The 57,671-nt window shown below is 64.1% G+C and carries 47 protein-coding genes (1 of these 47 running past the window's edge); 14 read left to right on the forward strand and 33 right to left on the reverse strand.

The annotated features are described in order from the left end of the window. Nucleotides 1–1,289: O-acetylhomoserine aminocarboxypropyltransferase (locus I6F35_RS30985; protein WP_225121437.1), on the forward strand; the 1,289-nt coding region annotated here is incomplete at its 5' end. A 3-nt stretch (nt 1,290–1,292) separates the two neighbouring features. Beyond that, nucleotides 1,293–2,075 (forward strand): alpha/beta hydrolase, encoded by a 783-nt coding sequence (locus I6F35_RS30990; RefSeq protein ID WP_225121438.1) that lies wholly within the window; start codon nt 1,293–1,295, stop codon nt 2,073–2,075. A gap of 333 nt (nt 2,076–2,408) precedes the next feature. On the opposite strand, the gene I6F35_RS30995 is transcribed toward I6F35_RS30990, so the two are convergent. From I6F35_RS30995 to I6F35_RS31065, 15 genes are all read right to left on the reverse strand, one after another. After that, nucleotides 2,409–3,428, reverse strand: a complete 1,020-nt coding sequence (locus I6F35_RS30995; protein WP_225121439.1) for a trypsin-like peptidase domain-containing protein — start codon at nt 3,426–3,428, stop codon at nt 2,409–2,411. 263 nt (nt 3,429–3,691) lie between these two features. Next, a complete protein-coding gene (locus I6F35_RS31000; protein WP_225121440.1) occupies nt 3,692–4,132 on the reverse strand; it encodes a hypothetical protein in 441 nt (146 codons plus the stop codon). Between the two features lie 7 nt (nt 4,133–4,139). Beyond that, complete coding sequence (locus I6F35_RS31005) at nt 4,140–5,738, reverse strand: GMC family oxidoreductase (RefSeq protein WP_225121441.1); 1,599 nt, start codon at nt 5,736–5,738, stop codon at nt 4,140–4,142. A gap of 166 nt (nt 5,739–5,904) precedes the next feature. Further along, nucleotides 5,905–6,300 carry a hypothetical protein gene (locus I6F35_RS31010; RefSeq protein WP_225121442.1) on the reverse strand — a complete coding sequence of 132 codons (396 nt, stop codon included), beginning with the start codon at nt 6,298–6,300 and terminating at the stop codon, nt 5,905–5,907. Nucleotides 6,301–6,537: 237 nt separating this feature from the next. After that, nucleotides 6,538–9,846 carry a carboxyl transferase domain-containing protein gene (locus I6F35_RS31015; RefSeq protein ID WP_225121443.1) on the reverse strand — a complete coding sequence of 1,103 codons (3,309 nt, stop codon included), beginning with the start codon at nt 9,844–9,846 and terminating at the stop codon, nt 6,538–6,540. Between the two features lie 23 nt (nt 9,847–9,869). Continuing rightward, complete coding sequence (locus I6F35_RS31020) at nt 9,870–10,754, reverse strand: ABC transporter permease (protein ID WP_225121444.1); 885 nt, start codon at nt 10,752–10,754, stop codon at nt 9,870–9,872. Continuing rightward, nucleotides 10,751–11,707 carry an ABC transporter permease gene (locus I6F35_RS31025; protein ID WP_225121445.1) on the reverse strand — a complete coding sequence of 319 codons (957 nt, stop codon included), beginning with the start codon at nt 11,705–11,707 and terminating at the stop codon, nt 10,751–10,753. The genes I6F35_RS31020 and I6F35_RS31025 overlap by 4 nt, the downstream gene beginning before the upstream one ends. 5 nt (nt 11,708–11,712) lie before the next feature. Then, nucleotides 11,713–13,251 carry an ABC transporter substrate-binding protein gene (locus I6F35_RS31030; RefSeq protein ID WP_225121502.1) on the reverse strand — a complete coding sequence of 513 codons (1,539 nt, stop codon included), beginning with the start codon at nt 13,249–13,251 and terminating at the stop codon, nt 11,713–11,715. A 34-nt stretch (nt 13,252–13,285) separates the two neighbouring features. Next, on the reverse strand, nt 13,286–14,287 hold the full coding sequence (locus I6F35_RS31035; protein WP_225121446.1) for an ABC transporter ATP-binding protein: 1,002 nt from the start codon (nt 14,285–14,287) through the stop codon (nt 13,286–13,288). Beyond that, complete coding sequence (locus I6F35_RS31040; protein WP_225121447.1) at nt 14,287–15,363, reverse strand: ABC transporter ATP-binding protein; 1,077 nt, start codon at nt 15,361–15,363, stop codon at nt 14,287–14,289. Before I6F35_RS31040 ends, I6F35_RS31035 begins: the two co-directional genes overlap by 1 nt. After that, on the reverse strand, nt 15,363–17,789 hold the full coding sequence (locus I6F35_RS31045) for a CoA transferase (RefSeq protein ID WP_225121448.1): 2,427 nt from the start codon (nt 17,787–17,789) through the stop codon (nt 15,363–15,365). The genes I6F35_RS31040 and I6F35_RS31045 overlap by 1 nt, the downstream gene beginning before the upstream one ends. A gap of 141 nt (nt 17,790–17,930) precedes the next feature. Next, nucleotides 17,931–19,367: an amidohydrolase family protein gene (locus tag I6F35_RS31050; RefSeq protein ID WP_225121449.1), complete on the reverse strand. Its 1,437-nt coding sequence runs from the start codon at nt 19,365–19,367 to the stop codon at nt 17,931–17,933. 14 nt (nt 19,368–19,381) lie between these two features. Continuing rightward, entirely contained in the window at nt 19,382–20,407 is a 1,026-nt protein-coding gene (locus I6F35_RS31055; RefSeq protein ID WP_225121450.1) for an ABC transporter substrate-binding protein, read from the reverse strand. Nucleotides 20,408–20,443: 36 nt separating this feature from the next. Continuing rightward, a complete protein-coding gene (locus I6F35_RS31060; protein ID WP_225121451.1) occupies nt 20,444–21,220 on the reverse strand; it encodes an ABC transporter permease in 777 nt (258 codons plus the stop codon). A gap of 1 nt (nt 21,221) precedes the next feature. Continuing rightward, entirely contained in the window at nt 21,222–22,085 is an 864-nt protein-coding gene (locus I6F35_RS31065) for an ABC transporter ATP-binding protein (protein ID WP_225121503.1), read from the reverse strand. 195 nt (nt 22,086–22,280) lie between these two features. Here I6F35_RS31065 and I6F35_RS31070 point away from each other — a divergent pair, with 195 nt between their 5' ends. The 3 genes from I6F35_RS31070 to I6F35_RS31080 all read left to right on the forward strand — a co-directional run bounded on the left by I6F35_RS31070 (nt 22,281) and on the right by I6F35_RS31080 (nt 25,598). Beyond that, complete coding sequence (locus tag I6F35_RS31070) at nt 22,281–23,039, forward strand: GntR family transcriptional regulator (RefSeq protein WP_225121452.1); 759 nt, start codon at nt 22,281–22,283, stop codon at nt 23,037–23,039. Nucleotides 23,040–23,044: 5 nt separating this feature from the next. Further along, complete coding sequence (locus I6F35_RS31075; RefSeq protein ID WP_225121453.1) at nt 23,045–24,280, forward strand: amidohydrolase family protein; 1,236 nt, start codon at nt 23,045–23,047, stop codon at nt 24,278–24,280. A gap of 100 nt (nt 24,281–24,380) precedes the next feature. Next, nucleotides 24,381–25,598, forward strand: coding sequence for a mandelate racemase/muconate lactonizing enzyme family protein (locus I6F35_RS31080; protein ID WP_225121454.1), 1,218 nt, complete (start codon nt 24,381–24,383; stop codon nt 25,596–25,598). A 69-nt stretch (nt 25,599–25,667) separates the two neighbouring features. Here the strand turns inward: I6F35_RS31080 and I6F35_RS31085 are convergent, their stop codons facing one another. From I6F35_RS31085 to I6F35_RS31135, 11 genes are all read right to left on the reverse strand, one after another. Next, the gene (locus tag I6F35_RS31085; RefSeq protein ID WP_225121455.1) at nt 25,668–26,903 is read right to left on the reverse strand and encodes an ABC transporter substrate-binding protein; all 1,236 of its coding nucleotides are present in this window, start codon (nt 26,901–26,903) and stop codon (nt 25,668–25,670) included. 121 nt (nt 26,904–27,024) lie between these two features. Continuing rightward, on the reverse strand, nt 27,025–29,067 hold the full coding sequence (locus I6F35_RS31090) for a hydantoinase/oxoprolinase family protein (RefSeq protein ID WP_225121456.1): 2,043 nt from the start codon (nt 29,065–29,067) through the stop codon (nt 27,025–27,027). Between the two features lie 2 nt (nt 29,068–29,069). Then, nucleotides 29,070–30,734, reverse strand: a complete 1,665-nt coding sequence (locus I6F35_RS31095; protein ID WP_225121457.1) for a hydantoinase B/oxoprolinase family protein — start codon at nt 30,732–30,734, stop codon at nt 29,070–29,072. Between the two features lie 5 nt (nt 30,735–30,739). Continuing rightward, on the reverse strand, nt 30,740–31,996 hold the full coding sequence (locus I6F35_RS31100) for an MFS transporter (protein ID WP_225121458.1): 1,257 nt from the start codon (nt 31,994–31,996) through the stop codon (nt 30,740–30,742). 84 nt (nt 31,997–32,080) lie between these two features. Further along, on the reverse strand, nt 32,081–32,926 hold the full coding sequence (locus tag I6F35_RS31105) for a CmcJ/NvfI family oxidoreductase (RefSeq protein ID WP_225121459.1): 846 nt from the start codon (nt 32,924–32,926) through the stop codon (nt 32,081–32,083). A 368-nt stretch (nt 32,927–33,294) separates the two neighbouring features. Next, a complete protein-coding gene (locus tag I6F35_RS31110; protein WP_225121460.1) occupies nt 33,295–34,236 on the reverse strand; it encodes an ABC transporter substrate-binding protein in 942 nt (313 codons plus the stop codon). Continuing rightward, nucleotides 34,233–35,333: an LLM class flavin-dependent oxidoreductase gene (locus I6F35_RS31115; protein ID WP_225121461.1), complete on the reverse strand. Its 1,101-nt coding sequence runs from the start codon at nt 35,331–35,333 to the stop codon at nt 34,233–34,235. The genes I6F35_RS31110 and I6F35_RS31115 overlap by 4 nt, the downstream gene beginning before the upstream one ends. A gap of 28 nt (nt 35,334–35,361) precedes the next feature. After that, the gene (locus I6F35_RS31120) at nt 35,362–36,534 is read right to left on the reverse strand and encodes an acyl-CoA dehydrogenase family protein (RefSeq protein WP_225121462.1); all 1,173 of its coding nucleotides are present in this window, start codon (nt 36,532–36,534) and stop codon (nt 35,362–35,364) included. Then, nucleotides 36,528–37,325, reverse strand: coding sequence for an ABC transporter ATP-binding protein (locus tag I6F35_RS31125; protein ID WP_225121463.1), 798 nt, complete (start codon nt 37,323–37,325; stop codon nt 36,528–36,530). Before I6F35_RS31125 ends, I6F35_RS31120 begins: the two co-directional genes overlap by 7 nt. Beyond that, nucleotides 37,319–38,350: an ABC transporter permease subunit gene (locus I6F35_RS31130; protein ID WP_225121464.1), complete on the reverse strand. Its 1,032-nt coding sequence runs from the start codon at nt 38,348–38,350 to the stop codon at nt 37,319–37,321. Before I6F35_RS31130 ends, I6F35_RS31125 begins: the two co-directional genes overlap by 7 nt. After that, nucleotides 38,328–39,428 carry an ABC transporter substrate-binding protein gene (locus tag I6F35_RS31135; RefSeq protein ID WP_225121465.1) on the reverse strand — a complete coding sequence of 367 codons (1,101 nt, stop codon included), beginning with the start codon at nt 39,426–39,428 and terminating at the stop codon, nt 38,328–38,330. The genes I6F35_RS31130 and I6F35_RS31135 overlap by 23 nt, the downstream gene beginning before the upstream one ends. Nucleotides 39,429–39,900: 472 nt before the next feature. Here I6F35_RS31135 and I6F35_RS31140 point away from each other — a divergent pair, with 472 nt between their 5' ends. Then, nucleotides 39,901–40,878: an ABC transporter substrate-binding protein gene (locus I6F35_RS31140; protein ID WP_225121466.1), complete on the forward strand. Its 978-nt coding sequence runs from the start codon at nt 39,901–39,903 to the stop codon at nt 40,876–40,878. 283 nt (nt 40,879–41,161) lie between these two features. Here the strand turns inward: I6F35_RS31140 and I6F35_RS31145 are convergent, their stop codons facing one another. After that, the gene (locus I6F35_RS31145) at nt 41,162–41,461 is read right to left on the reverse strand and encodes an HU family DNA-binding protein (protein ID WP_225121467.1); all 300 of its coding nucleotides are present in this window, start codon (nt 41,459–41,461) and stop codon (nt 41,162–41,164) included. A 423-nt stretch (nt 41,462–41,884) separates the two neighbouring features. Between I6F35_RS31145 and I6F35_RS31150 the strand changes: the two genes are divergently transcribed. The 4 genes from I6F35_RS31150 to I6F35_RS31165 are packed head-to-tail and all read left to right on the forward strand — an operon-like array spanning nt 41,885 to nt 46,957. After that, on the forward strand, nt 41,885–43,501 hold the full coding sequence (locus I6F35_RS31150; protein WP_225121468.1) for an ABC transporter substrate-binding protein: 1,617 nt from the start codon (nt 41,885–41,887) through the stop codon (nt 43,499–43,501). Between the two features lie 24 nt (nt 43,502–43,525). Beyond that, nucleotides 43,526–44,503, forward strand: a complete 978-nt coding sequence (locus tag I6F35_RS31155) for an ABC transporter permease (protein ID WP_225121469.1) — start codon at nt 43,526–43,528, stop codon at nt 44,501–44,503. A gap of 1 nt (nt 44,504) precedes the next feature. Then, complete coding sequence (locus I6F35_RS31160) at nt 44,505–45,335, forward strand: ABC transporter permease (RefSeq protein ID WP_225121470.1); 831 nt, start codon at nt 44,505–44,507, stop codon at nt 45,333–45,335. Further along, on the forward strand, nt 45,332–46,957 hold the full coding sequence (locus I6F35_RS31165; protein ID WP_225121471.1) for an ABC transporter ATP-binding protein: 1,626 nt from the start codon (nt 45,332–45,334) through the stop codon (nt 46,955–46,957). The genes I6F35_RS31160 and I6F35_RS31165 overlap by 4 nt, the downstream gene beginning before the upstream one ends. Here the strand turns inward: I6F35_RS31165 and I6F35_RS31170 are convergent, their stop codons facing one another. Then, nucleotides 46,958–48,262: an FAD-dependent oxidoreductase gene (locus I6F35_RS31170; protein WP_225121472.1), complete on the reverse strand. Its 1,305-nt coding sequence runs from the start codon at nt 48,260–48,262 to the stop codon at nt 46,958–46,960. A gap of 118 nt (nt 48,263–48,380) precedes the next feature. Between I6F35_RS31170 and I6F35_RS31175 the strand changes: the two genes are divergently transcribed. From I6F35_RS31175 to I6F35_RS31190, 4 genes are all read left to right on the forward strand, one after another. Continuing rightward, entirely contained in the window at nt 48,381–49,235 is an 855-nt protein-coding gene (locus I6F35_RS31175; protein WP_225121473.1) for a VOC family protein, read from the forward strand. Between the two features lie 101 nt (nt 49,236–49,336). Continuing rightward, complete coding sequence (locus tag I6F35_RS31180; protein WP_225121474.1) at nt 49,337–50,659, forward strand: sugar ABC transporter substrate-binding protein; 1,323 nt, start codon at nt 49,337–49,339, stop codon at nt 50,657–50,659. After that, entirely contained in the window at nt 50,656–51,594 is a 939-nt protein-coding gene (locus I6F35_RS31185; protein WP_225121475.1) for a sugar ABC transporter permease, read from the forward strand. The genes I6F35_RS31180 and I6F35_RS31185 overlap by 4 nt, the downstream gene beginning before the upstream one ends. Next, nucleotides 51,591–52,415, forward strand: a complete 825-nt coding sequence (locus I6F35_RS31190; RefSeq protein ID WP_225121476.1) for a carbohydrate ABC transporter permease — start codon at nt 51,591–51,593, stop codon at nt 52,413–52,415. The genes I6F35_RS31185 and I6F35_RS31190 overlap by 4 nt, the downstream gene beginning before the upstream one ends. Nucleotides 52,416–52,519: 104 nt before the next feature. Here I6F35_RS31190 and I6F35_RS31195 read toward each other — a convergent pair whose 3' ends face one another. From I6F35_RS31195 to I6F35_RS31215, 5 genes are all read right to left on the reverse strand, one after another. Beyond that, nucleotides 52,520–54,178 carry a regulator gene (locus tag I6F35_RS31195; RefSeq protein ID WP_225121477.1) on the reverse strand — a complete coding sequence of 553 codons (1,659 nt, stop codon included), beginning with the start codon at nt 54,176–54,178 and terminating at the stop codon, nt 52,520–52,522. An 11-nt stretch (nt 54,179–54,189) separates the two neighbouring features. After that, the gene (locus I6F35_RS31200; protein WP_225121478.1) at nt 54,190–54,891 is read right to left on the reverse strand and encodes an isochorismatase family cysteine hydrolase; all 702 of its coding nucleotides are present in this window, start codon (nt 54,889–54,891) and stop codon (nt 54,190–54,192) included. Between the two features lie 235 nt (nt 54,892–55,126). Continuing rightward, complete coding sequence (locus I6F35_RS31205) at nt 55,127–56,185, reverse strand: putative sulfate exporter family transporter (RefSeq protein WP_225121479.1); 1,059 nt, start codon at nt 56,183–56,185, stop codon at nt 55,127–55,129. 203 nt (nt 56,186–56,388) lie between these two features. Continuing rightward, a complete protein-coding gene (locus I6F35_RS31210) occupies nt 56,389–56,607 on the reverse strand; it encodes a hypothetical protein (protein ID WP_225121480.1) in 219 nt (72 codons plus the stop codon). A gap of 173 nt (nt 56,608–56,780) precedes the next feature. Continuing rightward, nucleotides 56,781–57,671: the 3' portion of a BMP family ABC transporter substrate-binding protein gene (locus I6F35_RS31215; RefSeq protein ID WP_225121481.1), read on the reverse strand. Its footprint extends 210 nt past the window's final position; 891 of the gene's 1,101 nt are visible here — the last part of the coding sequence; its start codon lies off the right edge, out of view — the gene reads right to left on this strand; its stop codon occupies nt 56,781–56,783.

Raw genomic sequence — 57,671 nt, forward strand, 5'->3', positions numbered from 1 at the left:
CACCCAAGCCGCCTGCGTTCGAAACCCTCAGCCTGCATGCCGGCCAGCGCCCCGATCCTGTCACGGGATCGCGCGCGGTGCCGATCTATCAGACGACCTCTTACGTGTTCCAGGACGCCGATCATGCGGCGGCGCTGTTCAACCTTGAGCGCGCCGGCCACATCTATACGCGGATTTCCAATCCGACGACGGCGGTGCTGGAGGAGCGGATCGCGGCGCTCGAAGGCGGCGTCGGCGCGATTTGCACGGCGAGCGGCATGGCGGCGATGCATCTGGCGATCGCGACGCTGCTCAACGCCGGCGACCACATCGTCGCCTCCGCTTCGCTCTATGGCGGGACCATCAATCTCTTGGCGCATACGCTGCCGCGCTTCGGCATCACCACAACGTTTGTGAAGCCGCGCGCGCTGGACGACTTCCGCGCCGCGATCAAGCCGAATACGCGGCTGGTGATCGCCGAGACCATCGGCAATCCCGGGCTCGAAGTGCTCGATATCCCCGCGGTGGCGCAGATCGCACACGATGCGAAAATTCCGCTGTTGATCGACAACACCTTTGCGACGCCCTATCTCAGCCGCCCGATCGAGTTCGGCGCCGACATCGTCATGAACTCGGCGACCAAGTGGCTCGGTGGCCACGGCATTGCGATCGGCGGCGTCATCGTTGATGGCGGCGGCTTCGACTGGCATGCGTCGGGCAAATTCCCGCAGCTCACCGAACCCTATGCCGGTTATCACGGCATCGTCTTCGACGAGCAATTCGGCAAGGCCGCCTTCATCATGCGTGCGCGCACCGAGGGTTTGCGCGATTTCGGCGCCTGCCTGTCGCCGACCAACGCGTTCCAGCTCCTGCAGGGCATCGAGACGCTCGGCGTGCGCATGGATCGCCACATGAGTAATACTTTGGCGGTGCTGGAATTCCTGACCGCGAACAAGGCGGTCGACTGGGTGCTGCATCCGGCGCTGGAAAATCATCCCGATTATGAGCTTGCGAAGAAGCTGCTGCCGCGCGGCGCCGGCTCGATCGTCAGCTTCGGCATCAAGGGCGGGCGCGCGGCGGGCAAGAAGTTCATCGAGTCTTTGAAGCTGATCAGCCACCTCGCCAATGTCGGCGATGCCAAGACGCTGGTGATCCATCCCGCCTCAACCACGCATCAGCAGATGGACGCCGACCAGCTCAAGGCTGCCGGCGTCGGCGAAGAGCTGGTGCGGCTGTCGGTCGGTATCGAGACGGCGCAAGATATCATCGACGATCTCGGCCAGGCGCTTCGCACATCGCAGAGGGTTTGAGCCATGCAGCTTTCGGTGAACGGGATTGAGACCTTCGTCGTGACCGGTGGAAAACCGTTCGATCCGTCGTTGCCTGCGGTCGTGATGATCCACGGCGCAGGCTTCGACAGCTCGACCTGGGCGCTGCACAGCCGCTGGTTCGCGCATCACGGTTTCTCGGTACTGGCGCCGGATCTGCCCGGCCATGGCCGCTCGTCCGGCAAGCCCTTGCCGACGATCGCCGAAATGGCGGATTGGACCGCGGCATTGTTGCAGGCGGCCGGCGCATCAAAGGCAAAGCTGATCGGCCATTCCATGGGCTCGCTGATCGCGATGGAAACCGCTGCGCGGCACCCGGAGAAGGTATCGGCACTGAGCCTGATCGGAACGGCGGCGACGATGACCGTGGGTCCCGATCTGTTGAAAGCAGCGGAGGCCAACGATCCCGCCGCGATCGACATGGTCTCGATCTGGGGCCTCGGCTTCAAGGCCGAGCTCGGCGGCTCGCTCGCGCCGGGCCTCTGGATGCACCAGGGCGCGCAGCGCGTGCTGCAGCGGACACGGCCGGGCGTGCTTTATAACGATCTCAACGCCTGCAATTCGTACCAGAACGCGCTCGCTGCGGCGGCAGCGCTCAAGGTGCCCGTGACCTTCATCCTCGGCGAACGCGACATGATGACGCCCGCGAAGGCGGGCAAGACGCTGGCAGCGGCGACGCCGAATGCCCGCACCGTGGTGCTGGCCGGCGCCGGCCACATGATGATGGTCGAGCAGCCCGACGAACTGCTAGCGGCGCTGCGGGACTGAGATCGGCGCGCTTCTTCCCTTCTCCCCTTGTGGGAGAAGGTGGCGCGAAGCGCCGGATGAGGGGTTCTCTCCATACGCTCCCGTGCTCGTGGAGAGCACCCCTCACCCAATTGAGTTCGCTGCCGGCAGCCGAGCTGCCCTCTCCCACAAGGGGCGAGGGCACATCAACTGGCAACTCCAGGACTGATGGTCGGGCAACGGGCTGCTGGCGATGCAGCAGCACTGACATTGTACTCGTCATTGCCGGGCTTGACCCGGCAATCCATCGTTTCGCAAGAACTCTTTCCTTGATGGATGCGCGGGTCAAGCCCGGCAATGACGAACTGAGGACGACTACCTCGCCGGCCTCCGTTCGACGGGATGGATGTCGATCGCGCGCAGCCGGCCGAGGCGCAGCACGTCCATCGAGAGCCGGCGGTCGATGCGGTCGCGGTCGAGGGCGCGGATCAAATCGTCGACGCCGTTGATGTCGACGCCGTCGAGCCTGATCACGACATCGCCGGGCAGCAGCCCCGCCTTTGCGGCCGGGCTGTCCGGCTCGATCTGCGCGAGCAGCGCGCCCATCTTGTTCTCGACGCCGGCCAGCACCGCATGCCGCCGCGGGATCGGCGCGGTCTGGCCGGCGACGCCGATGAAGGCGCGGCGGACATAGCCGTGGCGGATGATCTCGGACAGCACGAACTGCGCGGTGTTGCTCGCGACCGCAAAGCAGATGCCCTGCGCGCCGTTGATGATTGCGGTGTTGATGCCGATCACTTGCGAACTCGACGACACCAGCGGGCCGCCGGAATTGCCGGGGTTCAGCGCGGCATCGGTCTGGATCACATCCTCGATCGTGCGCCCGCTGACCGAGCGGATCGAGCGGCCCAGCGCCGACACCACGCCGGCCGTGACCGTCGATTCAAACCCGAGCGGATTGCCGATCGCGACCACGAGTTGGCCGCGCCTGAGTTGCTTGGAGTCGCCGAGCGAGGCGTAAGGCAGGTCGCGCGCGCCATCGGCCCGCAGCAACGCAAGGTCGGTGTCAGGATCGACGCCGAGCACATGGGCGTCGGTGACGAAGCCTTCGGTGTCGCGCAGACGGATCTCCTTCGACGATCCGACCACGTGGCTGTTGGTCAGCACGAGGCCATCGGGCGAAATGACGATGCCGGAACCGAGCCCGCCGCGCTCACGGGCGTTGCGGACCTTCGGGCCGGTCTCGACGCGCACCACCGCGGGACCGACGCGTTCGGTCACGTCGATCACGGCGTTGGAATAGGCATCGAGCAGCGCCCGGTCGTTGTCCGGAGCAGCTTCAGCCGTTCGCGGTGACAGCGCGTCACCGGGGTTATCTGAGGTGAAATCCAACATGGTGAGGTTTCCTTCGGCCAACTGAAATGGGGGCCGGGTTCCTGCTGCGCAAGATGCCCGCTTCGGGCGCAGACCTGCCCAAACGGCTAGGGCGCCGCTGGTTCACCTCTCCGGCTTGCGGGAGAGCTCGGCGCATAGCGCCGGGCGAGGGCTCTCTCCCCACGGATGGTCCCATCGTGGAGACACCCTCACCCTTAGCCCTCTCCCGCAAGCGGGAGAGGGAGCACAGTTCGCTCGGGGACACGGCTCGATCCTATCGAACGTTAGGCGCGCCGTAGGTCGCCCCCGCGCGCCTTGACGGGATCAAGTAGTGACCAGTCGCCCTGCTCCAGCGTGTGGCCCTTCGGGAAGGGTGCGCGCAGTTCGTGACCGAGCGAGCGTAGCACGCGGTCGTCACGGTAGTAGCATTGCAGGATCACGCGCACGAGCGTCGCCGCGGCGACACCGCCGGTGGCGCGGAATTCCGTTGCGACCTTCTCGCGCTGCGCCGGGTCGAGTTCGGCGAGCGGCCTGCCGGCGAGATGTGCGAGATGGTCGAGCGCGGCGCGTACCGGTTCGGTATCGCGGCCGAGCGTTGCTACGATATCGGCCTGGATGGCCCGATCGTCGGCGCCCGGCACTTTGTACTCGGCACTCTCGGGAATGATCATTGCCGCGATCGTTCTGAGATCGTCGCGCTGGACCTTGGTGAGCGTATCGGTCATCGGAGCCTCAATCGAACAGGTTGGCAAGCCGCTGTTTCATCTGATCAGCGATGTAGAGCGCAATCGCCTGGATGGTCGAGGTCGGGTTGACGCCGCCCGAGGTGACGAACACGCTGCCGTCGACGATGAACAGGTTCTTCACATCATGCGACCGGCCCCATTCGTTGACCACGGAGCGCGCAGGGTCGGTGCCCATCCGCGCGGTGCCGAGCAGGTGCCAGCCGCCCCATGGGATCGGGCTATTGGTGCAGATATCGGTCGCGCCGGCGGCTTCGAGAATCTCGCGGCCGCGCGCCAGCCCATGCTCCATCATCTTCCGGCTGTTCTCGCTGATCGTGTAGTCGATCTTCGGGGCGGGAATGCCGTGGCTGTCCTTCAAGACGGGATCGAGCGTGACGCGATTGTGCTCCTCCGGGAGATCCTCGCAGATCGCAGAGACCGCGAGGCGGTGGCCGTTGAGCCGGCGAAAGACGCGGTGATGATCCGGTCCCCACGGCAGAACGCCCTTCTGCTCGCTCGCGACGGCCTCGAACACGGGCCCTGCGCCGCGGCCGAACTGAATGCCGTAACCGCGAACGAAGCCGCGCGAGAGGTCGGTGTCGTAGAACTCCTTGCTCCACAGGCAGGTTGGCGGCGCGCGGTTGCTGTCGGTCGGCTCCTTCACGAAGCCGTAGATCTGTGCATAGGGATGAAACATCAGGTTCTTGCCGACCAGGCCGCTTGAATTGGCGAGCCCGTTCGGAAAGCGGCCGGAAACCGAGTTCAATAGCAGTCGCGGGGTGCCGACGCCGTTGCAGGCGATGATGACGACCTCGGCCGGCTGAAACTGCTCGACGCCATCCTTGTCGTAATAGACGACGCCGGAGGCCATGCCGTGCTCGTTGGTGAGAATCTCGCGGACACGGCAATGCGTCTTGATCTCGACGCCTGCGCGCATCGCGTGCGGCCAATAGGTGATGTCGGTGGAGGCTTTCGCGCCCTGCGCGCAGGCCGGCGTGCAATGGCCGAGATTGATGCAGCGCGCGCGGCCCTCATAGTCCATCGTCGCAACCGTGGTGTCCGACGGCCACCAGTGCCAGCCGAGCTTGTTCATGGCCTTGCCGATCAATGGACCGGAGAGTCCGAGCGGCTGCGGCGGCATCGGCGGGTGCGTCAGTGGCGACAGCGGATCGCCCGACAGGCCCGATACGCCCATCATCCGGTCGTTCTCTTCGAAGAACGGGGTGAGCGCATCGTAGTCGATCGGCCAGTCATCGGCGACGCCGTCGAGTGTCTTCACCCTGAAATCGGACGGATGCAGCCGCGGCCAATGCGCGGTGTACATCACGGTCGAGCCGCCGACGGCGTTGAAATTCACGACCTTGATCGGCGAGTTGTCGTCGTTGATGGGATAGTCCTCAGGGCGACCGCGGACGTTCGGGCTGGTCGACCAGTCGCCATAGAACTTGGCTTCCCAGTCCCGCCCGGTGCTTGGATATTCCGCCGGGTTCATCCAACCGCCCTGCTCCAGGCACAGGATGTGCATTTTCGTCTCGGCCAGCGACCATGCCACCGCCGCGCCGGAAGCGCCGGCGCCGATGATCAGGACGTCAACGGGATCGTTCATTGGGGTTTCCCCTGGAATTAATTGTCCGTCATTGCGAGCGACGCGAAGCGATCCACGCCTCAGCGGGCCGAGAGATGGATTGCTTCGCTACGGTCGCAATGACGGTGCGTCGTTGGCTGGACGATAGGGGAAAACCGGCTGCGGAGTAAAGCGACGGCAGTGCATGTCAGGGCACGCGCGGCACGATCATCACGTCGAGCCCGCGGATTTCGTCTGGCGTCGCAGCACGCGTCATCGCGCCCGGCGCCTCCACCAGCACTTGCAGCCGCAGCCGCTTGTTGACCACGTTCCTCGACTGGACGGGGAAGGTCTCGGAACGGGTGTCGTTCGGACCTGGCACGCCGTAGGAAGTAATCGAACCAATCACGTCGCCTTGCTCGGTCTTCACGACAAGGCGAGCCCCAAAGGGCAAAGGACCGGTGTCGACCTTGACCCGGACCGCCTCATTGGCGCCGGGATCGCGCGGCGCCAGCAGCTCGGTCATCTTCCGGCCCTGCGCCGAGGCCGGGCTCGCGCCGGCGAGGCTTGCGAGAAGGAGGGTAACGAAGAATCCGTGTCGCATGGAGAGGCCTCGGCAGGATGACGCTGGTTCGGATTGCACACCGCATTTTAGGCGCGATGATGGTCGGGCATGATCTTTCGGCACGCACAATCGTCGTCCCTGCGAACGCAGGGATAACCACAGGCAGGTGTTATGACGCGAGCAAGCGGTTGCAGCGAAGCACACCACAGCCGCCTGTGGTTATGGGTCCCGGGGGTCAAGCCCGGGACGACAGCGGTATGAGGGGCGGCACTTCGCTTACCACGCGTCAACGCAAGGGCGCTTCCGGTGGGTACGCGGGGCGGGTTGCGGCACCGAACGCAGGCCCGACATGATCCAGTGGCGGGTTTGAGCGGGATCGATCACCTCGTCGATCTCCAGCACGGAAGCGATCGAGACCGCCTTGCCGTTGGCATAGAGCTCGGCGACCTTGGCCTGGTAATATTTTTCGCGCTCGGCCGGATCCTCGATCGCCTCCATCTCCTTGCGGAAGCCGAGCCGCACATAGCCTTCCAGGCCCATGCCGCCGAACTCGCCGGTCGGCCACGCCACCGTGAAGAAGGACGCGTGAAAGCCGCCGCCGATCATGGATTGCGCCCCCAAGCCATAGCCCTTGCGCAGCACGATGCCAAACAAGGGCACGGTAAGGCTCGCGCCGGTGACGAACATGCGCGAGACGTGACGTACGATCGCGGTCTTCTCGGCCTCGGGCCCGACCATGAATCCGGGCGTGTCGCAAAGCGAGATGATCGGAATGTCGTGGGCGTCGCAAAGCTGCATGAAGCGCGCCGCCTTGTCGCCGGCCGGAGCATCGATCGCGCCGCCCAAATGTTTCGGGTTGTTGGCGATCAGGCCGAACGGCTTGCCTTCGATGCGGATGAAGGCGGTGATCATGCCAACCCCGAAATCCCTGCGGATTTCGAGCACCGAGCCTTCGTCGGCGAGCAGATCGATCACCTTGCGGATATCGTAGACGCGTAACCGGTTCTCCGGAATCGCGCGGCGGAGCAGCCGCTGGTCCGGCGCTTTCCAGTCGCTGACCGCGCCCTGGAAATAAGACAGATATTTTTGCGCGGCCGTGGTGGCCTCGGCTTCATCCTCCACCAAGATGTCGATGACGCCATTCGGCGCCTGGAACGACACCGGGCCGACTTCGGCCGGATGATAGACGCCGAGACCTCCGCCTTCGATCATCGCAGGCCCGCCCATGCCGATCGAGGCATTCTTGGTGGCGATGATGACGTCGCAGCAGCCGAGCATCGCCGCGTTACCCGCAAAGCAATAGCCGGAGACCACACCGATCACGGGAACGAGGCCCGAGAGCCGCGCAAACTGCACGAAGGACGGACCATCGAGGCCGGTCATGCCGAGCCGATCGGTATCGCCAGGGCGCCCACCGCCGCCTTCGGCGTAGAACACCAGCGGCAACCGCCATTGCTCGGTCAGCGTGAGCATGCGGTCGATCTTCTTGTGGTTCATATGGCCCTGGGTGCCCGCGAGCACGGTGTAGTCGTAGGCGATCACCATGCAGCGCGCACCGTCCGCGCCGAACTTGTCGGCGTTCACGGTGGCCAAGCCGGTGATCAGGCCGTCGGCCGGCGTGTTGCGGATCAGATCATCGAGCTTGCGCCGCCGTCGCTGGGCGGCGATCGCGAGCGCGCCGTATTCGATGAAGGAGCCATCGTCGACCAGGTGCGCGACGTTCTCGCGCGCGGTGCGCTGGTTGGTCTTGCGGCGACGCTCGACGGAAGCGGGGCGGTTCTCGTCCAGAGTGATCGCGTGCCGCGCGATCACCTCGGCAAGATCGGGACGGATATAATCGAGATCGATCTCCGCCTCCTCAGCGACATGATGGCCGTCGACCTCGGCTGGCTCGATGAACAGGATCGCCTCGCCATGCATCAAGGTGACGCCGACGCCGCCCGCGATCTTCGTCACCCTGCCGCCATGCGGCGCGGTGACGAGATGCTCCATCTTCATGGATTCAAGCACGGCGATCTGTTGGCTGGGGCGGACAAGATCGCCCTCGGCGACATCGATCGCGACGATGGTGCCCTGCAGTGGTGCCTGGACCGCGACGGAGCCTTCGGGGCCGGCCTCGTCCATCGGTCCGGCGGGCGTAGCAGCACCGCCGTTCACCTCGACCAGCACCGGTTCATCGGCCTCCTTCGCCGCAGCGACCAGCGAGCCGGCATGCGCATCGATGAAACTGGTGGTGACGCGGTTGGCGGCAAAATCCGGATGCGCGAGGATCGCGCCAAGGAACGGGATATTGGTGGCGACGCCGGCGATGCGGAATTCACGCAAAGCGCGGAGCGCCTTCTGCACCACATCGACCCAGTTCGCGCTCGGCGAATGCACGATGACTTTGGCAAGCAGGGAATCGAAGGCGGCGCTGGTGTTGTAACCGGTGTAGCCGAAGGTATCGACGCGAACGCCGGGCCCGGACGGCAGGTCGAACACCGAAAGCGTCCCGCCGGTCGGCTTGGTCTCGCCGTTCTCGTTCATCACCTCCATGTTGACGCGGAGCTGCACCGCGTAGCCGCGCGGTGATGGAATGGCAGCTTGCGCGAGGCCGAGCGAGGCCAGCGACGCGCCCGAGGCGACTGCGAGCTGCGCTTTCACGAGGTCGATGCCAAGCACCTCCTCGGGGACGGTATGCTCGACCTGCAATCGCGGATTGGCCTCGATGAAGGCAAAGGCGCCCTCGCCTTCACGGGCATCGTCGTCGACAAGGAATTCGAAAGTGCCGAGATTGTCGTAGCGCGCCGCGGCGGCGAGCCTCCCTGCGGCTTCGATGATGCGCGAGCGCAGGGGGTCACTTAACGAAGGACTCGGCGCCACCTCGATCAGTTTCTGGTTGCGCCGCTGGATCGTGCATTCGCGCTCCCACAAATGGCTGATCTGGCCAAAGCGGTCGCCGATGATCTGCACCTCGATATGACGTGCCTTACGGATCAGTCGCTCGACATAGACACCGTCATTGCCGAAGGCTGCTTTGGCCTCGGACTGGCAGCGCGCATAGGCCTGTTCAAGCTTTGCGGCATCATCGACGATGCGCATGCCGCGTCCGCCGCCGCCGGCGATCGCCTTGACCATGACGGCGGCACTGGCCCCGAGCGAAGCGAAGAAGGCCTTGGCCTCTTCCAGGCTGGTCGGGCCACTGGTGCCTGATATGATCGGCACGCCGCAGCTTTTCGCCAGGGCCTTGGCTTTCGCCTTGTCGCCGAACAGTTCCAGCGCCTCCGGCGACGGGCCGACGAAGGTGATCGCCTCCTCCGCGCAGCGTCGCGCCAGCGCGGCGTTCTCGCTGAGGAAGCCATAGCCGGGATGCAGCGCATCACATTTCGTCGCCTTGGCCGCGCCAATCACTGCCTCGATATCGAGATAGGCGCGTGCGCCGCGGCCCGGAATCTCGTGCGCTTCATCGACCGCACGGACGTGGCGCGACGTCGCATCATCGACCGGATAGATCGCGACGGTGGCAAGTTCGCTTTCGCCTGCCGCGCGGGCGATACGGATGGCAACCTCGCCGCGATTGGCGATCAGCAATTTCTTGAAAGGCATAAAGGTTTCCGTCGACAAGAGAGCTAGCGATCCTTCATGGTCGGATCGAGCACGATGCGCAAGGACTCTCCGAGCGCGTTGAAGGCCAACGAGACGACCAGGATGGCGAGGCCCGGCGCGTACATCTGCTCCGGCGCGATCTCCATATATTGGTAGGCGCGCGCCAGCATCGCGCCCCAGCTCGGGTTCGGCGGCTGGATGCCGAGACCGAGGAAGCTCAGGCTTGCCTCCGCGAGCAGCGCCGCGGCGAGCAGCAGCGTCACCTGCACGATGACAGGCTGCAGCGTGTTCGGCAGCACATGCCGCCACAGGATATGCCAGGCCGGTGCGCCGAAGCACCTGGAAGCGTCGACATAGAGCTCCTGCCGCACCACCAGGGTCCGGGCCCGGACGATGCGGGCCAGTGCCGGAAACATCACGATGCCGACCGCGATCATGCCGTTGGTCAGTCCGATACCGAGCGCGCCGGTCACCGCGATCGCAAGCACGATCGCCGGAAACGACAGGAAGGTGTCGATGATCCGGCTGATGATGTCGTCGGTCCAGCCCCCGAAGAAGCCGGCGACGAGCCCGACCGGCAGGCCAATCGCAACTGCGACACACACGGCCAGCACGCTGGCATAGACAGTCGCCGGCGCACCATAGATCAAGCGGCTGAAGATGTCGCGGCCGAGATCATCGGTGCCGAGCAAATGCGCCGGGCCGGGCGGGGCCAGCATGTTGTTGACGTCCTGCGCGGTCGGCGAATAGGGCGCAATCCAGGGCGCGCCGATCGCGACGATAACGAGCACCAGCAGCACGAGGAGCGCGAGCGCGGCCCGCAAATCGCCGGCAAGCCAGCGGAGGAAGCGGCGTAGCCTTGTCGGCTTGGCGGGCAATCGCGGAGAGGCGAGCGCGAGATCGGTCATTGCTCGATCCTCGGATCAACCGCGGCGCAGATCAGATCGGTGATCAGGTTGACCAGGATCACCACGATCACCATCGTGAACACGACGCCCTGCACGATCGGGAAATCGCGCTGGATCGCGCCGCGCACGATCAGGCTGCCGAGACCGGGAATGGCGAACACTGCCTCGATGACCACAGTCGCCGCCAGCATCCGGTTCACCAGCAGGCTGATGATGGTGAACAGGTTGACGCTGACATTCTTCAGCCCGTGCTGCCAGAGGATGCGACTCATCGACAATCCCTTGGCGTGCAGCGTCCGCACATATTGCGACGACAGCACTTCCAATAGCGAGCCGCGGAGCTGCCGCGCAACCTCGGCCATGCCGTAGGCCGCGATCGCAATTCCCGGCAACAGCGCGTGCCTGATCGCCTCGATCGGAGAGGCGGTGAAGGATTTTGCGCCGGTCGCAGGCAGCCAGTTGAGTCTGAGCGAGATCTCGGCGACCAAGATCATCGCGAGCCAGAAACCGGGAATGGCGACGCCGAGCGAGGCGATCATACTGACGGCCTTGTCGACCCAGCCATTGGGCTTGATCGCCGCGATCACGCCCATGGGGATGCCCGATAGCAGCGCCAGGATCAGCGCGATCACAACGATCAGCAGTGTGTTGGGAAAGGCGCGGCCGATCGAGGTCGCGACCTGCTCTCCAGTCAGCAACGATTGCGAAAGGTCGCCCTGGACGACGTTCCCGAGCCAGACGCCGTATTGCACCAGGAACGGTCGATCGAGCCCGTAGATGTGGCGGATTTCGGCGATGCGCGCATCCGAGGCATTGTCGCCCGCGAGCGTCACCGCGATGTCGCCCGGCACGAGCTTCAGGAGCGCGAACACCATGAAGGTCGCGAGCACGATCACCGGCAACGCCTGCAACAGGCGGCCGCCGACAACCCTGACCGGACTGCGTCGCGCCATGTCCCTCAGCTCTCCAGCCAGACGTCATCGTATTTCGGCTTGCCGAGCAGGTTCGGCCGATAGCCCTGCACCTTCTTGTTCATCGCGACCAGCTCGAACTGGAAGGCGAGCGGCGCGACGAAGGCATTTTCCATCACCAGCCGCTGCACCGTGGCAAACGCCTTGCGACGCTGCTCCATGTCCTCAGAGGCCCGCGACTCCTTGATCGCGGCCTCGAGCTCCGGCGGCACGGGCGCACGGCCGGCATTGTAATAGGCGTCCTTGGTGAACATCAGCGAATAGGTCAGGCTCGGATCCGGCCGCCCGGTCCATGCCGAAAGCAGGCCGGAGCCGCGCTTCTCGCTGGCGAAGAAGGCGGCAGAAGCTTCCGCGATCGGCGCGTTGGCAAAGCGCGCATTCATGCCCGCCTTGCGGAGCTGCTCGATCAGGATCTCCTGGCGCTGCACCGAATCCTGGTCGGGATAGCCGCCGAACTCGATCGTGAGCCCGTCCTTGAAGCCGGCCTCCACGAGCAGCTTGCGCGCCTTGTCGGGATCGTACGGGTAAAGTCCGGCAACCGATTTGTCATAGGCCCAATGCGCCTTCGGCAGGTTCATGTAGGCGGGTTCGGCGAGCCCGGCGAGCGCCGCCTTCACAAAGGACTCGCGATCGATCGCGAAGTTCAGGGCTTGCCGGACCTTCACATTGTCGAACGGCGGCTTGGCCCAATTGAGGAAGATCTGAAGGACATACAGTGTTGGTCCGTTGACGACCTTGACACTGCTGGCGCGCTCGATGATCGCCTTCTGGCGGGGTGGCAATTGATAGATCAGATCGTTCTGCCCAGCGGTGACCGAGCGCGCGCCGGTGGTCAACTCCGGAATGATCGCGAACTCGATGCCATCTGGAAGGGGACGGTTCGGCTTCCAGTACTTGTCGTTGCGCTTGACGACGATGCGCTCACCATCCGCCCAGCTAATGAAGGTATACGCACCGGCGCCGACCGGCTTGCGTGCGACGGTGCCCCCTTCGGCCGCCTTGAGCGCAGTGGGTGAAACCATCATGCCGGCGCGGTCGGAGAGGATGAGTGGCAGCGCGCTGTCCGGTGCGCTCAGCTTCAGCGTGACCTGCATCAGACCGGTGATCTCGACCGACGCCACCGAGGCCAGATCGGCCTTGATGTTGGATTTCTGATCGCTCTTGTTGCGCTCGATGTTGAATTTCACGGCTTCCGCATCGAGCGGCGTGCCGTCATGGAAAGTGATACCGGCACGGATGTTGAGCACCAGCGTGTTCGGGTCGGTGAATTTCCAGCTCTCGGCGAGGCCGGGCTTCGGCGTCAGCGTCTCGAAATCCCATTCCGTCAGCGTGTCGTAGATCGTGAACAGGAAGGCGTGGTCGGAACCGGCGCCGCCGGTTGCGGGATCGAGGCTCGAAGGATTGGCGGGCGCAGAGATGCGCAGGGTGCCACCGCGCTTCGGGGTGACGTCCGCCCACGCGGGACCGCCGAGCGTCACGCCGGCAATCGCGGCCGATGTCAGCGCGATAGCCTCGCGTCGCGTCATCTCTGTCATGTCATCTCCTCCCGGCAATTCCTGGTCAGTTTGGTGCAAAGTCTGGATGTTCAGCGAAATGGCAGGCGACCCAATGGTCGGGCTGAAGCTCGCGCCAGTCCGGCGCCTGTTCGGCGCAGAGCGACTGCGCGTAGGGGCAACGGGTGCGGAAGCGGCAGCCCGAGGGCGGATCGATCGGGCTCGGGATCTCGCCCTGCAGCATGATGCGGCTGCCCTGACGTAGGTGTGACGGCAATGGCCGCGGCTCCGCCGACAGCAGCGCCTGGGTGTAGGGATGCAGCGGATGCTCGGAGACGCGCTCGGTCGGCCCAAGCTCGACGAAGCGGCCGAGATACATCACGGCGATGCGCTCGCTGATGTGGGAGACCACGGCGAGGTCGTGAGTGATGAAGACATAAGTGAGGCCGAGCTCGCGCTGCAAGTCGGCAAAGAGATTGAGCACGTCGCCACGAATGGACATATCCAACGCGGCCACCACCTCGTCGCAGACGATCAGCTTCGGTTTCAGCGTCAACGCGCGGGCGATCACCACGCGCTGCTTCTGCCCGCCGGAAAGCTGGTGCGGATAGCGCTCGCCGACGTCCTGCGGCAAGCCGACACGGTCGAGCGCCTCCCTCGCCTGCCGCTCGCGCTCGGCGCTGGTGCCGGCGCGCGCGAGCTCGAGCGGCTCCAGCACCGACGAGAGGATGGTCATGCGCGGGTTCAGCGCAGCATTCGGATCCTGGAAGATGATCTGGTAGTCGCGGCGGTGGCTCTGAAATCGCTTCCGCGGCAGCGCCAGCGGGTCGATCCCCTCATGCCGGATGGCGCCCGCGCTCGGCTTCAAGAGGAACACCAGCGCGCGGCCGATCGTGGTCTTGCCGGATCCGGACTCGCCGATGATCCCAAAGGTCTCGCCGCGGTGGACGTCGAAATTGACGCCGTCGACAGCCTTCACCGTGGCGCGGCGATCGCTGGTCTGGAAGCGCACTTCGAGATCACGCACCGAGACGATGGCGTCCTGCGTGCTATCGGGGCCAAGCGGCATCATGGCGTCCCGGCCATCGCGGCGATCGGCGTCGACGCGGCGTGCTGCAGCGCGCCCGGCAGATCGAGTTCGCGAAAGCGCCAGCAGCGCACCTTGCGGCCGCCTCCCGCATCGCGCAGTTCCTGCTCGGCCTCGCAGCCCGGCGCGGCATGGGCGCAGCGCGCCCGAAAGCGACAGCCGTTCGGCATGTCGACGATCGAGGGCACCCGGCCCGGGATCGACGGCAGCCGGCCGTGGCGTGGGCTCAGGTGCGGCAGCGAACGCAGCAGGCCGGAGGTGTAGGGATGCAGCGGCCGCACCAGCGCATCGTCGACCGGGGCATCCTCGATCACCTCGCCGGCATACATCGTGATCATCCGCGTGCAAGTCTCGGCGACGACGCCGAGATCGTGGGTGATCAGCATCAGCGCGGTGTTCGAGGTCTCGCTCAGCTCGCGTAACAATTCGAGGATTTGCGCCTGCACGGTGACGTCGAGCGCGGTGGTCGGCTCGTCGGCGATCAGAAGCTGCGGGCCGCAGATCAGGGCGGCTGCGATCATCACGCGCTGGCGCATGCCGCCGGAAAGCTGGTGCGGGTAGTCGTCGATGCGACGTTCGGGAGAGGCGATGCCGACCCGGCGCAACATCTCGAGCGTCTTCGCCCTCGCCTCCTCCTTGCTAGCGCCGGTATGAACGCACAGCGTCTCGGAGATTTGATGGCCGACGGTGAAGACCGGATCAAGCGCGCTCATCGGCTCCTGGAAGATCATGGCGATCCGCCGTCCGCGGATCGCACGCATCGCCCGCGCGCTGCAGGAGACGAGATCCGTGCCATCGAACAGGATCGAGCCGTCGAGGCCGGCGAGATTGCCCGGCAACAGCCGCAGGATCGAGAGACCGGTGATGGTCTTGCCGCAGCCGCTCTCGCCGACGAAGCCGACGCGCTCGCCGGCGCCGATATCGAAATCGATCTTGCGCGTCGCCTGCCAGACGCCGAGCGATGTCTTGAAACGGATGCCGAGGCCGCGCACCGACATCAGCGGCGCACGGCCAGCCGCTGCGTCGGATCGGCACTTTTTTGGTGCAGCCGCCGGCATCAACCCGCCGCCTGCTTCTTTTTCACGAGCTCTTCCTCCATCAGCATCTCGGTTCCGATGATGCCGTCGCGGGTAAGCTGGGCGATCTCGGCGTCCGACAGGCCGAGCATGCCGGAAAGGATCTCGTAATTGTGCTCGCCGAGCGTTGGCGGTATCCGCCGGATCGGGAACGGGTGTGCGCTTTCACGAAACGGCATCGAGGGCTGCGGATGCTTTCCGATGAAAGCGCGGTTGATCTCCTGGATAAAACCGCGCGCCTGCAGTTGCGGGTCACGCAGGAGATCAATCGGCAGCCGCGCGACACCGGCGGCAATGCCCTCTGCCTGCAGCAGATCCATCGCGTCTTCAGCGTCGCGTCCGGCGGTCCAGGCTGCGATTGCGGCTTCGATTTCACCCTCGATCCGTCGCCGGCCGGCGGCGCTCTTCAATGTCTCGTCGCTGGCCCAGTCAGCGCGCCCGAGCAGTGTTGCGAGTCTCGCCCACATCGCATCGCTGGACGCCGCAATCACGATCCAGTCGTCCTCGCCGGCGCAGCGGAAGCAGCCATGCGGCACGAAATCCGGATGGCGGTTGCCATACTTGGTCGGCGGCTTGCCGTCGATCGACTGCGCGATGATCCAGGGCGCAGCGAACGGCATCATACACTCGATCTGCGCGAGATCGATGAACTGGCCCTTGCCGGTTAACCTGGCATGGATCAGCGCCGTGAGCACGGCCGCGCAACCGTTGAGACCACCGACCGCATCGCCAAAAGCGGTGTGGCTCATGACCGGCGGTCCATCGGCATCACCGACCACGCTCGGCAGCCCCGAGCCTTGCTCCAGGGTTGAGCCATAGGCACGGCAATCACGATGGACGCTGCCCGCTCCGAAGGCGGACATCGACATCATCACAAGCTTCGGGTTGAGCTTGCTCAGCACGTCATACCCAAGCCCGAGTTTCGGCAGCACCTCGACCGAGTAATTGTCGACGACGAGATCGGCGTCCGCCAGCAGGCGCTTGGCAAGATTGAGCCCCTGTGGCCGCGTCAAATCCAGCGTGATCGCGCGCTTGTTGCGGTTCATGATGCAATAGCGCACCGACTTCTCGTACATCTTCTCCAGCACATAGGCCGGCCGCCGGTCGACGCCGCGCCACCAGTCCGGATACTGGATCGCCTCGATCTTGATGACGTCGGCGCCGAGATCGGCGAGCGTGCGCGTGCAGATCGGACCGGCCCAGCCCATCGAGAAGTCGATCACGCGAACGCCTTCGAGCGGCAGGCGGCTCGAGCCGCGTGGCTCCGGTGATGGGACACGAGGCGCTGCCTCGAACTGCTGTTGCTCGCCGATCGCAGGAACCTTGCCGCCACGGCGGGGCGGCGTGCCGGTCAATCGCTGCATGCAGCCGGCAGAGAAACCACTCTCCTCGCCGATGGTGACGGGCACGATCGCGCCGCGGGCCCGCTTCTCCTCATCGGCGACCAGTTCGGCAATTTCGGGAACCGGCACGATCGGAATCTTGCGCTTCAGCCCCTCGGCGAACCATTCCTGCGCGGTGCGCTGCTTCAGGCGCGGCAGGAATGTCGCTTCGATCGCCTCGACATGCTGTAGCCGATCGACGCCAAGGAACAGCTTTGGATCATCGCGCAGCTCGAGCAGTCCCAGCATTTCGCAGAACGAACGCCATTGCGCAGGCGTTACCGTGGTGACACCGAGCCAGCCCTGTTTGGTCTCATAGATGCCGACCGGAAAGGTCGGCCAGAAGCGGTTGACGCCGATCCGTCGCATGACGTCGCCGCGCGAGAACGACTCGAACATGATGTATTCGGTGACGGCGATGGCGGATTCGAAGATGCTCAGGCGGCTCGCGCGCCCGCGCCCATCCTGCATCCGACCCAGCACCGACGAAGATGCAGCGATAAAGCCCCAGAGTCCGGCCAGAATTCCGGTCTGGAAATCCGGCGCGTGCATCGGCGGCCCTTCGATCGGACCGACCAGTTTGATCAGGCCGGTCAGCGCGCGAATGGTCGAGTCGGTTGCGGCAAAATTGGCGTAGGGACCGACATCGTCGAACCAGTCAGCCTCCAGATGAATCAGGCCCGGATGCCTCTGCCTGATGGTGGCCAAATCCAAGGGCGGACAATCCGCCGCATCGATGTCGCGGCCGTCGAGCAGGATGTCGCAACTCTCGATCAGTTCCGTGAGACGGGAGGAGGCGCTGGCATCCCAGCGATCGAGCACGATGCTCGACTTGTTGAAGTTGAGGAACGCGAACCAGGCGCTTTCTCCGCTCGACGTCAGCGGCGCAGCGCGGCGAAGTGGATCGCCCGCCGGCGGCTCGACCTTCTGCACGGTGGCACCGAAATCGGCGAACAGACGCGCGCAATAGCTGATCGCAGCCGCGCTCCCGATCTCGACAATCCGCAGATGCGACAACGCGCCCATCACGTTTCCTTAAGACCCCGCGTGGCCAGCGCGAACGACGCACCGGCTCAGTTTTTTGTTGCGAACATGAAACCTTGCGCGCGCGATGATGCAAGCGGAAAATTCTCCCGCGTTGCGGAATTCGCTTTGACGTGCTTGCGTTTAGCGACAGTCGAATTGCGCTTCGAACCAGTTTTCGAGCGAAGCCGAAAGCGGCTGCCATGCGCGCTGGAAGTGCGAGACTTTTGCAGCACTGCTGCGATAGATCGCACGCAGTTCCTGCTCAATCGCAGGAAGATCGACGCCGGCGACACGACCCTCGCTGACGATCGTGCGTCCGTCGACAACCACGTCCTTGAGCAGCGACGCATTGCCGCGCGCGAACAAGAGATCGAGCGGATGGACCGACAAAATCTGATCGCGATCGAGGCGATCGAGATCGAGCGTGACGAAATCGGCCGGCGCCCCCGGCTTAAGCACGCCGCTTCCCGGCGCGCCGGTCGCATGGCGGCCGTTGCGGATGGCGAGCGCGAAGAACTCGGCCGGCGTCCAGGTTCGCTTGAATCCCAAGCCGCCGTGCATCATCTGCACCAGCCGCATCTCGCGCAGCACGTCGTCGTCCTCATCGAGCGCGAGCCCATCGACACCGACCGTGACCGCGCAGCCGCATCTGTGCGCGGCGGCGATCGGCGCAAGGCCGGAGCGCAGATGCATGTTGGAACTGAAATTGGTGACGATCCGCGCGCCGGACGCGGCGATCATTTCCAGCTCGTCAGGGCGCGCATGGATGCAATGCGCGAGCGTCAGGCGTTCAGAGAGAAAGCCGATGTCGCGGAGATAGCTCACGATGCCGTCGGGAAAGTGCTGGTCTGCCCAGGCGCGCTGGTAGATGGTTTCCAGCAGATGCATGTGAATGCGGCGGCCGGTCAGCGCGGAATTCTCGGCGACGGCCTCGAGCAGCGGCCTCGAACACCATTGCACGCCGGCCGGGCCGAGTTGCACGTCGATCTTTGGGCCGGCAATCGCCGCTGCAATCGCGTCGGTCAATTCGATGTAGGCCTTCGGCGACATCGGCGCGCGGACGAACAGTTCCTCGATCGTCTTGCGATCGTCGCTCGGCAGGCTTGAGAGCACCGGCTCGGCGTCGCCATAGACGACCGGATTCTGGTCGCGCACGGCGATCGCAAAAGCGATGCGGATGCCGACGTCGGAGGCGGCTCGCGCGATCTGCTGTGCCTCCTCGACGAGCGGCATGGTTCCGCTCGGGCGGGTGTAGTGCACCATCATCGCGGCGCAGCCGGCGCGCGCCGAGCGCGCCAGCGCCGAAGCCGCCGTGAGATAGGGATCGACCGGCGTGCCCAGTGCGGAGCGCAACAGCCAGCTTTCCAGGGGCATGCCGAGTGCGCCGAAGGACGACGCGGTCGGCCGCGCATGATCGTGGGCGTTGACGAAGGCGGGAAGCACGAAGGAGCGCGGCCCCGCCGGCGCTCCCTGATTTATAGAGGTGATGATGCCGTTCTCGTGCCGAAGCACAGCATCACCAAGTATGCCGCGGTCAGCACCGGCGAACAGGCAGCTTGCCGTAACTTCGTTCGCCATGACCGCCGATGACCTCAGTTCGTGATGTAGACCAGTTCCCGTTCGGCCCGCGGCGGCAGGAACCCGCGGGTGAAGATTTCGGACGGCGCCGGCGTGCGGGTGAGCTGATAGCCTTCGACGATGATGCCGATAGCGCGGGCCATGCGGTCATCCTTGATGTCGCCGACGCCGATCTCCTTCATCTCCGGGGAGACGATGAGCTTGTCGAACGAATATTGCAAGCGGCGCTTCTCGACATCGACATTGATCAGGTTGTCGAAATTCACCGCGGCCTTCATGCCGGCGTTCTGGTCTTTTGCCACGGCAATCATACCCTTGTTGATGGCGCGCACGAGGCCAGCGACGGCTTTCGGGTTGGACGCGAGCAATTTGCGCGAGACCATCACGCCGTTGGAATAGAGGTCCATTCCATAATCGCCGAACGAGAACCATTTGAAGTCCTTGTCGGGATCCTGGCGGTTCAGGACGAGGTTGAAGTAGCTGGTGATGTTGAAGACAAGCGCGGCGTCGATGTCGCCCTTGATCAGCATCGGCTCCTGCAGGTTCGGCGCCATGTTCGAGATCTTGATCTTCTCGCCGTCCAGCCCGTTCTTGTGCACGAACACCGGCAACAGCCGCGTGGTCGGCGTGCCCTGCGCGCCGCCGAGCGTGTGGCCTTCGAAATCCTTGATGGTCTTGATGCCGCTCGAATTCTTTGCGACGATCGCGAATGGCGGCTGGTTCCAGATCATGTAGACCATCACAGGCGCGTCCTGCGGCTTGGTCGAGGCATTCTGGATGATCGCATTGACATCGCCGAAGCCGGCATCATAGGCGCCGGACATGATGCGCGTCACGGTCGCGCCCGAGCCTTCGCCCTGGTCGATGACGACGTTGAGGCCTTCCTGTTTGAAGAAGCCATGGTCCTTGGCGTAGAAGAAGGCGGCATCCGAGCCTTGCGTCTTCCAGCCGAGCGTGAACTTGATGGTGGTTTCCTCGGCCGCCGCCGTCCCTGCGAACAAGGCCAGTCCCAACAGCGCGGCGCTCACTTTCTTCAGCATGACGACCTCATGAATGGTGGTTGATGAAACTCTTTCTCAGGTGGCAATCACGTCGTTCTTGCGCGTGGCCCAGCCGGTGACCTTGCCTTCGATCAGCGAGAACACGACGTAGAGCGCGACGCCCAGGCCGGCGAGCACGAACAGCCCGGCGAACACCAGCGGCACGTTGAAATTGGAGGATGCGGTCATCATCACATTGCCGATGCCGCGATTGGAGGCAACGGTCTCCGACAGCACCGCGCCGACAAAAGCGTAGGAGATGGCGACCTTCAGCGAGGCGAAGAAGAACGGCATCGTTCGCGGCAGGCCGACATTCCAGAGGATATCGAACTTGCTCGCGCCCAGCGCCTTCAGCACGTCCTCAAGTTCGGGCTCGGTGGTGGCAAGGCCGGTGGCGATATTGACGACGATAGGGAAGAAGCAGATCGAGAGCGCGGTGAGAACCGCCGGCACCGTGCCGGAGCCGAACCACAGCACGAAGATCGGCACCACCGCGACCTTCGGGATCGAGGAGAAGCCGATCAGCAGCGGATAGGCGGTGTCATAGGCGGTCTTGGAGACACCGATGAAGGCGCCGAGCACGACGCCCAAAGCAACGCCAAGCACGAAGCCGAACATCGTGGTCGCGAGCGTCTGGATGATGTGCGGCCACAGCACCGGGAAACGCTCGACCAGCGTCACGAGGATCTGCGACGGGCGCGGCAGCACGAGATCGGACATGCCGGTCATCAGGCAGAACAGTTCCCAGGCGACGAAGAACAGCACGATCAGCGCCGCCGACCACCCCTTCTGCCTGATATCGAGCCCGGACATCTCAGGCCGCTCCTTCCTGCGCCGCACTGCGCGCATCGACGATCATCCCGCGCAGCTTCTGGTTCAGCGCCACGAAATCTGGCTCAAAGGTCATCGCGACGGTGCGCGGACGAGCAAAGCCGACATGACTGTCGTCGAGGATGCGGCCGGGCCGCGCGCTCATCACGCAGATGCGGCTGGCGAGAAAGCCGGCTTCACGCAGATCATGGGTGACCAGCAGCACCGTCGGCTTGTGCGTCATCCAGAGCTTTTGCAGGATCGACCACAATTCCTCACGCGTGAACTGGTCGAGCGCGCCGAACGGCTCGTCGAGCAGCAAGAGGCGCGGTTCGTGGATCAGCGCGCGGCAGAGATTGGCGCGCTGGAGCATGCCGCCGGAAAGCTGCCAGGGAAAACGGCCGCCGAAGCCCTTGAGGCCGACCTGCTCCAACAACGCGTTCGCCTTGTCGCGAAACTCGGTCTTGCGCCGTTTGCGGAATTGCGAGCGGAACGGCTCGACGATCTTCAGCGGCAGCATGATGTTCCGCTCGATCGTCATCCACGGCAGCATGGTCGGATTCTGGAAGGCCATGCCGACCCGCATGGCGCGCGCCGCCACCTCGCGCCCGCCGACAATGACGACGCCCGTCGACGGCTGCACCAGGCCGCTGACCAGTCGCAGGATCGTCGATTTGCCGCAGCCGGACGGACCGACCAGCGCGACGAACTCGCCGTCAGCGATCCGCAGCGTCGTCGTCGATAGCGCAGGCACCGCGCGGGTCCCGCGGCCGAACGTCACCGACGTATCGGATAGTTCGATCGCAATCGGCGCGCTGCCGGCGGAAACCGCCTCACCCGAGAAGTTGGAAGTTGGTTGCATGCGCATCACGGCAGAAAGTGCATGCAAGCCAGATGCCAGCGCGAATCTTCCACGAAATCAGGCCTGCCGTAGCGATGGCATGCCGACCGAGCGACTGCAATTTAGGCAATCGGACAGCAAAAGTGCATGCAAATCGTGCGCACAGTTTTTGCGTGCCTGTGCTAACAATTTGCTTGCAAGCACTTCCCAAGAGACCCGCCAATGGCGCCGCGCGCGGCCAGCAAGACTGCTGAATCGTCCGACAAGGTCAGCGTGATCTGCCGTGCGCTCCGCCGCGCCATCATCGAGCAGGCGCTGGAGCCGGGCGCGAAGCTGCCGGAGGATTCGCTCGGCGAGCGGTTCGGCGTCAGCCGCACCATCGCGCGCCACGCGCTCGGGCAATTGGCGGCGGAAGGTCTCGTCGAACTGCGCCGCAACCGCATCGCGGTCGTGGCGACGCCGAGCTGGCAGGATGCGCGCGACGCCTTCGATGTGCGCATTCAGCTCGAGCGCCTCGTGGTGCGCCAGCTCGCCGGCAAGCTGACGAAAGCGCAGATCGCGGAATTGAACGCCCATGTCGACGCCGAGGACCGTGCCCGTGGCGGCTCGGACCCGGTCTCGATCCGGCTCGCGACCGAATTCCACATCCTGCTAGCGCACATGACGAACAGCCCGATCCTGATCCGCTATGTCAGCGAGATCGCCTATCGCTGCTGCCTGACGCTGTCGCTGTTCAGCCGGCCGCATTCCTCGGAATGCGCGATCAACGAGCACCGCGCGATCATCGCTGCGCTGATCAAGGGCGACGAGGAGAAGGTGATGAGCCTGATGCACGGCCATCTGGACTCGGTGGCAGGCCGCGCGCTGGTGGCTCCCGTCCCGCAGCGCGGCCGCGACCTGCTCGATATTCTCGCACCCTATGCCGAAGAGACAGACCTTGGCCGCGTCGTGAAACTGCCGAAGGCGGCGCGCGGACGCTGACAACGATGCGGACCGCTTTCGACCTCGTCTTCCGCAATGCGCGCACGCGAAGTGCGAGCATGCCGGTCGATATCGGCATTGCCGACGGCCGGATCGCCGCGATCGAACCACGCCTCGTCTGCGAGGCCGCGGAGATCGATATCGGCGGCAAGCTGGTGCTGCCAGGCTTCGTCGACACCCATATCCATCTCGACAAGGCCTGCCTGCTCGGCCGTTGCGAGCACAACCACGGCAGCGTCAGCGAAGCGATCCGGGCTGTTGCAGCGATGAAGCGCGATTTCACGCCCGAGGACGTCTATGCCCGTGGCGCACACGTGATCGAGCGCGCGATCACCTTCGGCACCACGCGGATGCGCACGCATGTGGAGATCGATCCGCGCATCGGCCTGCGCGGCTTCGAGGCGATCAAGGCGTTGAAGCGCAACTATGCCTGGGCGATCGATCTGTCGCCGTGCGTGTTCCCGCAGGAAGGGCTGACCAACGATCCCGGTGCGGAGGAATTGCTGATCGCGGCGCTGCGCGACGGCGGCGAGGCGATCGGCGGCTGTCCCTATATGGACACCGACCCGAATGCGCATATCGAAAGAATCTTCGATCTGGCGCAGGAGTTCGACGTCGACGTCGATCTGCACCTCGATTTCGACCTCGATCCGTCCTGGTGGCATATGGAAGAAGTGTGCCGCCAGACCGAACGCCGGAATTATCAAGGACGCGTCGCCATCGGCCATGCAACCAAACTATCGGCGCTGCCACCGGATCGGCTGAGAGCGGCGACCGAACGTCTGGCAAAGGCGGGCGTTGCGGTGACCGTGCTGCCCGCGACCGACCTCTATCTGCTGGGGCGAGACGAATCCCACAATGCGCCGCGCGGGCTGACGGTCGCGCACAGGCTCGTCGAAAACGGTGTGCTGTGCTCGGTCGCAACCAACAATGTGCAGAACCCGTTCACGCCGTTCGGCGACGCCTCATTGCTGCGAATGGCCAATTTCTACGCCAACATCGCCCATGCCGCGGTCACCGAGTTCGACGCCTGCCTCGATCTGGTGACCGACCTCCCCGCCCGCCTGATGAATTTGCCGGATTACGGCATCGCGGTCGGAAATCCCGCCGATATCATCGTGCTCGACACAGATAGCAGCCGCGGCGCGATCGCGGAATTGCCCGAGGTGCTGATGGGCTTCAAGAGCGGACGCCGAACCTTCGAGCGGCAGCGGCCGGTTCTGTTTCCGCCAAAGAGCTAGTCGCGCCCTGCCGATCTGGATTGCCGCGGCCGCGATTGACGCGCCGGGCGTTCCATTGTTGTTATCGACGTAACGAGACAACAACGCCGGGCAGGAAACCATGGGCAAGTCGTCCAACATCAGAAGCATTGAAACGCTCGCCTGCGATGCTGGCTGGCGGAATTACCACTTCGTTAAGGTGACGACCGAGGACGGCATCGTCGGCTGGAGCGAATTCGACGAAGGTTTTGGCGCGCCCGGCGTCACCGCCGCGATCGAGCGGCTGTCGACGCGGATCATTGGCAAGAACGCGCTGCAGCATGAACGCATCTATGCGGAACTGTTCTCCGCGACCCGGCCCGCCGCCGGGGGCGTGGTGGCGCTGGCGCTCGGCGCGATCGAGAACGCGCTGCTCGATGTCAAGGCAAAGGCGCTCGGCGTGCCCTGCTATGAACTGCTCGGCGGCAAGATCCGCGACCGCATCCGGGTCTACTGGTCGCACTGCGCGACCTGGCGCATCAACCATCCCGACTGGTACAAGCCCGCGATCACCGATCTCGACGGCGTCAAGGCGATCGGGCGCGAGGTGCGCGAGAAGCGCTTCACGGCGCTGAAGACCAACATCTTCGTCTATACCGACGGCAAGCCGCAGGGTTGGCGGCCGGGCTTCGGCTCGCCATTCGAGCCGGAGATCAATGTCGACCGCAAAGTGCTGCGCAATCTCTGCATGCACCTGGAGGCGATCCGCGACGGCGCCGGGCCCGATGTCGATCTCCTGCTCGACCTCAACTTCAACGCCAAGACCGAAGGCTATCTGAAGATCCTGAGGGCGATCGAGAAGATGGACATGTTCTGGATCGAGATCGACACCTTCAACCCGCAGGCGCTAGGCTACATCCGCCGCCAGAGCCCGCATCCGATCTCCTCCTGCGAGACGCTGCTCGGTCTGCGCGAATTCCTGCCCTACTTCACCGAGCAGGCGATGGACGTCGCGATCATCGACACGCCCTGGAATGGCATCTGGCAATCGATGAAGATCGCGAATGCCGCCGAACATTTCGAGGTCAACGTCGCCCCGCATAATTTCTACGGCCACCTCTGCACGATGATGAACGCGCATTTCTCAGCGGCCGTTCCGAACTTGCGGATCATGGAAACCGATATCGACCGGCTCGCCTGGGACCATGAGTTGTTCACGCATGTCCCCGACATCGTCGACGGCCACCTCGTGATCCCGGACCGGCCGGGCTGGGGCACCGAGCCGAACGAGGAAGGCCTCCGCGCGCACCCGCCGAAGAGCAAGGGTGGATTGCTGAATTACGGGCAGGCCAAGAAGTAAGCTCTATCTCCCGTCGTCCCGGGCTTGAGCCGGGACGACGGCGAGTGTGTGGGGCTGCTCATTGCGAAATCATTTGTCGCCCGGCACGTTCACGAACGCACTTTCGATCACGTCGCCGATCGGCTGCCAGATGTTGCCGTCGAACTGCACCAGGCGCATCTGCTTGATCGGGCGGAAGTCGGCCGGGCCGGTGTTGATTGCGATGCCCGGCAGCACCACGGGATTGAGATAGTCCTTCAGCGATGCAGCCTGGCGCATGATGTTCTCGCGCGACAGATCGTCGCCGCACTGCGTCAGCACCTGGACCAGGGTCTCGGCCGCGGCGTAGCCGAAGATGGCGTAGCCATCCTCCTTGTCGCCATCAGGATAATATTTGTCCATGAAGGCGGACCATGCCTTGATCGGCTCGTCGTCCTTCCATGCGGCATCGCCGGCGTCCTTCAGGAAGGATGTCGAGATCACGCCGAGCGCATTCTGCAGCCCCGCCGGCCGCAGCGCGCTGGCGATCGAGGCCGAGGCATTGTCGAGAATAAAGACCGGATGCCAATCCAGTTCGGCCGCGATGCGGATGGCGCGCGCGGCGATCGCCGGCGCTCCGTTGAACACGAGTATATCGGCGCCCGAATCCTTCAATATCTCGATCTGCACCTCGATCGAGGTGTCGGACGCATCAAAGGCGAGATCGGCGACGATCATGCCCGCGGTATCGCCGAGCCCTTCCTGCAATCCCCTGAACAGATCGCGCCCGAACTGATCGTTCTGCCAGAGCACGGCAATCTTGCCGTCGGGATAGGATGCCTGGATGTAATTCGCATAGATCCGGCCCTCGGCGCGGAAGGTTGGCTGCCAGCCCATCGTCCACGGATACTTCTTCGGCTGCGCCCACTCCTCGTCCCCCGAAGCGACGAACAATTGCGGGACGTTCTTATCGTTGAGATAGGCCCGGGTCGCGAGATTGCTCGGCGTGCCGAACGAGCCGAACATCAACAGCACGTTTTCCTTCTCGACCAGTTCGCGCGTCTGCTGCAGCGCCATGCGCGGACTGGAGCTGTCGTCGACGGAGATGAACTTGATCTTGCGTCCGTTGATGCCGCCGCGCTCATTGACCATGTCGAAATAGGCGGCTTCCGCTCTGCCAATGGTGGCAAAGGCCGCCAGCGGCCCGGTGTAGGGCATGACGTTGCCGATCCGGATCTCGTTGTCCATGGCGCCCCGCTCGGAAGCCTGCTGTGCGCTGGACGGCGCCCACGCAAGAAGCGCCGCGGCGATGAGGGACAGCGACAGTCTCGCTCTTCTTCTTTGCATCAACATCGCCTCAAACCCGCCCGACAGCGGCCTGCTGCGTCTTCCGGCCGATAACAATAGCGCGCAAATATGGCCGGAGAAATGAAATGTTGCCTTGGGACAATCAGCCGATCATGGACGGTCAGCGCAATGTGATGTCCAGCCATCCCAGGGGGTTGACGGACAGGCGATCGCCGGTGTCGACCAGCACTGTCGTGGTTTCGGCTTCGATGATGGCGGGACCGGAGAGCGACTGGCCGGGACGGAGATCATCGAGCGCATAGACAGGCACCTCGCGCCATCCGCCGAACCAGGCCTTACGTCGGCTCCGGGGCACGCATGGCTCGGCCGAGCTTGCAGATTTAATGCCTTCGCCGCGCCGCGCCACCTCGGCCACCGCCGCGACGCGGGCGTTGACGAACACGACCTCGTGGCCGGGCGAGGCATAAGTGTAGAGTTCCTCGTGGCGGCGATGAAAACGCTGCTCGATCTGGTCGACGACATCATCTGCGTCCAGATCGAGATCGCCAAGCGGCACGTCGATCTCGAACACCTGCTCGCCATAGCGCATCTCGGCTGAGCGCTCGATGCTGATGGGACCATTGAACCAGGAGCGGAGCCGACCGGCGGCTTGCTCTTCGAGTTGAGAGTACAGTTCGCGCACCTCACCGGCGGAGATGCGCGCGCCCGCGCCATAATGGGTGCGGCTCACCTCGTAGCGGAGATCGCTGGTCAGCATGCCCCAGGCCGATAGCACCGATGCAACTGTCGGCACGATGATGCGCCTGATCTCGAGCTCGCGCGCGACTTCCGCGGCGTGAAGGCCGGCGGCGCCGCCGAAACTGAGCAGCACGAACTTTCGGGGATCGACGCCGCGGCGCAGCGTCATCAGGCGGATGCCGTCGGCCATCTTCAGATTGATCATCTTGTAGATGCCGGCCGCAGCCTCCAGGCGCGACAATTCCAGCGCCGCCGCGATCTGGTCGATCGCCGCTTCCGAGGCTCCGCGATCGAGCGGACGTTTGCCGCCCATGAAGGCGCCGGCATCGAGATAGCCGAGCACGACGTTGGCGTCGGTGACGGTCGCCGCGGTGCCACCATTGCCATAGCACGCCGGCCCCGGAACCGAACCGGCGCTTTCCGGCCCAACCCGAAGCGTGCGGCTGCCATCGACGCTCGCGATCGAGCCGCCGCCGGCGGCGATGCTCGCAATGTCGAGGCTGCGCAGCGCGATGCGCTGACCGGCCAGCATGCCGTCGGCCGAGAGCGAGGCCTGCCCGCCTGAGATCAGCGAGATATCCGTGCTGGTGCCCCCCATGTCGAACGGCACGAGGTCGGGAATTCCTAAGAGATCGGCGCAGCGGCGGCTACCGGAAATGCCGCCGGCCGGGCCCGACAACACGGTGCCCGCCGCAAGGCGCGAGGCTTCCTCGACCGGCGCCATGCCGCCATGCGACAGCACCACGAACAGTGTGCCCTTGAAGCCGGCTTCGCTGAGGCGCTTTTCGAGATTGGTCAGATAGCGCCGCACGATCGGCTCGACATAGGCGTTCACGATCGTGGTCGAGACGCGCTCATATTCCTTGATCTGCGGCAGCACATCGCTCGAGCGCGAGATATTGATTCCGGGCAGTTCGCTGCCGAGCCGCTCGACGGCCGCAAGCTCATGTGCGGGGTTGAGATAGGAATGCAGGAAGCAGACCGCGACCGACCTTGCGCCAGAACTTCTCACCGCTGTTATCGCGCTGTCGAGCGATCCGGCATCGAGCGGGATCGATGCGCTGCCATCCGCCTTCAGCCGCTCACGCACACCGATGCGGCGTTCGCGCGGGACCAGCGGCTCCGGCGGCGGCGTGCGCAAATCGTAACGATCGGGCTTCAAACCCTCGCGCATCTCGACGACGTCGCGATGGCCTTCAGTGGTGAGCAGCGCGACTTTTGCTCCCTTGCGCTCCAGCAATGCGTTGGTCGCGACCGTCGTGCCGTGAACCAGGCGATCGGTATTCGCCAGCATTTCCGCGCGTGTGACATTCAGACGGCGCGCCAGTTCGTCCAGCCCCGCCATCACGCCGATCGATTGATCCGATGGCGTGGATGGCGACTTCGCGAACACCGTGCGCCCCGTCTCATCCGTGGCGACCAGATCGGTGTAGGTGCCGCCGACGTCAACTCCGATCGTGAACATGGCTAGTCACGCTGCTCCGCGGGGACGTCGACCAGGCCCTGCTCGATATCGCGTCGGCGCGCCTCCGCCGATCGCTTTGCGGACGGTCCCCAACCGCCGCCACCGGAAGAGCGGATTTCCAGGCAATCGCCGGGACGGAGATCGATACCGACCTCCTTGGTCTTGAGCACGCGCGGCTCGCGGCCTTCGGACAGAAGGCGATAGCGATGCGGCTTTCCGTCCTCGCCGCCGAGCATCCCGCAAGGGCCGTAACGGACGCCTTCACCGGCGGTGTTGCCTTTTGCCGGCTTTGCGGTTTCCAGCACCATATCCAGCGAAACGCCGAGGCCGCCGCGAAACTGGCCGTCGCCGGCCGAGCCTTGCCGGAATTCGTGATGGCGGAAGTGCAGCGGGAAGCGCACCTCGGCGACCTCGATGCTGCCGAACTTGAGCCCGCCGACGGTGTGCCACTCGCCGATCGACGACCAGCCGTCGCCGCCGGACGAGGCGCCGCCGCCGGGGCGCGCCTGGAACATGTGCCAGATGAAGTTGCGTCCGGTGCGAGGGTCTTCGCCCTGGATCGCGATCCGGAAGCGGCGGCCCCAGCCCGCCATCGCGCGCTCCGGACAGGAGGCCGACAGCGCCTTGATGATCGCCTCGACGATTTCATTGGAGGGATGGCTGGTGCACAGCGTCACCGGCCGGCCCGGATCGGCCCAAACGATCGTGCCCTGCTTTGCGATCACTTTCAGCGGGCGCAGCGCGCCAGTGTTCTTGGGGATATCGGCGTCGATCAGATAGGCAAAGGCCATCGCCACCGCGGCCTGCATGTTGGCGTGCGAGGAATTCACGAAGCTCGTCGACTGGGGATCGGAGTCGGACAGGTCGACCTCGACGTCGCTGCCCTGCTTGGTCACCTTTGCTGCGATCCTGATATCGCTGCGGCCATGGCCGTCATCGTCAAGGAACGCTTCGCCATGGAACACGCCGTCCTTCCAGGTGGCAACAACGGCGCGGGTCTGGTGCTCGGTGGCATCGAGGATCGCTTCTATTGCAGCCTCGACCACGGGCGCGCCGAATTCGGCGAACAGTTTTCCCACCCGGCGCTCGCCGAGATGGGCGGCGCCCAGCATCGCTGCGAGGTCACCACGGAATTCCCTGGGGTTGCGGATGTTGAGCGCCAGCAGATCGAGCAGGTCCTCGCGCAGCTTGCCGGCCTCGCACAGCTTGATCGGAGGGATGCGCAGGCCTTCCTGAAAGATCTCAGTGGCATCAGGGTTGTAGGCGCCATGGGTGGCGCCGCCGATGTCGCTCTGATGGGCGCGGACGATGGTCCAGAGCAGGCGCTTGCCATCATCGAACACCGGCACGAAGGCGGTGAGATCGGGCAGATGGCTGCCGCCATGATAGGGATCGTTCAGCAGAATGACCTCGCCAGGCTCCACGTCCTTGAAGCGCTCCTCCACCGCAAGCGTCGCCCACGGCAGCGCGCCGACATGAACCGGGATGTGATCGGCCTGCGCGATCAGCCGCCCGCCTGTGTCGCAGATCGCCAGCGAAAAATCGCGGCTGGAGTTGAGGATCTGTGAATAGGAGGTGCGAAGCATGGCTTCGCCCATTTCCCTCACAATGGAACTCAGCCGGTGCTGGACGACGGACCGGGTGATGGGATCGATCTTGCCGGACATGCCAGCTATTTTATCGTCGCGGCCGGGGACGTATAGATCAAAAACACCACGGTGCCCGCCAGCAGCGCAGCAGCCATGAACAGCATCACGGCCGGCAGTCCATAGAGCGCCGCCACCGCGCCGGTTGCGGATTGCAGCAGCGCCGCGCCAAGGAAGAAGGAGAGATTGATCGCCGAAAGCGCCTTGCCCGCGCTCTGGGCGTCAACGAGCTGCCTGGTCATGCCGTAGAGCAGCGGCTGCGCCGAGACGGCAAGACCGATCAGGATGAACAGGACCACATCATACTGCGACGGCATGACGGCGACGCCGAACAGGTCGGACACCGGGTAACCGGGAGCTCCCAATGCCATCAGGAGAAGCAGCAGCGCCGCCACGAGATGCGCAACCGCAACAACGGTGCGTCGGTGGCCGAGCCTGCGATCGATCACGCCGATGCAGACCGGCCCGACGATCAGCGCCAGCGTGAACAGTCCGAGTTCGTTACCAGCTTCGATGCGCGTGAGGCCCTTGATCTCCATCAGCCACGGGCCGCCCCACAATCCCCTCAGCACCAGCGATGCCGCAAGCGAGACCAGCGACAAGGCGACTAGGCCCCGGAGTGGGCGGGACAGGCCAAGGCGCAGGACTTCCATCATTTGCGAGAGCGGCGATGAGTCGTCCTTGTGCTCGGCCGGCTGTTTCGGCACCAGCACGAACACCGCGAGCGCGACCGCAACGCCGCCAATGGCCGATATCCAGAATCCGGCCCGCCAGCCAAGACGGTCGACGACAAAGGCCAATGGGCTCGACGACAACAGCATACCGATATTGCCGATCGACAGGATGGCGCCCGACCACAAGCCAAACTGCGACGGGGAAAGCTGTTTCGCCGCGAGCGTCATCGGGCACATCAGCATGCCTGATGTCGCAACCCCCAGCGCGAGCTGGCCAACGAGGAAGCTCTCCGGTCCGGTCGCAAACGCCGATGCCATCGCCCCGAAGATGGTTCCAACGAGCAGGCTGAGCGAGACCGGGCGAACGCCGAAGCGGTCCATCGCAGCGCCGACGGGCACCTGCGATGCCGCGAACGCGAAATGATAGATCGAGGTCAGGCTCGCGAGCGCCTGCGGCGGCGTCGCGAAATCGGCGGCCATCAGGTCAAGGCTGATGGCCGGGATCGTCCGCAGCAGGGTCGATAGCATATGGCCGCAGGCCAGGGCCAGAAGCGCAAGAATCAGCGTGCGGGTACTGGTCCCCGCATCATCTTTGGCAACACCGTCCACGAATCATCTCGTTCCCGAGGAGTTTCGGGACGGCGTATCACCAATAGGCCACGAGCGCCAATCTGTGCCTAGGTATTAGGCAGTTCAGTGCTTGTGGAACACCAATGTCCGCACTTCGATGCTTTCGCGCGGGGCAGCATCCGGCGGCGTGGTGGGATCGACGAAGGCGGTGTGCGGTGCGAAGCGCGTGCGGCCGTCAGTCGCCGAATCGTAGCACTTGAGCAGCAGCGCCTCGTCGGGCGTCATCTCCGGGAAATAGAACCAGCGGTGGTTCGCATTGTATTTCACGGAATAGGTCTCGCCCTCGCGATTCGGATAGATCAGGTCAGAGGCGATGAGATCGCCCGGCTCCACCGACTGGCCGTCGCACATCGCCAATGGCGCATCGCGCAGCGGGCCACGGATCGGCCGCCAGAGGTTGATCACCTGGGCACGACCTTTGAGCAGTTCTTCGGCCTCCTCGGGCAGATGTTCGAACACGCGGTTGCGGCCGGACAAGGCAGTCTGGTCGACATGCACGCGCGTCGCCGGCTGACGGGGCGTGCCGTCGCGCACGTCGGGGGCGCCCTCGACGCGCTTGCGCACGGTATGATCGAAGATGAGGACGCGATCCGCCTTCAGCGTTGCCTTCAGGAAGGCTTCGACGGCAGGATAGTAGACGCGCCTGACTTCGTTATCGTCGTAGTAGTTCTTCACCACGGTCGGATGCTTGACCAGGGCGAAGCCTTCGGTGTCGAGCGAGAATTTGTCGGCGATCAGGCGGCCGTCGAAGATCGGAACGTTGTGGGGTTCGGGGAGCGCCGTCGATTTGGGTTCGCCGGGCGGCGGATCGTAGGCGTAGGTACGCGGCTTGCCCGATATCGGGGCGAGATAATTGAGTTCGGCAGTGACGAAGGGAAGCGACTCGATCTTGGTTTCATGCAGGCCCATGGTGGTCTCCCGGACTCCCTATTGTTCGTTCTGTTTCATTTTGGCCGGGTGAGCTGCCCCGGCAAGGGAGCTCAAGAAATAGCAACGTTGACATCCTTGCGAGGATGAAACGTGGAAAATTCTTTCGGCGTCCTGGAACCACCAAGCTGATTATTTCCGCCGATCACGCTTTCGAGAAGTGCCTCCCCTGCGGGTACTCGCCATTGCGAGCGACCCTCTCTCCCCCGTCATTGCGAGCGAAGCGAAGCAATCCATCTCTCCGCTTGTGGAGGCGTGGATTGCTTCGCTTCGCTCGCAATGACGCTGCGGTGAGCGCTTTCGCAACTCACGTTGTTCGACGGTGGGGGAGATTGACGACAGGCGCGGCCTCACAAGCCGGTGCCCTTGCCGATCGCAGTCGCGAATGAGCGGTCGACGATATCAGCAGCGTTGAGCTTCTCCTTGATCAAACCCCAGCGGTGATAGAGATCGATGGTCTTCTGCTCGTCGCTCACGACGCCGTCATCAATCGGAGCGATCTGGATCTTGGCCCGCGCCAGCCAGTTCAGCGGCACCGAGGTCGGAATGTTCATTAGCTTGCCCCAGGTCTCGGCATAAGCGGCCACATTGTTCTGAGACCATGCCCGCGCGGCGGCGAGACGACGCACGAAGTCCTGTAGTTGCTCATGCTTGTCCTTGATAGCGCCCGGGGTTGCGACCTGAAAGCTGAGGCCGGGCGTAATGCCCTCCGCGGTGATCACGCGGCGCGACTTGAACAGCACCTCTTCCTGGCTGACATAGGGCTCCCAGGTCGACCAGGCGTCCACCGACCCTTGGGTGTAGGCGACCTTGGCGTCTGACGGCGCGAGGAAGATGATCTGGACATCGCTCGCCTGCCACCCCTTCGACTCGAGCGCTCCCAGGATCAACTGGTGGCCGATCGAGCCGCGGCCGGTCGCGATCTTCTTGCCGCGCAGGTCGTCAAAGCTCTTGATCGCCGAATTCTCGGGCACCACGATCGCGAGCCCTTCGCGCGACTGACGGACGGCGGCGATCGCCTTCACCGGGACGCCCGCCGCAGCGGCAAAGGTGAAGGGCGCGTCGCCGACAAGGCCGGTGTCGATCGCGGCGGCGCTGAGCGCTTCCAGGAGCGGCGCGGCTGCCGCGAACTCCTTCCACTCGATCTTGTAGGGCACGTCCTTGAGCACGCCGGCGGCTTCCATCACCGCCTGCGAATTGCCCTTCTGGTCGCCGACGCGCAATGTGGTCTGCGCGGCCGCGGTGCTTGCGCCGGCGAGTGCGAGAACGATTGCGAGAGCGAACCGGATCATTCTGCGGCAATCCCGCGCGTCGCGTCGCGCTCGGCAATCAGCTTGCGCGTCAGCGGGATCAGCTCGCGGCCATAGTCGATCGCGTCGATCAAGGGATCGAAGCCGCGGATCAGGAAGTGGCTGACGCCGAGATCGTAGTAATCGCCGAACACTTCGGCGACCTGCTCGGGCGTGCCGACGAGCGCGGTGGTGTTGCTGTTGGCGCCGGTCAGCTTGGCGATCTCGGTCCACAGCCGCTTGTCGATGCGCGCGCCCTGGTCGGCGAGCGCGAGCAGCCGCCTCGCGCCCGCGGTGGCATGGCCGTCCGCCGGCTTGCGATAGCCGGTCTGGTCCTGCAGTTCAGTGGCGCGCTCGAGGATCGCCTGCGCCTTGGCCCACGCCTTCTCCTCGGTATCGGCGAGGATCGGCCGCACCGAGAGGCTGAAGCGCGGCGTCGGACGGCCATGCTTGGCGGCCGCTGCGCGCACGCGCGCGGTGACGTCCCGGACCTGCGCGTAGGACTCGCCCCACAGCGCGAAGGTGTCGGCGTGCTTGCCCGCGACTTCGACCGCGGCATCCGAGCCGCCGCCGATGAAGGTGTAGATGCCACCATTTTGATGCGGCTTGATCTGCGAAAAGCCGCGTTCGACCTGGTAGTACTTGCCGCGATAATCGAACGGCTTCTCGCTGGTCCATTCCAGGCGGACGATGTCGAGGAACTCGCCGGTGCGCGCGTAGCGCTCGTCCTTGTCGTCGAGCGTATTGCCGTCCTGGCGCAGCTCGGTGGCGTTGCCGCCGGTGATGACGTGCAGCGAGACCCGGTCCGGGTAGAACTGGTCGAGCGTGGCGAGCTGGCGCGCCAGCAGCGTCGGCGCAGTGAAGCCCGGCCGCTGCGCGATCATCACCTTCAATTTCCTGGTGATGCCGAGCACATGCTGCGCGACCTGCAGCGCATCCGGCGTCGTCGAATGAAATGCGAGCAGCGCGCGGTCGAAGCCGGCAAGCTCATGGGCTTTCGCCACCGTCTCGATATAGGGCGGATCGAGCACGGGACCGGAGCGGACGATGATCTCCGACGAATTGTTGTTGGTGATGAAGCCGATGAACTCGACTGACATGGGGGAAGCTCCGCTTGTTGGCTGTTGTTCAGATGCCCAGCGCCAGGCGTGCGGCGGCGATGCGGGTGGAGTCATCCTGCGGGGTGTGGACGCGGCCGCACAGCACATCGCGAAAATACCGCTCTAGCGGATTGTGTCGCGACAGGCCGTGATTGCTGGCTAGTGACAGCGCGTCTTCGACCACGGCGACGGCGTTGTTGGTCACCGTCAGCTTGACGATATTGGACTCGATCGCATTGAGCGGCAAGCCGGCATCGAACTCTCTGGCGAAACTGTCGATCAGGCGGGCATTCACGGCAAGCCGCGCCTCGATGCCGCCAAGGATGTCCTGGGCCCGCGGCAGCGTCGCGAGCGGCGCGCCGAGATTGGCCGGAACACGCTCGTGCAGGAACTTGATGAGCCAGTCCCGCCCGGCGCGGGCGACGCCGTCATAGATCGCGGCCACGAAGATAGCGTGGATCGTGGCCTGGGTGACATCAGGCGCGGTCCACTCCTCCGGCCTGCGGACGTCGACCTCGTACTCGAGCGGAAACACGACGTCCTCGAAGATCACATCGTGACTGCCGCTGGCGCGCAGGCCGAGATGGTTCCAGGTTTCCTCGATCCTCGTTCCGGGCAAGCCTGCTGGCACAAGGAACTGGCCGACGCGCATTTCCGGCTCGTCGGTCTTGGCCCACACCAGATACCATTTCAGGATCGGCGCGCCGGTCGAATAGATCTTGCGGCCGCTCAACCGCCAGCCGGTTTCGGTGCGGCGTGCGATCGTCGCGGGCAACCCGCCGCGCGCCGGCGATCCCAACTCGGGCTCGACACGCAGCGCATTGATCAGCGCGACGCCCTCGACGGTCTCCTTGGCGAGCTTGCGGGACAGGCGCGCGGGCCAGCGCGGGCTGCGCGCCATCACCAGATGATTGATGTAATGCATCGACAGCACCAGCGCGGTCGACGGATCGGCCTTGCCGATGATGCCAAGGATGCGCGCCGTGTCGCGGGCGCCCGCCCCAGCCCCGCCAAGCGCGGCCGGCACGGTCAGCGCGAGGAGATCGGCTTTCGCAAGGTCGGCGAAATTCTCGAACGGAAAGCTGGCATCGCGGTCATGCCCTTCCGCCCGCTCGGCGACGACCTCGGCAAGCCGTGAGGCGCGCGCAACATGGTCCGGCGCTTCCGACGGCGTCAGCTCTTTCGCCGCCGTCGTCACCATGTCGCGTCCAGTCCGAGCAGCCCGAGAATCTGCCGGCGCAGATCGGCGAGATAGGGATCGCCGCGATGACGCGGATACGGCCGGTCCACCCTGATGTCGGCCTTGACGCGCGCCGGGCGGTCGCTGAGCACGATGACACGGTTTGCGAGGAACAGCGCTTCCTCCGCATCATGCGTGACCAGCAGCGTGGTAAATCCCTTGCGCTGCCAGAGCGAGACGATCTCGGCCTGCATCGTGATCCGCGTCAGCGAATCCAGTTTGCCGAGCGGCTCGTCGAGGATGAGCACCTTGGGATCGTTGACCAACGCACGCGCCAGCGCAACGCGCTGCGCCATGCCGCCGGAAAGCTGGTGCGGATAGGCCTTGCGAAAAGCTGAGAGACCGACGAGATCGATCGCCGCGTCGACCCGCTGGCGCTGGCTTTTCAGAATGCCCTGCGCCTCCAGCCCGAGTGCGACATTGTCCCACACCGAGCGCCAGGGAAACAGTGTTGGATCCTGGAACACGACGACGCGCGACGGATGCGGTCCCGTGATGCGGATGTCGTCCTCGCGCAGCACGCCGCTACGCGGCTTCTCCAGCCCCGCCACGAGCCGCAGCAGCGTGGACTTGCCGCAGCCGGACGGACCGAGCAGCGCGACAAACTCGCCGGGCTCGATCGCGAGGCTGACGTCCTCCAGCACCGGAAGCACGACGCCATCGATATCGAAGGCGTGATTGACATGCTCGATATCGAGCGCGGCGCCGACCGCGGGATAGGCGATGGCCTCGTGTAAAGCAGCGGCTACCATTTGACGACGCCTTTCTGCCAGACCAGCAGGCGGTCGCGCGTCTTGAACAGCAGCGTGATCGCGCCGGAGCAGAGCAGCGACATCACGATCAGCGCGGCATACATGTTGGCATAAGCTGCCCAGCCCTGCGCCCATTGCAGGTACCAGCCGAGACCAGCCTTGACGCCGATCATCTCGGCCACGACGAGCACGGCGAACGAGGCCCCGAGCCCCATGAACAGGCCGACGAAGACATGCGGCAGCGCCGCGGGGATCGCCACCTTCAGCACCAGGAAGGACGGCTTTGCGCCCAGCGTGCGCGCAACGTCGTAATAGGCATTCGGCACGCTGGCGACGCCGGACCAGGTCAGGACAGTCACCGGGAAGCCGGTGGCAAGCGCAATCAGGAAGGTGCTCGCGCTCCAACTCGACGGAAAGGTGAAGAAGGCAAACGGCAGCCAGGCTGTCGCCGGCAACGGCCCGATGAAGCGCAGTATTGGATGCACCCAATAACCGACCTTCTGCGACCAGCCGATTGATACGCCGGTCAGGAATCCGATGGCCGCGCCGATGATGTAACCACCAAGCTGCAGCTTCACCGACGCAATGACGCTGTCGAACAGCTTTGGCATGTCATCAGTGTAGACCTCGAGGATCGCCTGTGGCGGCGGGAAGAATGGGAGCGGCAGCCAGCCGAACTTTGCGGTCGCGACCTCCCAGACTGTCAGAAACGACCCGAGCGCCACCAGCCACGGCGCACGCCGGCGCAGCGCCACTCCGGCGCTGCCGAGGAAATCGGCACCAATCGTCCCAAGCAGTGCTAGCGCTGCGATCCCGAACGCGGCGATCGCAAGCCCATGCGTCCGCGACCAGTCGCCAAGATCTTCCCAGTAGAGGCAGGACGCGCCGAACGCCAGCCAAGGGACGGCGGCGGCCAGCCCAACGCCGTAGCCGCCGCTGCGGAGCTTCTCGAGCCAGCCTGGGCTGACATCTGCCGCTGCCTGTCCGGCCGCGGCCGATGCATCAGACACTGAATACGTCGACATAAATCCGTTCCGCGAATTTCGCCGTGTCCGTGCTCTGCTTGAACACGGAGACGGTCTTCAGATCGTCGGCATAGCCCTTCAGTTCGCGCTTCAGGACTTCGCCAACAGGATGATGGTGATGGGTGTGATAGCGCGCCATCGCTTCGAGATCGGCCAGCGTCGCGGTCTTCGGCGCATAAGGCTGGAACGACTTCGCAGCCTTGTCAGGATTCTGCGAGGTGAACATCGCCGCGTCGAGCAGCGCCTGGGTGATCGCGCGCGCGACATGCGGCTCGTTACGCACCAGGGAGCCGCGCAGGCCGACGATGCAGCAGGTCTTGTCGCGATATTCGCCGTCGAGGTTGGAGGCGACTTCCTTGTACTGGCTGTCCTTGAGCCAGAGATAGGCGAGCGGATCGGAGGCGAGGAAGGCCTGCACCTCACCCTTCTCGACCGCGACGTTGAGGAGGTTGCCGGGATAAGCACGCCAGTCGACATCCTTGTTCGGATCGATGCCCTGCTTGGCAAGCTGGATCGAGAAGAAGTTCTTGTCCGGACCGGCGAGGTCGCCGACGGCGACGATCTTGCCCTTGAGATCGGCGAGCTTGTCGACGCCGGAGCCTGCGCGCGTCAGCACACGCATGCAGCCGCCATGGGTGCCGGCGGCGATCTTGACGTCAAAGCCCTGCTCCAGCAGCTTCAGCCAGCGCAGCGCCATGCCGAGCCCCGCATCGCTCTTGCCGGTGGCGATCGCCTCCAGCAACTGATCGGTCGAGCCGCTATAATTGACGAGCTCGATGTCGAGGTTCTGCTTCTGGAAGAAGCCATAGTCGATCGCGACCGGCAGCGGCGCCAGGCACACCGCGCCCGCGTTCCACGACAGCTTCAATTTGCGCGGCGCGCCGGTCAGCGGCGGCGCGTCGGATGCCGTCTTGCAGATCGGGAATTCGGAGAAGTCGATCGCCGGTACCGCGCCACGCGCAGAAAATGCCTGCGCGCCGAACGCCCCGATCGGCGCGGCAAAGGCCGCAGCCGCACCTGCCCGCAACAGCGTGCGCCGATCCATCGCCAATCTATTCTTCTTCTCTTCAATCGACATGCTCACCCCACGTTCGACACGGCTCCGCCATCCGCGCAAACCGTCCGGCCCGCGCGCATTGGTTTCGGAGCTATTGTTGTAAAAAGGCGGATTTCTCCGGCGCTATTGGCACCCAATGCAACCCGCAAATGATGCGGTGCGATCGCATTATCGTCAATGAAATGGAATTTCGAATGTTGCGCGGATGAAAGGGATTATCTCCACGATCCCAGCCGCGGACGAGGAAACGATTTCGTTGTGATGCGATTGTCGGCAGCTTGCGTATTACCGCCAATCGCGCGGGCATTTTGTCGTCCTGTAACGGCGCATCCAGTGCTTTCTCCGCAGAGGAAAACAACGAGATGTTCTTTGTCGCCTGCGTCGCGAATACAGATTTCCGTTTCGTTGACTGCGACAGCTCCGCTCATAGACTCGATGGAACGCTCATGTGCTCTCCAGGCAATGGGCGAGCGAAATCAGAAAAGAGATGGACATGAGCAAAGCCGCCCGCCTTCACTCCGTCACCCGTAAGATCGCAACCGTACTGGTCACTACGGCGATCACGCTTTCTTCCGTCTTCGCGGCACTGGCCGACGACGCGATCGTGCTTCGCGTCGGCGACCAGAAGGGCGGCAACCGCTCGCTGCTCGACATCTCAGGTTTCGGAAAGGATCTGCCCTACAAGATCGAGTGGTCGGAATTTCCGGCCGCAGCACCGATCCTCGAAGCGTTGAACGCTGGCGCGCTCGACGTCGGCTATACCGGCGACCTCTCCTTCCTTTCGGTCTATGCATCGGGCGCGCCGATCAAGGCGATCGGCGGCACACGCTCCGACGCCAGGACACAGGCCATTCTGGTGCGCCAGGATTCCCCGATCAAGTCCGCGGCTGATCTTAGGGGCAAGCGCCTCGCGGGCACGCGCGGCGGCTGGGGCCAATTCCTGATCGATGCGACGCTGGAGAAGTCCGGCTACAAGCTGGAGGACGCGACCTTCGCGCCGCTTGGCCCGGTCGATGCCAAGATCGCGCTGCTCGCGGGATCGATCGACGCCTGGGCGGTGTGGGAGCCCTACATTTCCTTTGCGACGCTGAAGGACAAAGCGCGCGTCGTTGCCAATGGCGAGGGCCTGACGCCGACGATCACCTTCATCGTCGCCTCCGACAACGCCATCGCCACCAAGCGCGCCGCGGTGCAGGACCTGCTGCAGCGGCTCAACAAGGCGCGGCTATGGTCGCTCGATCATCTCGCCGAATATGCGAAGAACACGGCCGAACTGACCAAGCTTCCTGAAGACGTGCTGCTGAGCGCCTACACCGCGCAGAAGACCAGCCCGATCGCGATCGACGAGAACGTGGTCAAGGAGGTGCAGGAAGCCTCCGACCGCGCCACGCGCTACGGCATCCTGTCGAAGACGCTCGACGTCAGCAAAGCCGTCGATCGCAGCTTTACCACAAGCGCGAGCCTGAATTGATTGTCTCTTGAAAGAGAAGTTGGCGCCGCCGCGATGGACGCTGCCCACCTCTCCCGCTTGCTTGCGGGAGAGGTGGAGTAAAGTGAGGGAGACGTGCGATGCCCGGCCCTCTTCATCTCGCGTTTATCGTCACGGGCCATCTGGCCTGCATGGCCTTGCTGGTGTGGCTTTCGCGTTGATGGCTTGTTCGCACAAGCGCCGGTTGCCGCGCCGCGCGCTGCGGAGGGTGGAGAGTTGGGCGCGCCTGAAAGCAAAAGGCCCCCGCTTCCGGAGGCCTTTTCCCTTAAACCGCGTCCTTGGCAGCCTTGACCGGACGAGCCCGGACGACCTTGCGGGCCGGCTTGGCCTTGAACACCGTCTCTTCGCCGGTGAAGGGGTTGATGCCCTTGCGCGCCTTGGTCGCGGGCTTCTTGATCACCACGAACTTCGCGAAGCCGGGGACGAGGAACACGCCGTTCTTCTTCAGCTCCTTGTGACCGACGTCCGTGAGGGTATCCAACACGTTCTTGACGTCGCGCTTGGAAAGTTCGGTGGTGGTCGCGATCTTCTCGATCACTTGCGACTTCGACAATTGGGTAGCCATGGTTGCTCCATTGATTCTGGAAACGGCACGTTATGGCGGAAACCGGCTAAAAAAACAGGGTTTTCGTCATTCTTCACAGCTATATCGCCGCTGATACACCGGAATCCTGCGTTTTTCCCGGGTTTTTTCGCTGGTCGAGGGCTTGTGTGACCTCAGAGAGCCCTTCCATACGCCTGCGAACCGGCCGTTGACCCCTGTTTTTCGGCTGCAGATTCGCAATTGGTGATTCGCGGACTCCTTCTGGAGCCCGCTGGGTCGAGCCGCGGTCGACACGCCCGCTCGGTGTAGCGACATGAGAATGATCGTTTGGATTGTGCGGCAATTAAGAAAAATGACCCGGGTTCCCCTCCCGTCGTAACATCGGCTAAAGACGGTACGAGGCTGGGCTTACGCACGGCCTGACGCTACTCTTGGAGACCTTGTATGGATTTGACCCGCCTTGAGATCAACCGCCGCACCGCGCTTCTGACGTCGGCGGCCATCGCCGCCAATGTCATCAACCCGATGCGGGCATTTGCGCAGGACACCCCGCGCAAGGGCGGCGTGTTCAACGTCCACTATGGCGCCGAGCAGCGCCAGCTCAATCCGAGCCTGCAGGCCTCGACCGGCGTCTACATCATCGGCGGCAAGATCCAGGAGAACCTGGTCGACCTCGACGCCGACGGCAAGCCGGTCGGCGTGCTCGCCGAAAGCTGGGAAGCCACTCCCGACGGCAAGACCGTAGCCTTCAAACTGCGCAAGGGCATCACTTGGCACGACGGCAAACCGTTCACCTCCGATGACGTCGCGTTCACCGCGATGAACATGTGGAAGAAGATCCTGAACTACGGCTCGACGCTGCAACTGTTCCTGACCGCCGTCGACACGCCCGATCCGCAGACCGCGATCTTCCGCTACGAGCGGCCGATGCCGCTGAACCTGTTGCTGCGCGCCCTGCCCGACCTCGGCTACGTCTCCGCCAAGCACCTCTACGAGAACGGCGACATCCGCCAGAACCCCACCAATCTGGCGCCTGTCGGCACCGGCCCGTTCAAGTTCGTCAAATATGAGCGCGGGCAATACATCATCGCCGACCGCAATCCCGACTACTGGCGGGCGAACGCGCCGTATCTGGACCGCATCGTCTGGAAGGTGATCACCGACCGCGCCGCAGCGGCCGCGCAGATGGAAGCCGGCGAGCTGCACTACAGCCCGTTCTCGGGGCTCACGATCTCCGACATGGCCCGGCTCGGCAAGGACAAGCGCTTCATCGTCTCCACCAAAGGCAACGAAGGCAATGCGCGCACGAATACGATCGAGTTCAACTTCCGCCGCAAGGAGCTTGCGGACATCCGCGTCCGCCGCGCGATCGCACATGCGATCAACGTGCCGTTCTTCATCGACAACTTCCTCGGCGATTTCGCCAAGCTCGGCACCGGCCCGATCCCGTCGACCTCGACCGACTTCTATCCGGGCGCCGACACGCCGCAATATCCCTACGACAAGGCCAAGACAGTCGCGCTGCTCAATGAAGCCGGCTACAAGCCGGGTGCCGGCGGCACCCGCTTCTCGCTCCGGCTGCTGCCCGCACCCTGGGGCGAGGACATCTCGCTGTGGTCGACGTTCGTCCAGCAGTCGCTGCAGGAAGTCGGCATTCCCGTCGAGATCGTGCGCAATGACGGCGGCGGATTCTTGAAGCAGGTCTATGACGAGCACGCCTTCGATCTCGCCACCGGCTGGCACCAGTACCGCAACGATCCTGCGGTCTCGACCACGGTCTGGTATCGTTCCGGCCAGCCCAAGGGCGCGCCCTGGACCAACCAATGGGGCTGGGAGGACAAGACGGTCGACAAGACCATCGACGATGCAGCCACAGAGGTCGATCCGGTCAAGCGCAAGGCGCTCTATGCCGAGTTCGTCAAGGAGGTGAACACGGAACTGCCGGTCTGGATGCCGATCGAACAGATCTTCGTCACCGTCATCACCGCGAAAGCCCGCAACCACTCCAACACGCCCCGCTGGGGCTCGACGAGCTGGCACGATCTTTGGCTTTCCGCGTGATCCTTAATACGTCAAGATGAGAGCATGCGCATCTTGAGCCTTGCGGGGCGGCGGCTCGCCGCCTCGATTCCGACCCTGTTCCTGATCTTGATCGGCGTCTTCCTGCTGCTGCAGATGGCGCCGGGTGATACCGTCGACGCGCTGATGGCGCAGATGGGCGGCGGCGACGCCGCGAGCGCGCGCGAACTGCGCCAGTTCTATGGGCTCGACCTGTCGATCCCGATGCAGCTTGCGAACTATCTCTGGCGGCTGGTGCGGCTCGATCTCGGATTCTCCTCGATCTACGGCAAGCCGGTCGCCTCCGTGATCCTGGAGCGGCTGCCGCCGACGATCCTCCTGATGACCGCATCGCTGTCTTTTGCGTTCTTCTTCGGTCTCGTGTTCGGCGTGATCGCCGCGCGCGGCGTCAACCGCTGGCCGGATACGCTGATCTCGACACTCGGATTGATCTTCTATGCGACGCCGTCGTTCTGGTTCGGCCTGATGGCGATCGTGGTGTTCTCGGTCTACCTGCAATGGCTGCCGTCCGGCGGTTTCGAGGATATCGGCACCGTGCAGTCCGGCGTCTGGCGCGTGCTCGATATCGCAAGCCATCTCGTGCTGCCGACGCTGACGCTGGGGCTGATCTTCCTCGCCATCTACCTTCGCATCATGCGGGCCTCGATGCTGGAGGTGCTCAACCTCGATTTCGTCCGCACCGCCCGCGCCAAGGGTCTCGACGAGACCCACGTCGTGACGCGCCACGTGCTGCGCAATGCGCTGTTGCCGATGGTGACGCTGATCGGGCTGCAGGCCGGCACCATGCTCGGCGGCTCGGTGGTTGTCGAAAGCGTGTTCTCGCTGCCAGGCCTTGGACGGCTGGCTTACGAGTCCGTGGTGCAGCGCGACCTCAACACGCTGCTCGGCATCGTGTTCGTCTCGGCCCTGCTGGTGATCGTGGTCAACTTCGTAGTCGATCTTCTCTATGCGCGGCTCGATCCGCGCATCCAGGCGGATGGCTGACATGGACGCGCTGAAACGCTATTTCCGCAGTCCCGCCGCGGTGATCGGCCTGATCCTGCTGCTCGTCGTGATCGCGATGGCGGTCAGCGCCGGCTTTCTATACACGCGCGATCCATTGTCGCTCGCGGGCCGCCCGCTGATCTGGCCATTCTCCAATCCGCGCTTCCTGCTCGGCACCGACAATTCCGGACGCGACATCGCCGCCCAGATCTTCTACGGCGCACGGATTTCGCTTCTGATCGGCGGCGTCGCGACCGCGATCGCGATCCTGATCGGAATCCTGGTCGGCGCTTTTGCTGGCTATTACGGCGGCTGGGTCGACAACGTCCTGATGCGGATCACCGAGGCGTTCCAGACGCTGCCGAATTTCGTGCTGCTGCTGGTGCTGGTCGCGGTGTTCGGCTCGACGCTCACCACCGTTACGATTGCCGTTGGCGTCGTATCCTGGCCGGCGCCGGCACGGTTGACCCGCGCCGAGTTCCTGTCGCTCCGCAACCGCGAATTCGTCCAGGCCGGCAGGACGCTGGGAATGCGGGACATCAAGATCATCCTCGGCGAGATCCTGCCCAATGCGCTGCCGCCGGTCATCGTCTATGCCAGCGTGGTGATGGCGGTCGCGATCCTGCTGGAGAGCGCCCTCGCCTTCCTGCGGCTGTCCGATCCCAACGTCGCCTCCTGGGGCAATCTGATCGGGCTCGGCCGCGACGTGCTCCGCGTGCAGTGGTACGTCTCCGCGATCCCCGGGATCGCCATCCTCGTCACCGTGCTCGCGGTGTCGCTGGTCGGCCAGGGGCTCAACGATGCGCTCAATCCGAGGCTGAAGAGCCGATGAGCGAGGCTATCCTTTCGCTCGAAAGGCTGAGCGTGCGCCTGCCGGAGGGCGCCGACCGGCCCCATGCGCTGTCGGACGTTTCGCTTTCGATCGCCTCGAACGAGATCCTCTGCGTGGTCGGCGAATCCGGTTCCGGCAAGTCGATGATGGCGAACGCGATCATGCGGCTGTTGCCGAACGAGGTCAAAATCGAGAACGGCCGCATGCTGTTCGAGGGTCGCGATCTCTGCGCCGCCGATACGGCCGAGATGCGCGAAGTGCGCGGCGCCGGCATCGCCATGATCTTCCAGGAACCGATGACCGCGCTCAATCCGCTGCGCACCATCGGCGACCAGATCGGCGAGATGTTCTCGATCCATACCGGGCTGTCGAATGCCGAGATCAATGCGCGCGTGCTCGCATTGCTCGCCGACGTCCGCATTCCCGATCCCAAACTGGCCGCAAAGGCCTATCCGCATGAGCTCTCCGGCGGCCAGCGCCAGCGCGCCATGATCGCGATGGCGCTCGCGCTCGATCCAAAGCTGCTGATCGCGGATGAGCCGACCACCGCGCTCGACGTCACCACGCAGGCGCAGATATTGAAGCTGATCCGCGACCTGCAGCAGCGCAAGAAGACGGCGGTGCTGTTCATCACCCATGATTTCGGCGTCGTCGCCGAGATCGCCGATCGCGTCGTGGTGATGCAGCACGGCAGGATCGTCGAACAAGGGACGGCTAACGAGGTGCTGCACCATCCGGTGCACCCTTACACGAGGCAGCTCATTGCCGCCGTACCACCGCTGAAGGCACCGCCGCCGCGGCCGCTGTCGAGCGAGAACATCTTGACGATTGCCAGCGTCTCAAAAACCTACCGCACCGGCGGCTTCCTCGGACGCGGCGCGCGTGTCACGGCCGCGGTCAAGGATACCTCGCTCGATCTGCCCAAGGGCGCAACGCTTGGCATCGTCGGTGAATCCGGCTCAGGCAAGTCGACCCTGGCGCGCTGCATCGTGCGCCTGATCGATCCCGATACCGGATCGATCGTGCTCAACGGCAAGGACTGGGCAAAGCTGTCGCGCGAGGAAGTCCGCCGCGAGACCCGGCACATCCAGATGGTGTTCCAGGACCCGTTTGCCTCGCTCAATCCGCGCCGCAAGGCCGCGGAGCTGGTGGCGCAAGGCCCTATCGTCCACGGCACGCCGCGCGTCACGGCGATTGCCGAAGCCAGGAAACTGTTCGAGCTGGTCGGGCTTGATCCATCCGCCGGCGACCGCTACCCGCATGAATTCTCCGGCGGCCAGCGCCAGCGCATCGGGCTTGCGCGTGCACTGGCGCTGAAGCCGGAGGTGCTGGTCGCGGACGAGCCGGTCTCCGCGCTCGACGTTTCCGTGCAGGCGCAAGTGCTGAAGCTCCTGGCCGACCTGCGCCAGCGGCTCGGCCTTTCCATCATCTTCATCACCCATGATCTGCGCGTCGCCGCGCAGATTTGCGATCTTGTCGCAGTCATGAAGGATGGCGCGGTGGTCGAGCACGGATTGGCTACCGAGGTCTTCGGCAAGCCAAAGCATCCCTATACGCAGGCGCTGCTGGATTCGATACCCGGCGGTGAGTTCGCGCGAGAGCACGACACCGCCGCGGAGTGATCAGGCGATCTCGCGCGCGTCGCGGCGGCGATAGACCAGCAGCATCAGTGGCGCAAGCTTTCGTAATAGCCCGTGGGCGGGGATCGGTTGCGGTTCGGAGAAGGGCAGCGCCAGTTCGTTCAAGGGGACACCGCGGACCGCTTTCGCAAGCTCACCGCCGATCGCAATGGTCAGCGCAACCGCGCGGCCATTGCAGCCGGTCCAGCCATAGGCGTCGGGACCGAGCTTGTGAAAACGCGGCAGGAAATCCGTGGTCATGCCGACATAGCCGTTCCAGACGTGGTCGAAGGATACTTCGCCGATCTGTGGCCATAGCCGCTGCAAACGCGCGGTCACCCTCTCCTTCAGTCGCGCGGCTTTGTCACCGGGGCCAATCACCGCGCCGCCGGTGACAAGCCGGTTGCGCGCGTCGTAGCGCGCGAAATAGAGCTCTCCATGCGTATCCGACATCGCCTGCCGTGCCGGGATGATGGACTTGCGGACATTGTCCGATAGCGGCTGCGTCGCCATCTGCCAGGACAACACCGGCATCACCTCGGTCGCGATCTCCGGCACCAGCGATTTCACGATCTCGCCGCTATAGGCATTGGTCGCCACCACCAGCGCGCGGCCGGAAATCTCGCCTTTGGCCGTCTTCACCACCCAGCGATTGTTCTCGCGTTTGAAGCTCTCCACCGGCGAGCGCGCATAGATGCGGCCGCCCTGATCAAGTACGGCGCGCGCGAGCCCTCGCGCCAGCGCCAGCGGATTGATGTGGCCCCCGCCCCTGTTCCAGAAACCGCCGTACCACGCATCCGAGCCGAGCATGTCGCAGACTTGCTCACGCGACAACAGTTCGACGGGCGCGCCGAATTTCGACCATTGCCGCACCCGCCGCTCCGCGATCTTGATGCGGCCGGGCGAGTGCACCGGCTGCACCCAGCCTGCCTGTTCCTGCTCGGCCTCGATGTTGTATCGCTGCGCGACGTCAAACAGCATCGAGGCGCTGTCGCGCAACAGACCGACAAAGCGCTCGCCAGCGGCGCCATGCCTGGCGATGATGTCTTCAGGATCGGGCCGCGACAAGGTTGGAATCACCTGGCCGTTGTTGCGCCCTGAAGCACCCCAGCCCGGCTCCATCGCCTCGACAACAGCAACGTCAATACCGGCTTCACGCAAATGCAGCGCGGTCGACAGTCCCGTGAAACCGCCGCCGATCACGATCACGTCGGCCTGCTGGCTACCGGACAGGTCGGGCAGATCAGGCCCGGAGGGCGTCACCGCGGCCCAAAGGGAGTCGGGCCAGCGGATTTCGGTTCTTTCCATCGTCAATCTCTTCGCGATCACTTGCCCGGCGCCGCATCCATGGGAACGTCGGCTTGCGGGCACCGGATCGATCTGTTTAGTGTACTACGCCTCTTATCCATGGCGGGGAAACAGCAGAGTGTCACTCAAGAATGTCATTGGACTAGATCACGCCGTGATCATGGTGAAGGATCTCGATCGGGCCGCCGAGAACTGGAAGCGGCTAGGCTTCACGGTTTCGCCGCGCGGCACCCATAGCGCACATATGGGATCCGGCAATTACACCATCATGCTCGATCCCGACTATGTCGAACTGCTCGGCGTGCTCACCCCGACCGAGCACAATGCGCCGGCGCGGGCATTCCTGGAGCAGCGTGGCGAAGGCATCGAGCGCATCGCATTCACCGCGGTCGATTCTGCAGATGGCGCCGAGGAGATTCGCGCACGTGGTTACGCACCGATTGGTCCCACCGATTTCGAGCGGCCGGTGACGATGCCTGACCGCACGCTGTCGGCGGCCAAATTCCGCACCTTCCAGTGGCCGACAGCGGAGGCGCCGGGCGGCCTGCGCATCTTCGCATGCCAGCACAAGACCCGCGAGACCGTGTGGATCCCGGAATTGATGACGCATGCCAATGGCGCGAAACGCCTGAGGCAGGTGCTGATCGTGACGCCGGAGCCGGCCAAGGATGCCGCGCATCTGTCCAAGATGATCGATGTCCCAGCCAGGGCCGAAGCCGACGGCGCCGTTGCCGTGCCCTCGGGCTCGGACCGCGCCGACTTCGTGTTTCTGACCACGGACCAACTCGGCGCGCGTTATCCCGGCGTATCACTGGCAACCCTGCCCGAACGCGGCGGCGCCGGCCTCGTGATCGCCGCCGATCTTGCCGCCGCGGAAAAGGCGCTGGGCTCGACCGGCGTGCACAGTGCCGGTGCGATCTGCGTACCGCCGGCGGCAGGCAATGGGACGTTGCTTGCTTTCGTCAAGGCATAAACGACCAGCGCACACGCGACAATTGTAGTGCACATTAGGGCTAGGCAGAGCCCGCGCAAACGCTAGTATCTCTCCCAAACAAAAAGACCAGGGAGAGAAACATGACGGATCACCAGATCTCGCGCCGGCAGCTTTTGGCCGGCACGGCTGCAGCCGGCGCGCTCAGCCTCACCGGATTTCCGGCGCGCGCCGACGTAGACTGGAAGAAGTATAACGGCACCAAGCTCGAGGTGATCCTCGCCAAGGGGCCGCGCGGCGACAACCTGCAAAAATACATCAAGGAGTTCACCGCGCTCACGGGCATCCAGGTCGAGTCCGAGCAGATTCCCGAGCAGCAGCAGCGCCAGAAATGCGTCATTGAGCTCGCCTCGGGCAAGCCGAGCTTCGACGTCGTCCATTTGAGCTACCATGTGCAGAAGCGACAGTTCGAGAAGGCCGGCTGGCTCGCCGATATCTCCGCCTATCTGAAGGATCCGAATTTCACGCCGCCAGACCTCGTCGAAAGCGACTTCTCCGCCGCCGGACAGCAATACGCCAAGAACGACAAGGGCCAGATGCTGTCGCTGCCATGGTCGGTCGACTATTTCATCCTTTATTACAACAAGGAGCTGTTCCAGAAGAAAGGCGTCGAAGTGCCGAAGACGCTGGACGAGATGGTGGTGGCCGCCGAGAAGCTCACCGACCCCAAGGAAGGCACCTTCGGCTTTGTCGGGCGAGGCCTGCGCAACGCCAACATGGCGATGTGGACCAACTTCTATCTGAACTATGGTGGTGAATTCCTCGACAGCAAGGGCAACATCCTCACCGACGGCCCCGAGGCGATCGAGGCGACCAAGCTTTATCAGCGGCTCCTGACCAAATCGGCGCCTCCCGGCGTCGCCGGGTTCAACTGGATGGAGTCGATGGCCTCGTTCACGCAAGGTCGGTCAGCGATGTGGATCGACGCCGACGGCTGGGCGCCGCCGCTGGAAGATCCAACCGCCTCGCGCGTCGTCGGCAAGGTCGGCTACACCCTCGTGCCCGCCGGGCCCAAGGGCGCGTTTTCCTCGACCTATGGCGATGGCATCGGCATCGCCGCGGCCAGCAAGAACAAGGAAGCCGCCTACCTCCTGTGCCAATGGGTCGTCTCCCGGACGCAAGCTGCGAGATTGCTGCAGGCCGGCGGCGGCGTGCCATTCCGCAATTCGATCGTGAACGATCCCGAAGTCGCTAAGGGCGTGAAGACCCAGGAATGGCTGAAGTCCGTCGTCGACTCCGCCAAGATCAGCAAGCTCGGGCTGCCCGTCATCATTCCCGTCGCCGAATTCCGTGACATCGTCGGCGCGGCGCTGACCGCGACGCTCTCGGGCGCCGATCCGGCAACGGAGTTGAAGAAGGCGCACGAGCAATTCCGGCCCATCCTGGAACGCAGCGAAAAAGCGTGAGCACGATAACCGAGACGACTCCGGCCGCGGCGGAAGCGTCCGCCGCGCCGGAGCAGCAATGGCATCGCCCCACCTACTGGCCTTTCGTGCTGCCGGCGCTCATCGTCGTGCTGGCCGTGATCGTGTTCCCATGGCTCTTCACGATCTGGATGAGCTTCAATGAATGGAAGGTCGGCTCGCCCACGACCTTCGTCGGGTTCGCCAACTATCTGCGATTGCCGAACGATCCGCGTTTCGTCGAGGCTGTCGGACACACCATCTTCTACACGGCACTGTCGGTGATATTGCCGCTGATCTTCGGCACGCTCGCAGCCGTCGTGTTCCACCAGCGCTTTGCGGGACGCGGCTTTTTACGCGGCGTCTTCATCATGCCGATGATGGCTACTCCGGTGGCGATCGCGCTGGTCTGGACCATGATGTTCCATCCGCAGCTCGGCGTGCTCAACTACCTCTTGTCGCTGGTCGGCCTGCCGCCGCAGCTCTGGGTGTTCAATCCGGCGACCGTCATTCCATCGCTGGTGCTGGTCGAGACCTGGCAATGGACGCCGCTGGTGATGCTGATCGTGCTCGGCGGCCTCGCCGCAATCCCGACCGAGCCATATGAGAGCGCGGAGATCGATGGCGCCAGCTTCTGGCAGATGTTCCGCTACATCACGCTGCCGCTGATCATGCCGTTTTTGTTCATCGCCGGGATGATCCGCATGATCGACGCGGTGAAGAGTTTCGACATCATCTTCGCGATCACCCAAGGCGGACCTGGCTCGGCGTCGGAGACCATCAACCTCTATCTCTACAGCGTCGCCTTTGTCTATTACGACCTGGGCTATGGCTCGGCGATCGCGGTGGTGTTCTTCCTCTTGATCGTGCTGCTCGCAGCGGTGCTGCTTTATCTGCGCAAGCGGATGCTGTGGACCGAGATCGGAGGCGGCGCATGAGCCCGCGTCAACTCCTCGGCCGGATCGGCCTCTGGTTCTCGGTGTTCATCATCGTGTCACCGGCGATCCTGTTCTTCCTCTGGATGATCTCGCTGTCGCTGAAGTACGAGATCGACAACGCCGCCTATCCGCCGGTGTTCATCCCCGAGCAGTTCGCCTGGAAGAATTATGCCGACGTGCTCGCCTCCAACCGCTTCCTGACCTATTTCGTCAACAGCCTGGTCGTGACCGGCAGCGCGACCTTGCTCGCGATGCTGGTCGGCGTGCCCGCCGGTTACGGCATCGCGCGGATGGCGGCGCATAAATCGGCGATCGTGATCCTGATCGCGCGCATCACGCCGGGACTGTCGTATCTGATCCCGCTGTTCCTGCTGTTCCAGTGGCTGGGGCTGCTCGGCACGCTGGTGCCGCAGATCATCATCCATCTCGTGGTGACGGTGCCGATCGTGATCTGGATCATGATCGGCTATTTCGAGACCACGCCTTTGGAATTGGAGGAAGCCGCACGGATCGACGGCGCCACGCGCTGGCAGGTGTTCCGCCATGTCGCGTTGCCGATCGCGCGCCCGGGACTAGCCGTCGCCTTCATCCTCGCGGTGATCTTCTCCTGGAACAATTTCGTGTTCGGCATCGTGCTGGCGGGACGCGAGACGCGCACCTTGCCGGTTGCCGTCTACAATATGATCTCGTTCGACCAGTTGAGCTGGGGGCCGCTCGCCGCCGCCGCGCTGCTGGTGACGTTCCCGGTGCTGCTGCTCACGGTGTTCGCCCAACGGCAGATCGTCGCCGGGCTTACTGCGGGTGCCGTGAAGGGTGGATAGCGTCTCCCCGCGTCATTGCGAGCGAAGCGAAGCAATCCAGAGCGCCACTTGCGGGAACATGGATTGCTTCGTCGCTTGCGCTCCTCGCAATGACGGCTGAGAGTTCACTCCGCCGGTGCCGCGATCGGCATCTCCGGATGTGAGCTGTAGGCCACGCTGCCGACGGACCTGCTGAGCGCGAACAGTCCCGCCGCCATCACGACATAAGCCAGCGCCACCCCAGGCGTGACGCCAAGGCCGCCTCCGATGCCGACCGCTTCGCCGTGCATGAAGCCGAAATAGGTCATCACGGCGCCGGCCAGCGCAAAGGCTGAGGCTTTGAGGAAATCACGCTCGATCACGAAGACGGCGATCGCGCCCAGCACGAGGCCGGCGAGGATCGAGCCGCCGCCCATCACTTCAAGCCCGTGATAGATCACCCCCTGCTGCGGCAGCGCGGCGATTGCGGCCGCTTTGACCTCGCCCACCTTGTCGGCCGCGAGCCCGCCGACACTTTGCGCCGCCGTCATGGTCGACGCCAGCATGGTGTCGATCTGCAACTTGGCCCAGGCGGCGAGATGCGGCGTGAACGCCAGCACGATCGCGGGCGCATGCCTGGCCGGCGTGGTCTGAAACGCCTGCGCACCGATCAGCATGCCGATATAGAGCAGGATCGGCGAGATCGCGACGACCGGCACCAGTGCCAACAACACCGAGATGATGCCGAACCAGGATAGCACTACCACCATGATTCCGGTGGCAGCCGAATAGCCGATCCGTCCACCCATCGCCTTCCAGCCGGGATGGCCGATGTAGACAGCGTTGATGAAGGGATTGCCCATCAGGCAGCCGATCAGGCTGACGACGCCGTCGGCGGTCAGTACGCGCGTGGTCGGATATTCGTCGCCGGCGGCCTCCGCGCTCTCGACGTTGTCCATGGCCTCGACAAGATCGTAGATGCCGAAGGGAATCGCCGTGACCAGGATGATCCCTAAGAACTCGAAGCCGGAGAACACCTGCCCGACGGCCGGGATCGGCACCGAGAAACCAAAGTTCGCGAAGGCATCGCCGACGCCCTTCAGGCTCAAGCCGCCGAGCCCGAGGCCGAACAGGTTCGAGCCCCATGCGATGATCATGCCGGCCGCAATCGCCACGAGCCCCGCGGGAATGCCGCGCGGATATTTCACCCCGCCGAACCAGCTCACCAGGATGATGGCGAAGCAGATCAGCCCGATCTGCGGCGTCATGTACATCTCGAGCGCCGGCCGCATCGCGATGAAGGTGACGGAAACGCCGGCGAGCGTGCCGAGCAGCGCCGCGCGCGGCGTGATCTTGCGGATATACGGCGCAATGAAGCCGCCGATCATCAGGATGAAGCTCTGGAAGAACACCCAGACCAGGCCGGCTGACCAGCCCTTGATGGGGTCGCCGGTCTTGAGCGTGATCGGCAGCATGATCACGAAGGTGACGATGAACATATGCGGGACGCTGACGCCCGATGGCAGGGCGCAGACATCGCTGCGGCCGGTCTTCTGCGCCAGTCGGTAGGCGAGGAACGCGTAATAGAAAGTGGAGAGGCACATCATCAGGCCGAGCGCCGGCAGGATGCGCCCGAACACAAGTGAGTCCGGCATCTTCAGGACGAAGCGCAGCAGGCCGGTGAGGACCAGCATGTTGACGAGGATGTTGGTGCCGAAGCCGAAAAACGCGTTCCAGTCGCCCGATGTCCACAGTGCCGGTTTGAACTCGGACCTGCCGGCCGTCCCCGTCATGCTGGTGCTCATGATAATGTCCTTCAAGCCAATGTTTTCGAAGTCTCCAACGCCTCCAGTACAGCGGCTGAGCTGGCGACCCAGCCGAAGATGCCGCCCTGGGCCTTGATCATCTTGAGGCCCATCTCGTGAAATTCGGGAAAGTAGGATGCGCAGCCGTCAGCGATGACGACGCAGCGATAGCCGCGGTCATTGGCCTCGCGCACAGTAGTGTTGACGCACACTTCCGTGGTGACGCCGCACACCAGGAGATTCTCGATGCCGTATTTCTGCAGCACGTCGCCCATCTCGGTCGCGTAGAACGCGCCCTTGCCGGGCTTGTCGATCACGATCTCGCTGTCGAGCGGATAGAGTTCGGGGATGATGTCGTGGCCGGCCTCGCCGCGGATGAGGATGCGGCCCATCGGGCCGGGATCGCCGATGCGCAAGGATGGCGCGCCGCGTTCGATCTTGGCGGGCGGCGCGTCGGACAGGTCAGGCAAGTGGCCTTCGCGGGTGTGGATCACCAGCATGCCGGTGTCGCGCGCCGCTGATAGTACCGAGCCGATCGGCTGCACGGCCCGTGCAAGCTGGCCGACGTCATTGCCAAGCGTTTCGCCGAAGCCGCCGGGCTCCATGAAATCGCGCTGCATGTCGATGATGACGAGCGCCGTCTTGGTCCAATCGAGCTCGATCGGCTCCGGCTCAGCGACGATCTTTCCCACTGCATCGCTTGAGTTCGCCATGACGTGCGTGCCCCGAACGAGAGAACTCCTGATCGGGGTTAAGCAAGCGCCGTGCCATTGTGTACAATTCGAGGTCGGACGCCGACGGAACGAAATCCGTCACGATTTCAATTCACTGGTCGCTCGACCAAGCCTTGCTCATTCTCTGTGCGAAGCTTTTTCGGCGCGCAATTGCTCATTCGTTGAGCGAATTCTTCTTTGCACTCGATTTGCGCAAGCCCCGCGCGACGCGCTCTCATCGGAAGAAATGGACGAGCCCGATGCTGATAGCGAGCAAGACCAACAGCGACAGCGTGACTGCGGCCGTCACGCGTCCTCCCACGGTGGCGATAACGCGAATATCGACGCCGAGGCCAAGGGCCGCCATCGACAGGACGGTGAGCAGCACCGCTGTCTTGGTCACGATGGGGACCACCATATCCGGAACGAGTTCGAACGATCGCAGCGCGGCAAGAACCAGAAAGCCGATGATGAACCAGGGCACCAGTTTGAACGGGCTGATCGCTGCGGCCTTCTCGTGCTTGCGACGGCTGGCAACGAACAGAGAGAGGCCGATCACGATCGGTCCCAACATCAGCACGCGTACCAGTTTCACCAGCGTTCCGATCTGCGTGCTGACGATGCCGGCAGGCACGGTGGCCGCAAGCACCTGGGGAACGGCATAGACCGTGAGGCCAGCCAGGATGCCGTATTGCGTCGCTGACAATCCGAGGAGCGGGATCAGCAGGGGCAATCCCAGCACCATCAGCACGCCGAGAATCGCCGTGAATGAGATCGACGAAGCGATGTCGTCGCTATGGGCATCGATCACGGGCGCGACGGCCGCGATCGCCGAATTTCCGCAGATCGAATTGCCGCAGGCGATCAGGATCGACAACTTGGTCGGCAGGCCCAACATGCGGCTGACCCCAAAGCTGAGCAGCAGCATGATCGCGACCGTCCCAGCGATCGCGCCGATCAGCGCCAGGCCGGACGCCGCGATCGCGGCGAAACTGATCGAGGCTCCCAGCAGCACGACGGCGACTTCGAGCAGTTGCTTGGCGCTGAAGGCGATCCCGGAGCGCCACCGCTCGGACGGATTCCAGGCAGTGCGGATTGCCATCCCCAGCAGGATCGCGATCACCAGCGCTTCGACATAGGGATGGTCGAAGGCTCGCTCCTCGAGATTTTGGACGCCGACCGCGACGATCGTGATCGCGCCGCACAGCGCGATGCCGGGAAGAAGCGAAAAGGTTCGGGCGACGGCGCTGGGGCGCCCTGCCGCTTCCTTGATGCTATTGGTATTGTCCGCCACGGTGGCACTCCCTATCGGGAATAATTTATGCGCCTACCGCGATATCTTGGCTAATATATTCTACGGTTTCCCCAGTAACGAGAAGTTATGTTCTGGAGATCGACGAGGACGTCGCTATCCCGTTCGCGGCCTATGGCAGGCGGACGCGCCGATTACGGCTGGAACCCTTACTGCAGGAGAAACAGGAGTGGCCGGATCGACCGTCAGAGGGCCGCGAACAGGCCTTGCGCCCAGGCAACGGCGCGGTCGAAATTGAAGACGCCGGCCTCGAAATAGGCGGCGCGCGCGATCACAATGCCGGCGACGAGCAGCCAGAACGCGCTGGTGCCGGCACGAAGCAGCCACGACGAGCCGCGTCCGGACGTGCGGACGCTCTCTGCCGCTATCGGCTCGCCAAACGCATCAAATCCCGGATTGCTCATGGTCGCTTCGGTTGAAACCGGCCTCAAATGTCGTCAATTGCGGCCAGGAAGCAATGGTAGCGAAATGTCTTTTACGGCAGCGACTTGGAAGCATGTTTCCCGGCGCGCTCGCAGGGAAGAATTTTTATCCCCAGCCCTCCAAATCGTCCAGACCGACCCGCTGATGCAAGGAGTCAAACCGTGCCGACGATGCCCTCGACCAGATAGTCGGTCGTCTCCAATGAGGGATCGTAGAGCCCGGTGTCCCTGGAGGTGATGACCTTGCCGGTATTGCTCTTGACGCCGGCGACGAAGATCGGCTTGCCGGCCTTCAATTCGGCGATCGCGGCTGTGGCCGCATTACGGCCGGCCTCGCTGCAGCCGGCGCCGAACGGCGAGCTCACCACCATCTCCTTGTCGTAGCCGCCGATCACCATGTTCGGCAGCTTCTCGCCTTTGGCGATCATGCCGGCAAAGCTCTTGTAGACCGTCTCCCATTTCAGTTCGGCGCCGGTGATGAAACCCTTGGGCGCAAGATCCGCCTGGTTGGCGTTGTGACCGCAGCTCTTCACGCCACGCTTCTCGGCCGTCTCGATCACGACCTTCGGGCTGTCGATATGGCAGGCGATGATGTCGCAACCGGCATCAACCAGCGCGTTGGCGGCTTCGGCCTCGCGCACCGGCAACGCCCAGTCGCCGGTGATGATGAGCTGCACTGAGACACTGGGATTGACCTTGCGCGCGCCGAGCATGAACGAGTTGACGTTACGCAACACCAGCGGAATCGGCTTTGCGGCAATGTAGCCGATCTTGTTCGCCTTGGTGGACAGGCCCGCGGCAATGCCGTTCACATAATGACCCTGGTCGAGATAGCAGAAATAGCCGCCGGCATTGGCGGGATGCTTGTCGGCCTGCCACAGCGAAGTCGGATGGCGAAATTCGACCTTCGGATATTTCTTCGCCGCATCGATCATGAACGGATTGAAGTAGCCGAACGACGTCGGAAACAGCAGCGTCGCGCCATCGATGTTGATCATCGACTCCATGGTCTTCGCAACCGCCACCGTCTCGGGCACGTTCTCTTC

It is taken from the genome of Bradyrhizobium sp. BRP22, assembly GCF_020194175.1.
Classification (GTDB): Bacteria; Pseudomonadota; Alphaproteobacteria; order Rhizobiales; family Xanthobacteraceae; genus Bradyrhizobium.

Coding starts and splice junctions, on each gene's coding strand:
- I6F35_RS31140 (WP_225121466.1), top strand. CDS start 39,901: ATGAGCAAAGCCGCCCGCCTTCACTCCGTCACCCGTAAGATCGCAACC.
- I6F35_RS31150 (WP_225121468.1), top strand. CDS start 41,885: ATGGATTTGACCCGCCTTGAGATCAACCGCCGCACCGCGCTTCTGACG.
- I6F35_RS31065 (WP_225121503.1), bottom strand. CDS start 22,085: ATGCGCATGCAACCAACTTCCAACTTCTCGGGTGAGGCGGTTTCCGCC.
- I6F35_RS31055 (WP_225121450.1), bottom strand. CDS start 20,407: ATGCTGAAGAAAGTGAGCGCCGCGCTGTTGGGACTGGCCTTGTTCGCA.
- I6F35_RS31160 (WP_225121470.1), top strand. CDS start 44,505: ATGGACGCGCTGAAACGCTATTTCCGCAGTCCCGCCGCGGTGATCGGC.
- I6F35_RS31000 (WP_225121440.1), bottom strand. CDS start 4,132: ATGACCGATACGCTCACCAAGGTCCAGCGCGACGATCTCAGAACGATC.
- I6F35_RS31210 (WP_225121480.1), bottom strand. CDS start 56,607: ATGAGCAATCCGGGATTTGATGCGTTTGGCGAGCCGATAGCGGCAGAG.
- I6F35_RS31050 (WP_225121449.1), bottom strand. CDS start 19,367: ATGGCGAACGAAGTTACGGCAAGCTGCCTGTTCGCCGGTGCTGACCGC.
- I6F35_RS30990 (WP_225121438.1), top strand. CDS start 1,293: ATGCAGCTTTCGGTGAACGGGATTGAGACCTTCGTCGTGACCGGTGGA.
- I6F35_RS31170 (WP_225121472.1), bottom strand. CDS start 48,262: ATGGAAAGAACCGAAATCCGCTGGCCCGACTCCCTTTGGGCCGCGGTG.
- I6F35_RS31130 (WP_225121464.1), bottom strand. CDS start 38,350: ATGTCGACGTATTCAGTGTCTGATGCATCGGCCGCGGCCGGACAGGCA.
- I6F35_RS31135 (WP_225121465.1), bottom strand. CDS start 39,428: ATGTCGATTGAAGAGAAGAAGAATAGATTGGCGATGGATCGGCGCACG.
- I6F35_RS31075 (WP_225121453.1), top strand. CDS start 23,045: ATGCGGACCGCTTTCGACCTCGTCTTCCGCAATGCGCGCACGCGAAGT.
- I6F35_RS31145 (WP_225121467.1), bottom strand. CDS start 41,461: ATGGCTACCCAATTGTCGAAGTCGCAAGTGATCGAGAAGATCGCGACC.
- I6F35_RS30995 (WP_225121439.1), bottom strand. CDS start 3,428: ATGTTGGATTTCACCTCAGATAACCCCGGTGACGCGCTGTCACCGCGA.
- I6F35_RS31045 (WP_225121448.1), bottom strand. CDS start 17,789: ATGGGCGCGTTGTCGCATCTGCGGATTGTCGAGATCGGGAGCGCGGCT.
- I6F35_RS31015 (WP_225121443.1), bottom strand. CDS start 9,846: ATGCCTTTCAAGAAATTGCTGATCGCCAATCGCGGCGAGGTTGCCATC.
- I6F35_RS31035 (WP_225121446.1), bottom strand. CDS start 14,287: ATGCCGCTTGGCCCCGATAGCACGCAGGACGCCATCGTCTCGGTGCGT.
- I6F35_RS31125 (WP_225121463.1), bottom strand. CDS start 37,325: ATGGTAGCCGCTGCTTTACACGAGGCCATCGCCTATCCCGCGGTCGGC.
- I6F35_RS31090 (WP_225121456.1), bottom strand. CDS start 29,067: ATGTTCACGATCGGAGTTGACGTCGGCGGCACCTACACCGATCTGGTC.
- I6F35_RS31080 (WP_225121454.1), top strand. CDS start 24,381: ATGGGCAAGTCGTCCAACATCAGAAGCATTGAAACGCTCGCCTGCGAT.
- I6F35_RS31020 (WP_225121444.1), bottom strand. CDS start 10,754: ATGACCGATCTCGCGCTCGCCTCTCCGCGATTGCCCGCCAAGCCGACA.
- I6F35_RS31190 (WP_225121476.1), top strand. CDS start 51,591: ATGAGCCCGCGTCAACTCCTCGGCCGGATCGGCCTCTGGTTCTCGGTG.
- I6F35_RS31165 (WP_225121471.1), top strand. CDS start 45,332: ATGAGCGAGGCTATCCTTTCGCTCGAAAGGCTGAGCGTGCGCCTGCCG.
- I6F35_RS31085 (WP_225121455.1), bottom strand. CDS start 26,903: ATGCAAAGAAGAAGAGCGAGACTGTCGCTGTCCCTCATCGCCGCGGCG.
- I6F35_RS31180 (WP_225121474.1), top strand. CDS start 49,337: ATGACGGATCACCAGATCTCGCGCCGGCAGCTTTTGGCCGGCACGGCT.
- I6F35_RS31120 (WP_225121462.1), bottom strand. CDS start 36,534: ATGGTGACGACGGCGGCGAAAGAGCTGACGCCGTCGGAAGCGCCGGAC.
- I6F35_RS31095 (WP_225121457.1), bottom strand. CDS start 30,734: ATGTCCGGCAAGATCGATCCCATCACCCGGTCCGTCGTCCAGCACCGG.
- I6F35_RS31010 (WP_225121442.1), bottom strand. CDS start 6,300: ATGCGACACGGATTCTTCGTTACCCTCCTTCTCGCAAGCCTCGCCGGC.
- I6F35_RS31040 (WP_225121447.1), bottom strand. CDS start 15,363: ATGCCGGCGGCTGCACCAAAAAAGTGCCGATCCGACGCAGCGGCTGGC.
- I6F35_RS31005 (WP_225121441.1), bottom strand. CDS start 5,738: ATGAACGATCCCGTTGACGTCCTGATCATCGGCGCCGGCGCTTCCGGC.
- I6F35_RS31060 (WP_225121451.1), bottom strand. CDS start 21,220: ATGTCCGGGCTCGATATCAGGCAGAAGGGGTGGTCGGCGGCGCTGATC.
- I6F35_RS31030 (WP_225121502.1), bottom strand. CDS start 13,251: ATGACGCGACGCGAGGCTATCGCGCTGACATCGGCCGCGATTGCCGGC.
- I6F35_RS31105 (WP_225121459.1), bottom strand. CDS start 32,926: ATGGGCCTGCATGAAACCAAGATCGAGTCGCTTCCCTTCGTCACTGCC.
- I6F35_RS31155 (WP_225121469.1), top strand. CDS start 43,526: ATGCGCATCTTGAGCCTTGCGGGGCGGCGGCTCGCCGCCTCGATTCCG.
- I6F35_RS31115 (WP_225121461.1), bottom strand. CDS start 35,333: ATGTCAGTCGAGTTCATCGGCTTCATCACCAACAACAATTCGTCGGAG.
- I6F35_RS31195 (WP_225121477.1), bottom strand. CDS start 54,178: ATGAGCACCAGCATGACGGGGACGGCCGGCAGGTCCGAGTTCAAACCG.
- I6F35_RS31200 (WP_225121478.1), bottom strand. CDS start 54,891: ATGGCGAACTCAAGCGATGCAGTGGGAAAGATCGTCGCTGAGCCGGAG.
- I6F35_RS31025 (WP_225121445.1), bottom strand. CDS start 11,707: ATGGCGCGACGCAGTCCGGTCAGGGTTGTCGGCGGCCGCCTGTTGCAG.
- I6F35_RS31070 (WP_225121452.1), top strand. CDS start 22,281: ATGGCGCCGCGCGCGGCCAGCAAGACTGCTGAATCGTCCGACAAGGTC.
- I6F35_RS31110 (WP_225121460.1), bottom strand. CDS start 34,236: ATGATCCGGTTCGCTCTCGCAATCGTTCTCGCACTCGCCGGCGCAAGC.